General features: G+C 55.2%; 37 protein-coding genes and 2 pseudogenes (1 of these 39 running past the window's edge). 13 read left to right on the top strand and 26 right to left on the bottom strand.

The window, feature by feature from the left end:
- The 3 genes in view from TRICHSKD4_RS15520 to TRICHSKD4_RS15510 are tightly spaced (at most 4 nt apart) and all read left to right on the top strand, a layout consistent with a single transcriptional unit that may run on beyond the window.
- On the top strand, positions 1–623 hold the 3' portion of the coding sequence (locus TRICHSKD4_RS15520; protein WP_009467833.1) for a carbohydrate ABC transporter permease. 580 nt of this gene lie to the left of the window's left edge; 623 of the gene's 1,203 nt are visible here — the last part of the coding sequence; its start codon lies off the left edge, out of view; it ends in the stop codon at positions 621–623.
- Between the two features lie 4 nt (positions 624–627).
- Positions 628–1,881, top strand: a complete 1,254-nt coding sequence (locus TRICHSKD4_RS15515) for a hypothetical protein (RefSeq protein WP_009467832.1) — start codon at positions 628–630, stop codon at positions 1,879–1,881.
- The gene (locus TRICHSKD4_RS15510) at positions 1,881–2,927 is read left to right on the top strand and encodes an ABC transporter ATP-binding protein (RefSeq protein WP_009467831.1); all 1,047 of its coding nucleotides are present in this window, start codon (positions 1,881–1,883) and stop codon (positions 2,925–2,927) included. The genes TRICHSKD4_RS15515 and TRICHSKD4_RS15510 overlap by 1 nt, the downstream gene beginning before the upstream one ends.
- Before the next feature lie 60 nt (positions 2,928–2,987).
- Here the strand turns inward: TRICHSKD4_RS15510 and TRICHSKD4_RS15505 are convergent, their stop codons facing one another.
- On the bottom strand, positions 2,988–3,920 hold the full coding sequence (locus TRICHSKD4_RS15505; protein WP_009467830.1) for a hypothetical protein: 933 nt from the start codon (positions 3,918–3,920) through the stop codon (positions 2,988–2,990).
- A 98-nt stretch (positions 3,921–4,018) separates the two neighbouring features.
- Positions 4,019–6,142 carry an ATP-binding cassette domain-containing protein gene (locus TRICHSKD4_RS15500; protein ID WP_040616987.1) on the bottom strand — a complete coding sequence of 708 codons (2,124 nt, stop codon included), beginning with the start codon at positions 6,140–6,142 and terminating at the stop codon, positions 4,019–4,021.
- Between the two features lie 238 nt (positions 6,143–6,380).
- Between TRICHSKD4_RS15500 and TRICHSKD4_RS15495 the strand changes: the two genes are divergently transcribed.
- Together TRICHSKD4_RS15495 and TRICHSKD4_RS15490 are read left to right on the top strand one after the other, a co-directional pair.
- A complete protein-coding gene (locus TRICHSKD4_RS15495) occupies positions 6,381–6,962 on the top strand; it encodes a biotin/lipoyl-binding protein (RefSeq protein WP_009467827.1) in 582 nt (193 codons plus the stop codon).
- 52 nt (positions 6,963–7,014) lie between these two features.
- Complete coding sequence (locus TRICHSKD4_RS15490) at positions 7,015–7,632, top strand: HlyD family efflux transporter periplasmic adaptor subunit (protein WP_009467826.1); 618 nt, start codon at positions 7,015–7,017, stop codon at positions 7,630–7,632.
- 152 nt (positions 7,633–7,784) lie between these two features.
- Here the strand turns inward: TRICHSKD4_RS15490 and TRICHSKD4_RS15485 are convergent, their stop codons facing one another.
- From TRICHSKD4_RS15485 to TRICHSKD4_RS15475, 3 genes are all read right to left on the bottom strand, one after another.
- Positions 7,785–8,102: a PilZ domain-containing protein gene (locus tag TRICHSKD4_RS15485; RefSeq protein WP_168157037.1), complete on the bottom strand. Its 318-nt coding sequence runs from the start codon at positions 8,100–8,102 to the stop codon at positions 7,785–7,787.
- Between the two features lie 132 nt (positions 8,103–8,234).
- Positions 8,235–9,824, bottom strand: a complete 1,590-nt coding sequence (locus tag TRICHSKD4_RS15480; RefSeq protein ID WP_009467824.1) for a hypothetical protein — start codon at positions 9,822–9,824, stop codon at positions 8,235–8,237.
- Between the two features lie 98 nt (positions 9,825–9,922).
- Positions 9,923–11,449: a TolC family protein gene (locus tag TRICHSKD4_RS15475; protein WP_040616985.1), complete on the bottom strand. Its 1,527-nt coding sequence runs from the start codon at positions 11,447–11,449 to the stop codon at positions 9,923–9,925.
- A 282-nt stretch (positions 11,450–11,731) separates the two neighbouring features.
- On the opposite strand from TRICHSKD4_RS15475, the gene TRICHSKD4_RS15470 reads away from it, so the two are divergent.
- Positions 11,732–29,797, top strand: a complete 18,066-nt coding sequence (locus TRICHSKD4_RS15470; protein WP_009467822.1) for a hemolysin-type calcium-binding region — start codon at positions 11,732–11,734, stop codon at positions 29,795–29,797.
- 73 nt (positions 29,798–29,870) lie between these two features.
- On the opposite strand, the gene TRICHSKD4_RS15465 is transcribed toward TRICHSKD4_RS15470, so the two are convergent.
- The 3 genes and pseudogenes from TRICHSKD4_RS15465 to TRICHSKD4_RS15455 all read right to left on the bottom strand — a co-directional run.
- Positions 29,871–31,058, bottom strand: a complete 1,188-nt coding sequence (locus tag TRICHSKD4_RS15465; protein WP_009467821.1) for a GAK system CofD-like protein — start codon at positions 31,056–31,058, stop codon at positions 29,871–29,873.
- A 233-nt stretch (positions 31,059–31,291) separates the two neighbouring features.
- Positions 31,292–31,855, bottom strand: coding sequence for a BCCT family transporter (locus tag TRICHSKD4_RS15460; protein WP_009467820.1), 564 nt, complete (start codon positions 31,853–31,855; stop codon positions 31,292–31,294).
- 60 nt (positions 31,856–31,915) lie between these two features.
- Positions 31,916–32,608: pseudogene (locus tag TRICHSKD4_RS15455) on the bottom strand (Tn3 family transposase); the annotation flags it as partial.
- Positions 32,609–32,656: 48 nt separating this feature from the next.
- Between TRICHSKD4_RS15455 and TRICHSKD4_RS15450 the strand changes: the two are divergent.
- Positions 32,657–33,367: an IS6 family transposase gene (locus tag TRICHSKD4_RS15450; protein WP_009467818.1), complete on the top strand. Its 711-nt coding sequence runs from the start codon at positions 32,657–32,659 to the stop codon at positions 33,365–33,367.
- On the opposite strand, the gene TRICHSKD4_RS32360 is transcribed toward TRICHSKD4_RS15450, so the two are convergent.
- Positions 33,255–33,596, bottom strand: coding sequence for a recombinase family protein (locus tag TRICHSKD4_RS32360; protein ID WP_083782806.1), 342 nt, complete (start codon positions 33,594–33,596; stop codon positions 33,255–33,257). The two genes, TRICHSKD4_RS15450 and TRICHSKD4_RS32360, sit on opposite strands and share 113 nt — an antisense overlap.
- Positions 33,597–33,797: 201 nt before the next feature.
- On the opposite strand from TRICHSKD4_RS32360, the gene TRICHSKD4_RS15445 reads away from it, so the two are divergent.
- Together TRICHSKD4_RS15445 and TRICHSKD4_RS15440 are read left to right on the top strand one after the other, a co-directional pair.
- Positions 33,798–34,055 (top strand): plasmid stability protein stbC, encoded by a 258-nt coding sequence (locus tag TRICHSKD4_RS15445; protein ID WP_009467817.1) that lies wholly within the window; start codon positions 33,798–33,800, stop codon positions 34,053–34,055.
- A complete protein-coding gene (locus tag TRICHSKD4_RS15440) occupies positions 34,052–34,474 on the top strand; it encodes a type II toxin-antitoxin system VapC family toxin (RefSeq protein ID WP_009467816.1) in 423 nt (140 codons plus the stop codon). Before TRICHSKD4_RS15445 ends, TRICHSKD4_RS15440 begins: the two co-directional genes overlap by 4 nt.
- A gap of 27 nt (positions 34,475–34,501) precedes the next feature.
- On the opposite strand, the gene TRICHSKD4_RS15435 is transcribed toward TRICHSKD4_RS15440, so the two are convergent.
- The 9 genes and pseudogenes from TRICHSKD4_RS15435 to TRICHSKD4_RS15400 form a co-directional block, all read right to left on the bottom strand.
- Positions 34,502–34,825 (bottom strand): hypothetical protein, encoded by a 324-nt coding sequence (locus tag TRICHSKD4_RS15435; protein WP_009467815.1) that lies wholly within the window; start codon positions 34,823–34,825, stop codon positions 34,502–34,504.
- A 494-nt stretch (positions 34,826–35,319) separates the two neighbouring features.
- A pseudogene (gene istA, locus TRICHSKD4_RS15430) lies at positions 35,320–36,231 on the bottom strand (IS21 family transposase); the annotation flags it as partial.
- 119 nt (positions 36,232–36,350) lie between these two features.
- Positions 36,351–36,482 (bottom strand): fumarate hydratase, encoded by a 132-nt coding sequence (locus tag TRICHSKD4_RS31715; RefSeq protein ID WP_009467813.1) that lies wholly within the window; start codon positions 36,480–36,482, stop codon positions 36,351–36,353.
- A complete protein-coding gene (locus TRICHSKD4_RS15425; RefSeq protein ID WP_009467812.1) occupies positions 36,479–37,333 on the bottom strand; it encodes a CoA ester lyase in 855 nt (284 codons plus the stop codon). Before TRICHSKD4_RS15425 ends, TRICHSKD4_RS31715 begins: the two co-directional genes overlap by 4 nt.
- On the bottom strand, positions 37,330–38,955 hold the full coding sequence (locus TRICHSKD4_RS15420) for a GMC family oxidoreductase (RefSeq protein WP_009467811.1): 1,626 nt from the start codon (positions 38,953–38,955) through the stop codon (positions 37,330–37,332). The genes TRICHSKD4_RS15425 and TRICHSKD4_RS15420 overlap by 4 nt, the downstream gene beginning before the upstream one ends.
- Positions 38,952–40,079 carry a CaiB/BaiF CoA-transferase family protein gene (locus tag TRICHSKD4_RS15415; RefSeq protein ID WP_009467810.1) on the bottom strand — a complete coding sequence of 376 codons (1,128 nt, stop codon included), beginning with the start codon at positions 40,077–40,079 and terminating at the stop codon, positions 38,952–38,954. The genes TRICHSKD4_RS15420 and TRICHSKD4_RS15415 overlap by 4 nt, the downstream gene beginning before the upstream one ends.
- Entirely contained in the window at positions 40,076–41,308 is a 1,233-nt protein-coding gene (locus TRICHSKD4_RS15410; protein ID WP_009467809.1) for a methylaspartate ammonia-lyase, read from the bottom strand. Before TRICHSKD4_RS15410 ends, TRICHSKD4_RS15415 begins: the two co-directional genes overlap by 4 nt.
- Complete coding sequence (locus TRICHSKD4_RS15405; protein WP_040616984.1) at positions 41,305–42,744, bottom strand: aldehyde dehydrogenase family protein; 1,440 nt, start codon at positions 42,742–42,744, stop codon at positions 41,305–41,307. The genes TRICHSKD4_RS15410 and TRICHSKD4_RS15405 overlap by 4 nt, the downstream gene beginning before the upstream one ends.
- Positions 42,745–42,972: 228 nt before the next feature.
- A complete protein-coding gene (locus tag TRICHSKD4_RS15400) occupies positions 42,973–43,641 on the bottom strand; it encodes a cyclase family protein (protein ID WP_009467806.1) in 669 nt (222 codons plus the stop codon).
- A gap of 187 nt (positions 43,642–43,828) precedes the next feature.
- Between TRICHSKD4_RS15400 and TRICHSKD4_RS15395 the strand changes: the two genes are divergently transcribed.
- Both TRICHSKD4_RS15395 and TRICHSKD4_RS30830 read left to right on the top strand, forming a co-directional pair.
- Positions 43,829–44,287, top strand: a complete 459-nt coding sequence (locus TRICHSKD4_RS15395; protein ID WP_009467805.1) for an Lrp/AsnC family transcriptional regulator — start codon at positions 43,829–43,831, stop codon at positions 44,285–44,287.
- 9 nt (positions 44,288–44,296) lie between these two features.
- On the top strand, positions 44,297–44,461 hold the full coding sequence (locus TRICHSKD4_RS30830; protein ID WP_009467804.1) for a hypothetical protein: 165 nt from the start codon (positions 44,297–44,299) through the stop codon (positions 44,459–44,461).
- Here TRICHSKD4_RS30830 and TRICHSKD4_RS15390 read toward each other — a convergent pair.
- Complete coding sequence (locus TRICHSKD4_RS15390) at positions 44,418–47,393, bottom strand: Tn3 family transposase (protein ID WP_009467803.1); 2,976 nt, start codon at positions 47,391–47,393, stop codon at positions 44,418–44,420. The two genes, TRICHSKD4_RS30830 and TRICHSKD4_RS15390, sit on opposite strands and share 44 nt — an antisense overlap.
- Before the next feature lie 161 nt (positions 47,394–47,554).
- Between TRICHSKD4_RS15390 and TRICHSKD4_RS15385 the strand changes: the two genes are divergently transcribed.
- Entirely contained in the window at positions 47,555–48,133 is a 579-nt protein-coding gene (locus TRICHSKD4_RS15385; RefSeq protein ID WP_009467802.1) for a recombinase family protein, read from the top strand.
- Positions 48,134–48,144: 11 nt separating this feature from the next.
- Here TRICHSKD4_RS15385 and TRICHSKD4_RS15380 read toward each other — a convergent pair whose 3' ends face one another.
- The 4 genes from TRICHSKD4_RS15380 to TRICHSKD4_RS15365 all read right to left on the bottom strand — a co-directional run bounded on the left by TRICHSKD4_RS15380 (position 48,145) and on the right by TRICHSKD4_RS15365 (position 53,445).
- The gene (locus TRICHSKD4_RS15380) at positions 48,145–49,131 is read right to left on the bottom strand and encodes a BCCT family transporter (RefSeq protein WP_009467801.1); all 987 of its coding nucleotides are present in this window, start codon (positions 49,129–49,131) and stop codon (positions 48,145–48,147) included.
- 135 nt (positions 49,132–49,266) lie between these two features.
- A complete protein-coding gene (preA, locus tag TRICHSKD4_RS15375; RefSeq protein WP_009467800.1) occupies positions 49,267–50,580 on the bottom strand; it encodes an NAD-dependent dihydropyrimidine dehydrogenase subunit PreA in 1,314 nt (437 codons plus the stop codon).
- Positions 50,581–50,600: 20 nt separating this feature from the next.
- On the bottom strand, positions 50,601–51,956 hold the full coding sequence (locus tag TRICHSKD4_RS15370) for an NAD(P)-dependent oxidoreductase (protein WP_009467799.1): 1,356 nt from the start codon (positions 51,954–51,956) through the stop codon (positions 50,601–50,603).
- 295 nt (positions 51,957–52,251) lie between these two features.
- Complete coding sequence (locus tag TRICHSKD4_RS15365; RefSeq protein WP_009467798.1) at positions 52,252–53,445, bottom strand: ROK family transcriptional regulator; 1,194 nt, start codon at positions 53,443–53,445, stop codon at positions 52,252–52,254.
- Between the two features lie 245 nt (positions 53,446–53,690).
- On the opposite strand from TRICHSKD4_RS15365, the gene xylB reads away from it, so the two are divergent.
- Positions 53,691–55,142, top strand: a complete 1,452-nt coding sequence (gene xylB / locus TRICHSKD4_RS15360; RefSeq protein ID WP_009467796.1) for a xylulokinase — start codon at positions 53,691–53,693, stop codon at positions 55,140–55,142.
- Between the two features lie 4 nt (positions 55,143–55,146).
- Here xylB and TRICHSKD4_RS29415 read toward each other — a convergent pair whose 3' ends face one another.
- From TRICHSKD4_RS29415 to TRICHSKD4_RS15350, 3 genes are all read right to left on the bottom strand, one after another.
- Entirely contained in the window at positions 55,147–55,302 is a 156-nt protein-coding gene (locus TRICHSKD4_RS29415) for a DUF2256 domain-containing protein (protein WP_009467795.1), read from the bottom strand.
- A 2-nt stretch (positions 55,303–55,304) separates the two neighbouring features.
- Positions 55,305–56,888, bottom strand: a complete 1,584-nt coding sequence (locus tag TRICHSKD4_RS15355; RefSeq protein WP_009467794.1) for a deoxyribodipyrimidine photo-lyase — start codon at positions 56,886–56,888, stop codon at positions 55,305–55,307.
- A gap of 78 nt (positions 56,889–56,966) precedes the next feature.
- Positions 56,967–57,461, bottom strand: a complete 495-nt coding sequence (locus TRICHSKD4_RS15350) for an MmcB family DNA repair protein (protein ID WP_009467793.1) — start codon at positions 57,459–57,461, stop codon at positions 56,967–56,969.
- Positions 57,462–57,671: the final 210 nt, after the last annotated feature.

Genomic DNA, 57,671 nt, shown 5'->3' with positions numbered 1-57,671 from the left:
ATCTGATCAACTCCTTCGGAATTTCGGTTGTCACCGTCCTCGTCACTCTAGCGTTCAGCGTGCTGGGGGCTTACGCAGTCGCAAGGTTGCGGTTCAAGGGTCGGGCAGCGTTTTCAAGGTCGATCCTGCTGATCTACATGGTGCCGATGATCGTTCTGGCCTTGCCGATCTACATCGCCTTTTCCATGACCGGCTTGCGCAACTCGCTGTTCGGGATTGTGTTGATCTACCCGGTCACAACAATTCCCGTGGCGCTTTACATGCTGCAGGGCTATTTCAGAGGGCTTCCGGCGGAGATCGAGGAAGCGGGCCTGATGGATGGCTTGTCCCGTTTGGCTGTGATTTGGAAAATCACACTGCCACTCGCTTTGCCAGCACTGGCCTCAGTCTCGCTCTATGTTTTCATGATCGCCTGGAACGAATTCCTTCTTGCGTTCATGCTACTGGACGATCCGTCAAAGTTCACGCTGACGCGCGGTATTGCCAGCCTCAACTCATCCGAAATTCCCAGACAACACCTTATGGCAGGGGCGGTCATTGCGACCGTTCCAATCATGGCTATGTTTCTGGGGCTTGAACGTTTCATGACCAAGGGCCTGACCGCAGGTTCTGTCAAAGGATAAAGACATGTTGACCCAAGTCAGTCGCTCGGAAGAAGCGCGAAACATCCTCCTGCAAAATGACCGTGGCGGATACACAATCCCGACTGCAGGCCTTTATCCCTATCAATGGAACTGGGACAGCGCCATCACGGCGATGGGCTTTGCCGAATTCGATAACGTTCGCGCGTGGCAGGAACTGGAAACCCTGTTCACCGGCCAGTGGGATGACGGCATGGTGCCGCACATCCTGTTTCACAAGCCGGACCCCGGCTATTTCCCTGGCCCCGATGTTTGGGGTGGGACAGGTCCAATTCCGTCGTCCAGCATCACTCAGCCGCCCGTCGCAGCAACGATGGCGCGGATCATTTGGGAAAAGGACCGGGGTGCAGGGGCTGACCGATTCAAGGTCTTGTTGCCAAAACTGCGGGCTTGGCACACGTGGTTTTTAAGCTGGCGTCTGGATCAAGGAGCCGTCTGTGTGACCCATCCTTGGGAGGCAGGACGGGACAATGCGCCAGATTGGGATGCTGTCATGGCGCGAATTGATCCGGTGGGTGTTGGAGAATATCAGCGCCGGGACACATCACATGTCGACGGCTCGATGCGTCCGACCAAATATGATTACGACCGCTATATCTGGCTCGTTCAGATGGGCAATCGCCTCAAATGGGATCAGGCCGCGCTGTTGGAAGAAAACCCGTTTCGAATAGCCGACCCGACCATGACGTTTCTCCTCTTGAGGGCGCATCGCGATCTTCTGAGGACCGGCGAAGAACTGGGTCTGGACACCTCCGGCATGGCAGAGGAAATTGCGCTTTTGGAACAGGGTGCCGCGTCTCTCTGGAACCCCAACCTGAACAGTTACGACAGCCGCGACGCCAAAACCGGTGAATGGACCGGCACCATTTCCAACGCGTCCTATCTTTGTTGGCTCGCCGGGCTCGACAGCAAAGAGCAGGCAGAACACCTCGAAAGATCGCTCCAGCAGGTTCAATTCGGCGTCGCCAGCTATGATCCGAACGGCGAAAAGTTCGACAGCAAACGCTATTGGCGCGGACCGACATGGGCGTTCATGAATTTCCTCATTGGACTGGGGCTTGAAGAACATAAGCACTCTCTTGCGTCCCACGTGCGCGAGGTCACCCGTGAGGTGATCCGACAGCACGGGTTTGCAGAGTATTTTGATCCAACCGACGGGTCTCCGGCAGGCGGTCAATCATTTACGTGGACGGCTGCCGTTTGGCTTGGCTGGGCCTCCAAGGAACAAGGAGCGGCATGATGGGTGCGATTACGCTTGAAGCCATAGAAAAGTGGTTTGGCGACGTTCAGGTCATCAAGGGCGTCGATCTTTCCATCGATAAGGGAGAGTTCATAGTTTTTGTCGGCCCTTCTGGCTGCGGAAAATCCACCTTGCTGCGCATGATCGGTGGGTTGGAGGACATCTCCCTAGGTCAGCTTTTGATTGAAGGAACCGATCAGACGGCAGAACCACCCTCAAAGCGCGGCCTTTCCATGGTGTTCCAGTCTTACGCGCTTTATCCTCACATGTCGGTGCGCGACAACATGGGGTTTGGTTTGAAGACCGCCGGAGCGCCAAAAACCGAGATCGCGGAAAAGGTCAATTCGGCGGCCGAAATTCTGAAACTCGAACCCTATTTGGATCGCCGCCCTAAAGACCTGTCCGGCGGGCAGCGACAGCGCGTCGCCATTGGCCGGTCCATTGTCCGAAATCCCACAGCCTTCCTGTTCGATGAACCCTTGTCGAACCTTGATGCCGCCTTGCGGGTGGAGATGCGGTACGAAATCGCCAAGCTTCATGAGCAGCTGAAGACCACCATGATCTACGTGACACACGATCAGGTGGAAGCCATGACCCTGGCCGATCGGATTGTTGTTCTGGAGTTTGGGCGAATTGCTCAAGTCGGAACGCCACGAGAGCTGTATGAACGCCCGGCCAACCGGTTCGTAGCGCAATTCATCGGCAGTCCGAAGATGAACCTGATGTCCTGTCGCCATGACGGTGGAAACTATGTGCTCGAAGGTGGGCGCGGCGGCGCTTATTCAGGGTCTGGTGAACCCGTAGAAGTGGGGATTCGACCGGAACACATCACCTTCGGCTCATCGGGCGAGGGGCAATGTGATGGGATCGTTGATTTCGTGGAGTATCTTGGAGCAGATAGCTTTTCGATTGTCGATTGCGGGGCGCTGGGCAAGATCAATGTCCGCACAGTTGGCGACGCACTTCATGAAGAGGGCGAGCCGGTGAGCCTTTCCTTCGCGCCGGAGAGAACTCATTTCTTTGGCTCCGACGGCGAGCGGGTTTGACCCGCTGGTGACGGAGTCATCATTTATGATAGAGCAGTTGTGGTGTGAACAGAGCTGCCTTTAGTTTACGACCAGCTGCACGGTATCTGTCTTGTCGGCCTCGTCTGTGAAACGGATTTCAATGCCGATGTTTTCCGGCGGGGTACCACTGGACAAAAGGTTGTTCCGTGCAGCCAATGCCCGATAATAGGCAACCCGTTTGGCCTGAGACACAGATCCTTCTGCAGGGCTTGTGAACGACCAGACGGTGACTTTCTGATCCTTCAAAATGGCGGAGTTGGTCTGGCTGAACTTACGGATCTCATTCGCTGCAGCCTCATCCATTTTCACCGATGCGCTTTGGAAGTCGATAACCAGAATGGTTTGGGCTTTTTGGACAGTTGAAGCCTTGGGCTGTTCCGTCTTGTCCTGAGGGGCAACGACGATCCGTTTTTCCTCAATCGGAACCTTTCTGCTGAGAATGGAGAGATCCGTGTCCTCCTCAACATCGTCATTGCCTTTCAACTCCTCGGCCAGTTGCGAGTTGAAGGTATCCTTGGACTGCGTCTTACCGGGCGATTTTGGAGCGGTGTTTTCATTCGGCGTATCCGACAGGCTTTGCGGAGCTGTTGCGGATGTAGTTGGTGCAGGCGGCTGAGTAACTGGTTCTTGCGGTTGCGGCGTTACTGTCGGATCTGGTTCGGTTGGTACCGGAGGCGGCGGCGCTTCCGTCATTTTTTCAGTTGCTGTATCTGGAACAGGAGCTTCGACCTTTTTGTCCCCCATGAACTCCTTGGTCGCCGAACCCGGATCAGGGTCCATCTTATCTCCCCCACCTTGTTCGGTTTTGGCCGAATGGGTTTCGATGTAGCTTTTGGCGATGTTCTGCGACAAAACGAAAATGGCGACGGCCAGAATAATAAGCAGGAACGTGACAACCATCACGATTGTCGAGAGGGCATCCACGAACCCCGGCCAGTGGTTTTCGGCTTCTTCAGCTGCTCTACGCGCCACGTGTCACTCTCCAAAACCATTGTCGCCGGGCGCGATCTGATCGATCAGCGCCACGAGGCCCAACCCAAGGGCCTTCAGGAATGTGTTTGCTTCAGGTCTCATGCGGCGGCCTTCAGCTTTGCAAGCACCTGATCTCTGGGGCCGTCCGCAACAATACGGCCCCCGTCCATCCAGATGACACGATCAACAAGTGCCAGAAGATTGACGCGGTGGGTTGCAACAATCAGGGTTTTGTCACCCAGACTTTCTGAAAGCGCTCTGATCACGCGGTTCTCGGTTGTGTTGTCGAGAGCCGATGTCGGTTCATCAAGCAGCAACAGCTTTGATGGCCGCAAAAGGGTTCTTGCCAGTCCAATCGATTGGCGCTCTCCGCCCGAAAGCCCTTCCCCATTGCGCCCTACAGGCAAGCTCAAGCCATAGGCATTGGAGCGCACAAAGTCATCTGCGGCTGCTATCTCAAGCGCTTTTAGGAGGTCGTCCTGACTTGCGTCCGGATATGCCAGCATGAGGTTTTCAGCCAGAGTGCCGACAATAAGTTCGGTTTCCTGCGGCATGTAGCTGAGGGCGGATCGGATGCTACGTGGCTCAAACTGCCGTGCGTCAAACTCGTCAATCTTGTAACTGCCATGGCCGGGCTCCAAGAGCCGGACAAGAACCTGCAGCAAGGTGCTCTTGCCGCTTCCGCTTCGGCCAATCAGCGCAATGCGCTCTCCCGGTTCAACCGTCAGGGAAATGTCACTCAGTGCATTTACCGGGCTTTGTGAGAATTTGAATGAGACCGCATTGAGAGAGAATTTTCCTTGTTTCACGGTCCGTGGTGCAAGGTGATCAAGGCTCTCTTCCTGAGGCAGTTTTAGAAGACGGCAGACATGTTCATAGGATTTCGCAAATTGGAAGGCGCGTCCTGTAAGTGAAACGACAGTTCCAGCCGGTAACAGCACCCGGCCAACCAAAAGGGTGCTGGCCGCTAGCGCACCGACGGACATCAGGCCTGCGCTGATCTGATAGACGCCGATAACAATCGCAGCCACCATCACCACTTGCACCGATAACATCGTGACCTGAGGCTGAAGTCCGGTTGTCAGTCGAATTTCATGTCCGGCACGTGTCGCATCGCGCAGCAGTTTTTGAAAAACACCGACACGTTGATCTTCTGCGCCGATTGTCTTTAGTGTGCGAATGACGCTGGAGGTTTCAGCCAGAAGCTCGGTTTTCGCATTTGTGTGTTTGCTATCCTCGCCGCCACGTTTTTTCAGCGCATGCATCCCGATCAGGGTCCAGATTGCAAAAAAGGCAATCCCGCCAATGGGAGCCAACACGACCGGCCCGGCAATAGAAAAGATCAAGGCCAGCACGATGCAAACAAACGGCAAATCGACTATCAGGGCGGGGATCAGGGCTGGTACAAGAGATATCGTTGCTTCCAGGTCTCGGAACCCCGACGTCCAGCTTGCCGTGTTGCGCGGTGTATTCTCCAGTTTGCTGCCGGTGAGCCTTTGCATTAGGCGGATCTGCATGGCCTGAGTGATGCTGAGCGACACGGAATCCGCCAGTTTCAAGCGGACATACCGAACGCCAAGATCAATGCTGATCGCGATCAAAACGCCAAGTGCAAGCGCCCAAAGAGTTTCAAAGGCACTATGCGGGATGACACGGTCATAAACGCTCATCACGAACAGCGGCAGAGCGATCATCATCAAGTTGCCGATGAACGCCGTGACCATGATCAGAGACATTGCTGTCGGCTTTTTCGAATACACATGACCCATCAGCCTGATCAGACCCGGGTTGGGTAAATCGGTATCGGCTGGTGAGGAAGGGAGCGTCCTTGATTCTTCGGTGCATTCAGGCTGTGAAGTTGTTATCGCGTGAACAGTTCCAAGTGCTTTGGTGGTGACACGCAGAACATCCTGAGCCCGCACATCGACGTCATCATTAGCAATCTGAAGCGTGGCACGGTTGCCGTCGGTCTGTTTGAGCAGTGCTGAGAGACCGTTTTCAAAGATGAGAATGCAGGGACAGCCAAGCTTGTTCAATGACTTGACGGGAAAAGCAAGTTCCTTGAGAGCCAGCCCAAGACGATCACAAAGCTGGCTCAGATCGCCACTTGCCGAAGTCTCTGCACCCAGGTCCTGACGGATAAAGTCAGCGTCTTGGCGAGTTTCGGGGTCACCAGCAGCCAACGCCAGAGCGCAAACGCTTTCCGCACGGTCGGTGCCCATGGAAGGGACGAAAACCTTGAGCTGCGCATGTCTTGCTCTTTTTTTAGAAAGCAGGTTCCCGAATTTCACAAGCGATCCTCAAAAAAACTCGTAGATGTATAAGAAGCAATTTTGGTTAATGAGATATAAGTAATTATGTAAAAAACTCCCTAACGTTATCAAAGTAATGTTTAAAGGGTGTTGGGGTATGCAGGGCGATCGCGTATATGACGCAAGCAGGAAAGACTCAGCGAATACATTGAATGAAGTCACCATCGCCACACGGGCTCACAAGCTTTTTGTGGTGATTGTTGCGCTGGGCTTGATCGCTGTTTTCGCATGGGCCCAATTCACACAAATCGATATTGTCACCCGAGGTTCGGGTCGTGTTGTGCCATCGTTGCAGAACCAGTTTGTTCAGCATCTGGAAGGTGGCATCATCAGGGAAATTCTCGTACGGGAAGGGCAATTCGTCAAAAAGGGCGATGTTCTTTTGACAATTCGAGACCCGTTTTCCCGTGCCGAGTATGAAAAGGCCCAGAAACTGCTCCTGTCCCGGCAGGCCGAATTGGTGCGCCTGGAAGCAGAAAGCCAAAACCTGCCGGTGCTTGAATTCTCGCAGGACATGATAAACGCAGTCCCCGATGTGGTTGCCGATGAGCGTGATCTTTTCAATTCGCGTCAACAGTCTCTAGAGCAGCAGCACCTGATCCTTGAAGATCACGACGCGCAAGGTGCTGGAAAGCAGAAAGGAAACCGGCTGGAGCATCAGATGATACATCTGCGGAGAGCGCGTAACAATCCTGTCAAACTGTTGAGTCGGAGCAGTTTCTCGCAATGAACTTCTGGAGACCAAGTCACGCCTGCAGCAGATTGAAACCAAGATTTCAGATTTGACCCACCAGATCCCCCAGATCGAAGCAGAACTCAGTGAGATCATGCGGCGAAAATCTGAACTTGCGTTGAAATTCCGCTCCGAGGCGGAGGCAGAGAAAATTGACGCGCTGCGAGCCATTGATGAACTGAACCAGACACTCACTGCTATGAGTGACCGAAACCTGCGCAGCGAAGTGCGGGCTCCGATTGATGGAAAAGTCCACCGTCTCTTTCAAACGACCATTGGTGGCGTGGTCCGCAGTGGACAGAACCTCGTTCAATTGGTTCCCACTGATGCTCCGATATCCATTGATATCAGCTTGTCTCCAAAGGATCGCGCGAAGGTCTGGGTCGGTCTTCCGGCCGTCGTGAAACTATCAGCTTACGATTATTCGCTACATGGGGGTCTGGAGGCCAAAGTCGTCGATATCTCGACGGACATTCTGCAAAGCGAAGAAGAAGACCCGCACTATTGGGTCAAGCTCGAAGCGAACACATCAACCTTCGGGGAAGACAAGCCGATATTGGCCGGGATGGCAGCCGAGGTGGATATAATCATCGGAAAACGGACAATCCTTGACTTCCTGTTGACGCCAATCAGGGCTGTTCAGGAAAAGGCTCTCAGAGAGCTCTAAGAAAGGTATTTAGGTTGGGTCAGTTTCAAAGGGTTTCGGTTAGTCCGAATAATATTATAGTTTAAGCATCGTGAGACAGTTAATAAAAACAGATCAGTAATTTTATGTGGTGCCTGTTACTTCATTCTCAGTAGTCGGCTGAGTTTTGTATTTTAATCTTCGTCATTTTCAATGCCAAACTCAGAGACCAGCTCGTCAAGAGTATTTTCCTCTAACTGGTCGAAGAAGGCGATGCCATAGCCGTCAGGGCGTGTGGCAACGATTTTTCCGACGACTTTCAATCCGCCGAACTCGATCGAGACCTGCACGCCGCGCATATCCAGAAGATAGACCTTGGCGGGGCGGAACTTTATGCCTCCAAGGGCGACTTCCGTTACGAGCCCGTCAAGGGTCAGGGCGCGGTTACCAATCGATACCTTGCCTATACACGAGCAAGGGTAGCGCGCATGCCGCCGGTTTGCGGCTGTCAAAATGGTTTTCTTTTTTCTTCGGAAAATTCGACCGAAAAGACCGGCTTTTTGCTTCATCTCTTGGCTCGTTTCGTGTGCATAGTGTTGTTGGGTTGGCATTTTTAAATATCCAATAGACAATTAGGTTTCATGTTACCTGAAGAAGCGGAAACGACGACGCCTTCCAGGTTCAGGTTTTTGGGTATCGACATGGGCCGCCCGCTCTTTGGGCGGGAAATATGGCATATTCATTTTCGTAAATTCTTTGAGGTCTTGGATCGCATTTTCAAGTTCACGTTCGACCTGCTCGTCCGCACGGCGAATGGCTTCTCTCGATGCCGTAATTGCAGCTGTCAGTTCCTGACTGATTTCCTGTGATTTTTCGCTGAGCTCCAAATGGCTGCTGCGCATGGCGTGGGCATTGAGATCGAGTGTTTCGTCGATTTCGCTGAGCAGCTTGCCCATGTTTTCAACGGAGGCATGTACACGGGTGAACTCTACGTTCACATGTTCCTGTGTTTCGTTGATTAGCCAGGCCAGTTCGTCTCGCTGGACGTAGTTTTCTGCAGCTGCTGCAGCATGTTCTTGCAAATCAACATGTTGCGAAGTCAAGCGATCCATTTCGCCGGTTAGGCGAGAATAGTTTTCAGCTTGCCGAACCGTGTCTTGTTTGAGATCGGAAACGAGTGTTTCAAGCTCCTCACGTGTCTCCAGCAAGCTGGCCATATGCGTGAGCGCCTTGGTGGATTCCGTTTGGCTTTCTGCCAAGCTGTGTACGGAAGAGGCGATTTCGGTATTGGTGCTGTTGGTTTCCAGCTGCGTCGCTATCATTTTGTCTGTTGTTTTGGCCATCTGTTCGACGGTTGCTGCAACACGAGAGTTTGAAACCATCGACAGTCGGGCGGCCCGGAAAATCAGGGACAGCTGCCGTTCCTGAATGCCCAAGCCTGCACCGTTCCCGGTACCGCCATCGGCATCTACCTTGGCCAAACCTGCCAGCCAGGTTTCGAAGCTGGTGCGAAGGCTTCCCGATGCCTGATTGCTGAACCGGGACATCAGGCCAAGCGCAAGTGAGGTAATCAATCCAAAAAGAGAAGACGAGAAACCGGTCGCCATCCCTTGAAGCGGCACTTTTAGCCCGTCCATCAATCCTTGAATGGCCTCGGCGCCACCGCCTCCACTCAAATCGAGGCTGCCAATGATCTCACCGACAGACCCAAGTGTGACCATAAGACCGACAAAGGTGCCGATAAGGCCAAGGAAAACAAGGATGCCGGTGATATATTGGATCAAAGAGCGGCGCTCATCCAGCCGTGCATCGATGCTGTCGAGGAGGTTTTGCATGACGCCGATGGTCATGTTCAAGTTGTTGGTCCGCGCTATTTCCTCGGAAATAATCTGAAAAGGTTGTTCAATCGCTTGAGGCTTGACGAAGATGATCGCATCTTCCTTGCAGCGATAATAGCGCCAATTCGGGTCAGCGGCCTCTTGTTGCTCGGCGTTGACGACGTCCTCATAGTCTTCGCGTAAGGAATTATAGGCAATAAATTCGTTTTTGAGATTGAATACATTTCGGTAGGCAACAAAAACGCCAAAGGCGAATGTGCCAAAAATCGTCATGTTCAGGAAAATATTGGCCGACACGGCTGTTATGACAAATTCTGCTTGCCAGAGGCCTAAACAAATCAACAGGGCGAGCACGAAGTGCATTCGGTGGATTTGGCTTTTGATTTCGGAATTCATGCCGCACCTACAATTTGTGAAAGTTGGCCGGCCGCAGGGGAGGCGGCGTCTGCGTCAATCTTTTGTTGGTTAAATCGGAGCTGATTGAAGTGCCACATTCATAGCTTCCCACTTGCAAGGTGGTCGGCGAGTTTGCCTTGAATGCGCAGGTTCTTGTATTTGGTGATGGCTGTATCGTAGCGGTGGTTGATGGCGTCCTGCTCCGCGCGATAGAGGTCGCGCTGCGCATCTAGCATCTCAAATGGGGTGCGCTTGCCAGCCTTGAATTGCTCTTCGTAGACATTAATCACCTTGCGCGCTGCTTGAACACTGTCCGACAGGAAGCCGGTTTTCTCGCGGCTTGTCCGCAGTGCTTGACGATTTTGTTCAGCTTCCTGAACAAGTTCGCGATAGGTCTTGCGATGACGGGCATTCGCTTCCCGGATTCGGGCATTGATCTGGTCGATCAGCCGGCGGCGCTTGCCGCCGTCATATAGGCGAAAGCGCATGCCAACCAGTCCTTTGACTTCTCCGCCCTCGCCGGTTTCGCCCGAGACGTTGTGCTTGTAAGTCATCTCGCTTTGAGCAAAAAACTCCGGATAAAGTGTAGCTTTCTGGTGGGCCAGTTGCTTTTCCAGCGACCGTTGGTCAGCTGCGGTCGAAAGAAGTTTTGGGTTGTTGTAGACCATTGCTTCGATTGAATAATCGTTGCTGAGGGTGACCGCAGCTAGGCGTTTTGGACGCAACACCCTGCTCGGTTCCATCTCGGTTAGTCGCTTGAAAGCGGCTACGCTGTCCTCAAGCCGATCATCGTTTTGCAGCTTGTCATTTTGCGCGGCATCCAAACGGGTTTCAATGCGCTTGACATCCGCCGCAGTGCCATTGCCGCCCTCAGCATTCATACGCACCAGGTTTTCCATCCTCTGGTGGGCGCGCACGTTGCGGGCAGACGAGGCGGTCAAGTCGGATTGGCGCAAGTAACCAAGATAAGCGGTCATGACCTCAAGAGCGATTTTCTCTCGGGTATCTGATTTGCGAAGGGTTGCAGATTCGTGAAGCAGCCGACGGCGAGCAACAGCGTTTTTGGTTTTGCCGAAGTCATACAGTTTTTGTTCAACAAGCAGGTTCACTTCTCCCCGGTCGGTGACATAACTTGACGCAGATTCTGAGTGCACATGCTCAGGTCCAACTGTTGCGGTCAGGTCCACTTGCGGGTGGTAGGCGGCTTTTTCGATTTCAATGCCGATTTCCGCATCCAGCTCCTGAGCCTTCGCGATGTCGACTTCCGGGTTTGTGTTGAGTGTCAGAGAGACAACGTCGGTTAGGGAGAGTTTTCCACTTTTCCGGAAATAGCCTTTTTCTTGTGACCCCTTTTGGCTGCCGATTGACCCTGTTGTGATCGGATCCGTGTCAGCTTCTGACCCACCGCGAATAAAGGACTTCAGAAAGCCGCTTTTTCCGGAATTTAAGGATGGGCGGATCGGTTGGTCTTGAACGAGCGCTGCAGACTGAGAAGTAGAGTTCGTTGCAGTTGCCGAAGAGTTACTGTTTTTTGTCGCGCAGGCGCTTGCCAGCATCACAACCATGGCCAGGGCCAATGGAATGTAGCTCTTTCGCAACACCTTAGTGCTTGGTCTTCCGAACATTTGCATACGCGCCCAAAACAATGCTGTTGAGTTCAATGGTCATAAATAGCTATGGGCGCTTATAGCTTTGTTAGGGTTAATCATACGTAAATTAAGGCGCAAAGTGCAAAGAGTGGCAATTACGTTAGATGGTTAGAATTACTTAACTGAATAACCCTACGGTAACTTTGAATAGTCGTATTTGTATTTGTTTTGCCGTGGATTCAGAGCCCGCTCCGGGCGCATTCAATGGTGAAATCAATAATTGCTCTTGTCTCTATCTGAGTTGATGGGTTGCGTACCATGAGTGAAGAACTGAAGCCGCTAAACGTGTCGGTCTCACAAGTTTCTCCCGAAAATTCCCAAGCCGAAACGTCTTCTGAAGTTCAAACGGATGGGCAGGCTGGTACTAACCCTCAGAACGAGACTGTCGAAGGCAGTAATCAGGAGCGCGAAATTCAAGTCGCAAATCTGAACTCGGCTTTGGCAAATGCAGCGCGCACGCCTGCTGTTGGTGCAATTGATAAACCTCCCGAAGGTGTCACCGAGGTCATTGAGGTGGCTTCTTTGTCCGAAGTCGAAGTTGCATTTGATCTCGATGATGTAAATGTTCTCTTGTCTGATATCGACTTGATCTTGACGTTCGATGACGGCGCATCAATCGTGTTCGCTGGCCTTGGCATTGACCTCATGGCTTCGGAACAAATCTCGGTTCAGTTCAATTCGGAGGCCGTTGGCAAGCAGGACCTTCTGTCCAAGATCGGCAGCTTTGAGGAACGAGACTCGATTGAGGTCGTCAACGCTTTCACCGGTGCGGATTCGCCAGAAGAGACCGAAATCGAGCAACCAGTTGAACAACCGGTTGAGACACCTGTTGATACGCCGGACATTCAGGTCAGTGCCATTAGTCAGGCGAGCCCGTTCGAAGGGGAGGTGGGCCTGGGGCTTGAATCTGAAGCTGAAGACGAACGCAGTGCGATCGAAGAAAACATCGTTCAAGATGAGCAACCACCAGTCACCCCATCTTCTTCGGGGACACCAGCGACAGAGACAAACACTGAGACAAATACCAACACCAACGATGGCATCAGTGATGCCAATATTCCGATCATCAATGTTGAAGTTGAACTTTTCGGTGTCGCTGGAATCGACAGCACAACACGAGCAGATGGGACAACGCTGACCAGTGGGACATCTGCTGTCTCTCTCGCGGAAACGGATTCCAGCTTCACCGTGCAGCAGGATCGTGAGGTGCTGAACGGGACCAGCGGAAACGATATCATCACGGCTGACAGAACTGACATCACCCCACCGGGAACAACCGTCCGCTCAGTAGAGGTCACCGCTGAAGTCCCGGCAGGCGTAGAGCCTGTTCAAGTGCTGGTGAAAGGCCTTCCGGACGGCTACAAAATTTTGAACGCATCCGAGCGAGATGGTGGTTTTCTGGTTGAAATAGACCCAAATAACCCAGCACTTACACAATTGGATTTGCGGTATACATTGCCTAGCGATGGTGCTGAGGTTGACCTTAATGGATTTTACAACGAATTTTCGTTGAACTTGGAGTACACGTTTGAAGATGCGGTTGGCACTCAATCTAAGGCCCTCGGCTCTGCACGCTTCGCTATTCGCGATGTTCTGACCGAAGATGACGCGTCATATGTCGACCCGAGCACTGGCGAGCCGTACTACATTCTTAACAGTGTACCTCCTGGCAACATTGTTGATGCTGGAGATGGAGACGACACCGTAATCGTTGCAGCCGGTGCTGATACAGTGACGGGCGGTGCTGGCGAAGATACGGTTTCCTACCGGGATTCTGCCAGCGCAGTAACGGCAGACCTCTCCAACAATGCTAACAATTCAGGTGGTTACGCGGAAGGCGATGAGTATTTTGGCGTTGAGAACCTAACAGGTTCCAGCTTTAGCGACACCCTCACTGGCAATACAGGCGACAACGTTCTCGAAGGTGGGGCCGGTGCCGACACCCTGACAGGTGGAGGCGGTGTCGACACCGCAGCCTATACCCAGTCATCAGCCGGTGTGAGGGTGGATCTCTCAACCGGCGATCACTCGGGCGGGGATGCCGAGGGAGATGTCTTAACGGGAATAACCAACCTTCGAGGGTCTGTTTATGACGACCAGCTGACAGGTGATGGAGCCGACAACCGTCTTGAGGGTGGAGATGGGAACGACCTGCTTCATGGCGGCGCGGGCGCGGATGAGCTTGTTGGCGGAATCGGCTCAGACATTGCCGACTACCAAGGGTCAGATGCAGTCAATGTGGACCTTCAGGCCGGCACGGCAACAGGTGGAGACGCGCAAGGCGACACCCTGACCAGCATTGAAGGTCTGATCGGGTCTTCAAACGACGATACGCTTCTGGGCAGCAGCGCGAACAACACGATCTCGGGCGGCGCGGGTAATGATATTATTGCAGGTGTCGGAGGAACAAACACTCTGCGCGGGGATGCCGGTGATGACACCTTCACAGGCGGATTGGGCGAAGACGCAATCGACGGCGGTTCGGGAGCCGCAGATAGCATCACATATGTGGCTTCCAACACTGGCGTGACCGTTAATCTCACCATCGGAACGGGGCAGGGTGGGCATGCTGCAGGTGATACTTACGCCAATCTGGAGAATGTGACCGGATCTGCTTTCGACGATACACTGATTGGGTCAACGGCTGACAACGTTCTATCCGGCGGTGATGGTGATGACTATCTGGAAGGTGGGCAGGGCGCCGATACGCTGTCTGGTGGTGCGGGTAGCGATACTGTCAGTTACGAAACCGCCAATGCCGCTGTTCAAGTCGATCTGTCGACTGGAACGGCAACGGGTAGCGATGCGACCGGTGATACGCTTTCGTCCATTGAGAACCTTGTCGGGTCCGCCTATGGCGATGAACTGACCGGCGATGCCTCGGACAACCGTTTTGAGGGCGGGGCCGGAGACGATGTTCTTCAGGGTGGTGCAGGTGCCGATGACCTTATTGGCGGCGCAGGGTTCGATGTTGCGGACTACAGCAACTCCTCAGCGGTGACCGTTGATTTGAACATAAGCGCGGCCCAAAGCGGTGGTGAAGCTGAAGGCGATACACTTTCAGATATTGAAGGAGTGATTGGCGGTGCCGGTGACGACGTCTTTACCGGAGATGCCAACGACAACAGTTTTGTTGGCGGTGCCGGAAATGACTGGGCGCGCGGGGGCGGAGGTGCCGATACGCTCTCCGGAGGTGTTGGAACAGATACTGTTTCCTATTCGCTTTCAGATGAAGGCGTGGTCCTGCATCTTGATGGAACAGCCTCAACCGGTGGGACGGCAGAAGGCGATCAGGTTTCTGGCTTCGAAGTTGTTGATGGCTCGGCTCATGACGATACCGTTTATGGCACAAGCGCCGATGAGGTTTTCCGAGGCGCGGGAGGTGATGACACGCTCATTGGTGGCGGCGGTGCAGACACGTTCGAAGGCGGTGCGGGCACAGACACTGTCTCTTATGAAACTGCCGGGTCTGGTGTTTCTGTCAATCTGGAAACGGGAGCCACAGGAAGTGGTGACGAAGCTGGCGATACATTCGACAGCATTGAACGCCTGCTCGGCTCAGTCCACGACGATACGTTAACGGCTGCCAATGCCGGTTCCGTTCTGGATGGCAATGAGGGTGATGATACCCTTATTGGCGGGACGTCAGACGACACCCTGCGCGGTGGAAGTAGGGACGATACTCTAACCGGGAATGCCGGTGCGGACGTTCTGGATGGCGGAGACGGCATCGATACGGTGTCATACAGCGGGTCTTCTGCAGCTGTAACGATTGATCTTGCAGCTGATGCCGCCAATGACGCATCAGGGGGCGATGCAGCAGGTGATGATCTTTTCAACATCGAGAATGTTGTCGGTTCGGCGCATGATGATCACCTGTCTGGTGATGATGGCGACAACACGCTGACGGGCGGCGACGGTGATGACGTTCTCGTCGGTCGCGGCGGAGCGGATGCGCTTTTTGGTGGTGCTGGCAATGACACCGCAGATTACTCAGACTCCGAATCCGCTATTGAATTGGACCTTGCAACCGGTGTGGGCGCTGGCGGAGATGCTGACGGCGATACATTCGACAGCATCGAGACAATCATTGCGACTGAACATGACGATGTGATTGCGGGCGACGCTCAAGACAATGATCTTCGCGGACTTGGTGGCGATGACACCCTGTCTGGCCGCGATGGCGATGACACGCTGTCCGGTGGAAGTGGCAGTGACACGCTGATCGGCGGAGCGGGAGCCGACACCCTGTCCGGGGGAGCTGGCTCCGATACAGCCGATTATTCAGGCGGCAGCGTTGCTGTCGTAATTGATCTGGCCAGCGGGACAGCTTCCGGGGGTGATGCGGACGGCGACACGCTCTCGTCAATCGAGAATGCCACCGGTACCGACCACGCCGACACTTTGACCGGAAACGCAGACAAGAACACGCTGATCGGTGGCGGGGGGAACGATGTTCTCGATGGCGGCGCAAACGCTGATACGTTGATCGGCGGCGATGGAATAGACACTGTTACATACGAGAATTCTGCCGGAAACGTTATCGTCAATCTTGCTTCAGGAACCGGAGCAAACGGGGATGCACAGGGCGATATTCTAAGCCAAATCGAAAATGTCATTGGGTCCGATCAATCCGACGTAATCGAAGGAGATTTCCGGGACAACGTTCTGACCGGTGGGGCCGGATACGACACATTGACCGGCAACGAGGGTGATGACCAGCTGATCGGTGGAGATGGTAATGATACTCTCCGCGGCGGAGCCGGGGCCGACACTTTGGACGGTGGTGCAGGCAGCGATACAGCCGATTACAGCACAGAAACAACAGCTGTCACCATTGATCTTGATGCGGGCACCAGCAACACCGGCGATACCTTTATCAGTATCGAGAACCTGACAGGTACAAGTGAAGACGACACACTAACCGGCACGGATGACGCAAACACCTTGTCCGGTGGCCTAGGTAACGATGTCCTGAACGGTCTTGATGGAGCAGATACGCTTCTGGGCGGCGGCGGTAACGATGTCCTCAACGGCGGTGCAGGGGCCGACACCATTATCGGCGGTAGTGGGATCGACGTCGTCGATTACTCCGATTCTTCAGCCGGCGTGCGTGTCAATCTTGAGACGAATTCCAACCAGAACGGTGATGCAGAAGGTGACAATCTGTCCGAAGTTGAGTCGATCACCGGCTCTGGCTTCGATGATATTCTCACCGGTGATGCGGTCGCCAATACGATCCTCGGCGGGGCTGGCGCCGATGTTCTCGTCGGTGGCAACGGCGGAGACACGCTGGACGGCGGCGATGGTATTGACCGAGTTGATTACACCTCTTCTGTTGCAGCTATAGAGGTTGATCTGGAAGCCGGGACTGCCGATGGCAGTCACGCAACCGGTGACACACTTTTGAACATTGAGAACCTGACCGGGTCGAACTTCAACGACACCCTGTCCGGTGATGACCAGAACAATGTCATTGAGGGCGGTCTCGGAGACGATACGATTGCCGGTGAAGCCGGGGCGGACACACTCGAAGGCAATGGCGGCAGCGACGTCCTGATTGGTGGACTGGGTGCTGACCAGCTAGATGGCGGCGACGGCAATGATACCGCGAGCTACAGCGGATCCTCCGCCGGGGTTGTTATCGACCTCAATCTTGCCGGAGCACAAGTCTCCGCGGGCACCGAAGCCCACGGAGACGTGCTGACAAACATAGAAAATATTACCGGATCTGACTTTGACGACACCTTGACCGGTGATGATGTTGCGAACATGATCCGCGCGGGGGCAGGAGATGATGTTCTCGACGGTGGTCTTGGCGCTGACACACTCGACGGTGGTGATGGCGTTGACCTTGTCGACTACTCTGACAGTTCGACTGCGGTCACGGCTTATCTGGATGGGGTGACCACCGGCATTGGTGGCTCGGCGCAAGGCGATACTCTTACAGACATCGAAAACCTGACCGGGTCAGCATTTCACGATCATCTGGTGGGGAACACCAGCGCAAACACTCTGACCGGCGGTGCTGGGAATGACGTTTTGGAAGGGCGCGGTGGTGCTGATACGCTTATCGGCGGAACCGGAACCGACACAGCTGACTATTCAGCTTCCAATTCTGCTGTCACCGTTAACCTTGAAACAGGAATGGGAACGGGGGGTGACGCAGAAGGGGATACGCTTTCAGAAATCGAGGAAGTGATCGGGTCGGATTACAACGACACGCTCACAGCGTCGACGACAGGTTCCACGCTATATGGTGAAGATGGCGATGACACGCTTGTTGGTGGCGATGGCAATGACGAGCTGCATGGTGGTTCGGATGATGACACGCTGACAGGCGGGGCAGGAAACGACGACCTTTACGGCGATGCAGGTGCAGATCGGTTTATTGGCGGTGCAGGCAGCGATGAGCACTATGGCGGAACTGGCATAGACACCGTCGACTACTTAGCCTCAACAGCAGCAGTCACGGCCAATCTGGATTCCGGCTCAGGATCGGCAGGAGATGCAGCCGGTGATATCTATGGAGATGTCGAGAACCTTGTGGGCACAGCCTATGATGACCGGCTGACTGGTGATGGCGGGTCTAACGTTCTGACCGCTGGTGCCGGTGATGACGTCCTCATCGGCAATGGTGGTGATGACACGCTTCTCGGTGAAGCGGGTGATGACACCCTGATCGGCGGTGCGGGCGCGGACATCCTGACCGGGGGCGATGGCGTTGATACTGCCGATTATTCTGGTTCCACAAACGCGGTGACTGTCGACCTCAACCTGGCGACACAGGCAACGTCTTCGGGTGATGAATCCGGCGATGTTCTTACTGGCATTGAAAACCTGAAGGGGTCCGAACAAGCCGATACGTTAATCGGTGATGGGGCAGCGAACCGGATTTCCGGTGGCCTGGAAAACGATACGATTTCCGGCGGTGCAGGAGATGACACGCTACTGGGTGAAGCCGGGGATGATACTCTCGACGGCGGTGTGGGCAATGATGTTCACGATGGGGGAGCGGGTAACGATACCCTTCTGGGCAGTGCTGGCGCTGACACTTTGATCGGTGGTGCCGGGTCTGACACCGTATCTTATGCCGCCTCCAGTGCAGCTGTTACGATTGACCTGTCAGCCGATGCAGCTGGTGATGCCTCTGGCGGTGATGCTGAAGGTGATGATCTCGATCAGATCGAAAATGTGATTGGGTCAGCTCATAACGACACCTTGACCGGGGACAGCGGTGTCAACCGCATTGAAGGCGGTGCAGGGGATGACACCGTTTTTGCGACAGCCTCAAACGACACCCTGATTGGGGGAGCTGGTACCGATACGATTTCATATGTCGCTGCCACAGGTAGCGTTACAGTTGATCTCGGAGCCGAAACGGCCTCAGGCGGCGGCGTTGGTACGGACAGCGTTCGTGAATTTGAAAACATTGTCGGTTCGGCAAATGATGACACTCTGACAGGGTCATCCCTCGACAACACGATCTCGGGCGGTGTCGGGAACGATGTCATAGATGGTGCGGCAGGTGACGACACCTTGTTGGGCGAAGACGGCGATGACACGCTTCGTGGCGGTGCAGGCACCGATACACTTGATGGTGGTGTTGGCGATGACACGCTCCATGGGGGGGATGGGGCAGATGTTCTCACCGGTGGTGCAGGGACTGATGTTGCCGATTATGCAGGGTCAGCGTCTGTCAACGTGAACCTGGAAACCGGCACGGGTACAGGTGGTCAGGCAGAAGGGGACACGTTGACAGGCATCGAAAATGTGTCAGGCGGTTCTCAGGACGATACCTTGACCGGCGACGCATCCGCAAACGTACTGAGCGGACAGGACGGGGACGATACCCTCACCGGTGGCGGTGGTGACGATCACCTGCTCGGTGGGGCTGGAGCTGACACCCTTCAAGGCGGCGAAGGCGCTGATACGCTTGAAGGGGGAGAAGGCAACGACACGATTGACGGTGGTGAGGGCGATGACACCGTGCTCGCAGGCGGTGGTGCCGACACGATTGCAGGAAGCGCGGGCGATGATGACATCGACGCCGGCGATGGAAATGACACCATTGCAGGCGGTGCTGGCGCAGACGCGATTGATGGTGGAGCCGGGTTCGATCATCTGGATTACTCGGCCTCAACGGCAGCCGTAAATGTTGCGGTTGATGGCGCTCAGATCGGCGTAGGTGGCCTCGCAGAAGGAGATGTCCTCTCAAATATCGAGCAGATCACGGGCAGTGCCTATGATGATGACATTACCGGCAGTGCGTCCAACGATCTGCTTTTGGGTGGTGATGGCGACGATGAGCTCTATGGCAGCGCCGGTGATGATACCCTGCGCGGTGAAGCTGGCGAGGACACGCTATCTGGTGGGGATGGTGCGGACACCCTGGAAGGCGGTGATGCGAACGACACCCTGCAAGGCGGCGCAGGTGACGATACACTGGATGGTGGCAGCGGAGATGACAGCCTTGAAGGCGGTGCCGGAGCAGACACCATCACCGGTGGAGCAGGAACAGACACGGTTTCCTATGCGGGATCAGCCAACGGTGTAACGGTAGATCTGGCAAACACTGGAGCTCAGGTCTCCGGAGGCGATGCGAATGGCGATACCATTTCTGGCGTCGAAAACATCCTCGGGTCGTCTTCAAGCGATACACTGACCGGTGACGATAATTCGAATGAAATAGTCGCGGGAGCCGGAAACGACATTGTCTCCGGCGGAGCTGGTGACGACACCCTATCCGGCGGTGATGGTGATGACACATTGTCTGGCAATACCGGTAATGACGCCCTTCTTGGTGGTGCTGGCGTAGATACGCTGTCCGGCGACGAAGGCGATGACACATTGTCAGGTGGTGCAGGCGACGACACGCTGATTGGTGGTGTGGGAGAGGATACGATTGACGGTGGGGCCGGTGTTGATACGGCGGATTACTCCAGTTCCGTGGATGCGGTCACACTGGATCTATCTTTGACGACAGCTCAAGTTTCCAGCGGCGATGCCAACGGCGACATTCTGTCCAGCGTTGAAAATGTAGTCGGTACGTCCGGAAATGACACTCTGACCGGCAATGCGGAAGCCAATCGTCTTGAAGGCGGTGATGGTGATGACCTGTTTATTGCGTCCGCAGAAAATGACACTGTGGTCGGCGGTCTTGGGACGGATACGGTGGACTATTCCGGGGCGACCAACATTGTTGACGCCAATCTTGGAACTGGCGTGATTTCCTCCAACGGCTTGGGCAATGATAGCGTAACCGGGATTGAAAACGTTATTGGATCTGCGCAAGCCGATACGATCACCGGAGATGCGAATTCAAATGCCCTGACTGGTGCCGCCGGGAACGACACGATTTCGGGCGCTGGTGGTGCAGATACGATTACCGGTGATGAGGGCGATGATACCCTGTCGGGCGATGGTGGTGATGACACCGTCAGCGGCGGGGAAGGCAATGACCACGTTTCCGGCGGCGATGGCGCTGATACTTTGAGTGGCGGTGTCGGCGATGACCGGCTTGTCGGTGGAGCTGGTGCGGACATCATCGACGGCGGCGACGGAACGGATACCGTTGATTATTCCGGCTCCTCCGCCGCGGTCACTGTGGATCTTGGTCTCGCCACGCAGGCGGCTGGCGCAGGAGTGGAGGCTGGAGACCAGATCACCAATGTCGAAAACCTTGACGGGTCGGCCTTTAACGACACGTTGAGCGGCGATGCCGGTGCAAACCTCATTCGAGGCCTTGATGGAGGTGACGCCATCAACGGAGCCGCAGGAAATGATGAGATTGAGGGCGGTGACGGCGACGATACCATTGATGGTGGTGCCGACAATGACAGCCTTGATGGCGGTCTCGGCAATGACATCATGGATGGTGGCGACGGGGTTGATACTGTCTACGGTGGTGAAGGCAACGATACACTCGACGGCGGTGCGGGCGATGATACCGTCATCGGCGGTCTCGGCGACGACACATTAAGCGGCGGTGGAGGGGACGATGCTGTTTCCGGGGGGTCCGGTGCAGACACCTTCTATGTCGATGCAGGGTCAGATCAACTTGATGGGGGAGAGGGGATCGACACACTCTCTCTTGAAAACGAGACAGCCGGTGTCACGCTCAACCTTGGTACTCCAGCCAACAATGTTGGGACGAATGTTGAGGGTGATACTTACAGCAGCATCGAGAACATTACCGGGTCAGACCATGATGATCACCTGACAGGTGATCTTGAAAACAACGTCATCAACGCAGGCGCTGGGGACGATACCCTTGTTGGTGCGCAAGGCGGAGATACGCTCATTGGTGGTTATGGCGTGGATGTGGCCGACTACTCATCATCAAGTGCCGGTGTCACTGTAAACCTTGCGAACGGTACAGGCGCAAATGGCCATGCCGAAGGCGATACTCTGTCGGAAATCGAGAACCTGACGGGTTCTGCCTACAATGACAGCCTGGTTGGCGACGACAACGCCAACGTGATTAATGGCGGAAATGGCCACGACAGCATCAATGGTGGGGCGGGTGATGACACCCTTTACGGCGGTGGTGGCAATGACAGCATCACAGTTGGTACCGGAGACGACACCGTTTACGCTGGCAGCGGCAACGACTGGATGACCGGCAGCACCGGAACGGACACCTATGATGGTGGAACCGGACTGGATATCGTAAATTACAGCGCATCTTCTGCCGCTGTTACGGTTGATTTGCGTCTGGGCACTCAGGCGGCATCGGCCGGTGATGAATCCGGCGATGTCTATGTCAGCATCGAGGGCATATACGGCTCTGCATTTGACGATACGTTCTACGGCAACAGCGCCAACAATACGTTCTACGGAAATGGCGGAACTGATACGCTTGATCTGTCTGAGGAAACCGCAGCTGTGTCATCGTCATGGGCGACGAATGGCTGGGGTAATGTGAGTGGGACTTCCACGGGCACGGATAGTGTCACAGGTATCGAAACCTACATCGCGACCGACTACAATGATACCTTCTCTCACGCCAATGCCGGTTGGGCCTGGACCTATCAACTCGGAGCGGGCAACGATACGATTGAAGCAGGTGGTGGTGCCGATACAATTGATGGCGGCACAGGAACAGATACCGCAAGCTACTATAACTCGAATGCTGGCGTAACGGTGAACCTGACCGTTTCGGGTGCGCAAACGTCCAGTGGACATGCCAGCGGCGATGTTCTGTCGAATATCGAAAACCTTGTTGGCGCACATGAATATTCCAACACCCTGACAGGGGATGCCTCTGCCAACAGTCTGACCGGTGGCCGGGAAGATGACACGCTCAGCGGAGGGGCTGGTGACGACAGCCTGTTTGGTGAAGATGGTGATGATCTTTTGACAGGCGGTGCCGGGGCAGATGCTCTGGACGGCGGTGATGGCGAAGACACTGCCAGCTACCGCACATCGGCAGCCGGTGTGAGCGTCAATCTGGCGACCAATACAGCAACTGGCGGCGATGCTCAGGGAGACACCTACACCAGTATTGAGGTGCTGCAAGGGTCAGACCATGACGACACCCTGTTTGGTGATGCGGAAGATAATGATCTGTACGGTCACGACGGCGACGATGTCATCAATGGCGGCGCTGGTCATGACACACTTGTTGGCGGAGCAGGCAATGACACGCTGGATTACAGCGGTTCCAGTGCCGGCGTCTCGGTAAACCTCCAAAACAACTCCGCATCAGGCGGTGATGCTCAGGGCGATATTTTCAGCGGGTTTGAGAACGTCACCGGATCTGATCACCGGGACTGGCTCACCGGTCGGGACGGCGAGGACAATATCCTCAGTGGTGCCGGAGGCAACGACATTCTTTATGGCAGCACGGGGGCGGATCAGCTTATCGGGGGGGATGGGATCGACTACGCCTACTACCGCTATTCAGCAAGCGGCGTGACCATTGATCTGTCTGCAGGAACAGTGGTCGGGTCCGGTGGCGACGCAGAAGGGGATACCTACGACAGTATCGAGCGTTACTACGGTGCCAATTCGCACGCGGACACCATGATTGCCGGAAATGATAGCGCCTATTTTGATGGTGCAGGCGGCAATGATATCCTGACCGGTGGAAGCGCAGCAGATACCCTGATCGGCGGAAATGGATCTGACACCCTGACCGGCAACGGCGGTAACGACAGCATTCAAGGCAATGACGGCGACGACACCATTGATGCCGGTGATGGCAACGACAATGTGACTGGCGGTGCTGGAAACGATACGATTACGGGTGGCGCTGGTGACGACACCATCGACACTGGTGCGGGAGACGACCTTGTCTATGGCGGGGCAGGAGCTGACACGCTGAGTGGTGGCACAGGCGCTGACACTCTTGACTATTCGGCATCTTCAGACGCTGTGGTCATCGATCTAGGCGCAAATACAGCATCTGGCGGTGACGCCGAAGGCGATAGTATCTCCGGCTTTGAAACGCTAATTGGATCAGCGCACGACGACACTCTAACTGGTGATGGAAACGCCAATACCCTGTCGGGCGGCGATGGAAATGACACGCTGTCTGGAGGCGGCGGCGCGGACACCATCAATGGCGGTTCCGGAGATGATGAAATCGTCGGTGGTGCAGATGGTGACTCTGTTGATGGTGGGGCAGGAACCGATACCATCAGCTATGCGGGCTCATCCAGTGGTGTCGATGCCCTTTTGACCGGCACGGCTGACGACACGATCCTGAATGTTGAAAACCTGATCGGCTCTGCACATGATGACACCTTGCGCGGTGATACGGGCGATAACGAGATCACCGGCGGGGATGGCGATGATACGATCTCCGGGCTTGGTGGTAACGATGTCCTGGATGGCGGTGCAGGTGTTGATACGCTGAGTTACGCCACCATGGGCGCGGTTGTTGCCAACCTTTCCACGGGCGCAAACAACCAGGGCGATACGATTTCCGGTTTCGAAAACCTGGAAGGCTCCCAGCAGGGAGATGATCTTACTGGCGATGCGGGCGTAAACACTATTACCGGTGGAGACGGCAACGACACCATCGCGGGCCTCGGCGGTGCGGATATTCTGGATGGTGGAGCAGGAAGCGATACCGTCAACTATTCAGCCGCAACGGGATCGGTCGTCGTCGATCTCGCAACCCAAACCAACAATCAGGGCGATACGCTTAGTAATTTCGAGGGCGTCATCGGGTCGGACAATGCTGACACGCTGACTGGCAGCTCCGTTGCAAACGAGATTTCAGCGGGAGCTGGTGACGACACCATCACCCTTGCAGGCGGTGCCGATACAGTAGATGCCGGAACGGGCGACGATACGATCAGCGCATTGGGAACAGGGGCAACAATCGACGGCGGTGCGGGGTCCGATACCCTGTCTTACGAAAATTCTTCGTCAGGCGTTTCCATCACAATTGGCGGCGCAGGGGATGATGATGTCTCAAACATCGAGAACCTGACTGGCTCGGATCATGATGACACACTGACCGGGGATACCAACTCCAACAACATTTCCGGGGGTGACGGCAATGATACGATCGCAAGTGGAGGCGGTGGTGACACTCTATCCGGTGGTGATGGCATAGATACCATAAGCTATGCGGCCGCAACTGGTTCTGTAACGGTAGATCTCTCCACCCAGACGACCAATCAGGGCGACACGATTTCCGGGTTCGAAAACGTAACCGGATCTGCGCAAGATGACACTCTTCTTGGTAGCGATGATGCAAACGTCATAACCGGTGGCGCTGGCAACGACACTCTGGACGGTGCAGGAGGGGTCGATACGATTACTGCCGGTGATGGCGATGATACGATTACCGGTCGCGGTGATGGCGATACCATTGATGGCGGTGCGGGCACCGACACCTTGACCTATGCTACCGCCTCAGCCGGAGTAGACGTTACACTCGGAGGTAGTGGAGACGACGCAGTTTCCAATGTGGAAGTCCTGATTGGTTCCGGACATGCCGACACATTGACCGGTGATGCAGCCGCCAACACGATATCTGGTGGTGCTGGAAATGATACGGTCTCCGGCGGCGCAGGAAATGACACGCTAACAGGCGGCACAGGCACCGACACGATCAATGGTGGGGGCGGCGATGATGTGATCGCTGCGACTGGTGACGGAGACACGATTGACGGCGGCTTTGACACCGACACGGTGACCTACGCCGCTGCATCAGCTGGTGTTACCGTTGGTCTCGATGGAACCGGCGATGATACCTTGTCGAATGTCGAAACACTGATCGGGTCTGATCATGCCGACACGTTGACCGGTAACAGTTCAGCCAACACCATTTCCGGCGGGGACGGCAATGACATCATCGACGGTGGTGCCGGCAGCGACACCCTGTCTGGTGGTGCAGGCAATGATACCCTCAGCTATGCAAGCACAGCTGGGGCTGTAACGGCCAATTTGGCAACGAACGCCAACGATCAGGGCGATACTATCTCGGGCTTTGAAAATCTGACCGGTTCTGATCATGATGATGCCCTGACAGGGGATGCAACAAGCAACATTATATCTGGTGGCGCAGGCGACGATACAATCAGTGGCGGTGGCGGAGCCGATACACTGGCAGGCGGTGCTGGAACAGATACCTTGAGTTATGCTGCTGCGGTGGGATCAGTTACCGTCGACTTGTCATCCAATACCAACAACCAAAGCGACACGATTTCCGGCTTTGAAAATCTGGTTGGGTCTGACCATAACGACACATTAACCGGCGATGCCGGTTCCAACGACATTGATGGTGGGGCTGGCAACGATACGATCAATGGCGGCGGTGGCGCTGATACGCTGACGGGCGGTGCAGGTAACGACACCCTGAGTGGTGGGGCGGGAACCGACACCGTTACGGCCGGCAGTGGCGACGACACGATTGAAGCGCTGGGCGACGGAGACACTATTGATGGTGGGGCGGACACCGATACCGTGACCTATGCATCTGCATCCAGTGGTGTAACAGCAGCGCTTGGTGGCTCTGGTGACGATACGATTTCCAACGTCGAGAACCTGACAGGTTCGTCTCACGCAGACACACTGACCGGTGATGTCACCGCAAACGAGATCGATGGTGGGACCGGTAACGACACGATCAATGGCGGCGGCGGTGCGGATACGCTGACGGGTGGTGCTGGTAATGACACCTTGAGCGGGGGGGGCGGAGCCGACACCGTAAATGGGGGTAGCGGTGACGATACCATCCACGCACTTGGCGATGGTGACACCATTGATGGCGGGGCCGATACCGATACGGTTTCTTATGCGGCGGCAACAAGCGGCGTCGCTGTAACGCTTGGTGCAGCAGGTGACGATACGATTTCCAACGTAGAAAACCTGACCGGGTCTTCCCATGCCGATACCTTGACCGGCGACGTATCAGCCAACGTGATTGACGGCGGCACTGGTGATGACACGATCATCGGCGGTGCGGGCAACGACACGCTGTCCGGTGGTGCGGGCAATGACACCCTTAGCTATGCGGGGAATAGCGGTGCTGTAACGGTTGATCTGTCGGCCAATTCCAACAATCAGGGCGACACAATCTCTGGATTTGAGAATGTGACCGGTTCTGATCATGCCGATACGCTCACCGGCAATAGCGCGGCCAATACAATCATTGGCGGGGCTGGCAATGATACGATCTCTGGTGGTGCGGGCAATGATACCTTGTCTGGCGGCGCAGGCGTCGACACCCTGAGTTATGCTGGTGCGGCAAGTTCTGTGACTGCGGATCTTTCGTCAAATACCAACAATCAGGGTGATACGATTTCCGGATTTGAGAACCTGATCGGGTCGGATCACGCCGATACTCTGACAGGTACAAACTCGGCCAACACTCTTACGGGTGGGGCGGGCAATGATACGCTGACCGGAGGAGGTGGTGCCGACACCGTAAGTGCTGGCAGCGGTGACGATACCATCAACGCCCTTGGAGACGGCGACACTATCGACGGCGGAGCAGATACCGATACAGTTTCCTATGCCTCTGCGACAGGTGGTGTGACTGCAACCTTGAGCGGGTCGGCTGACGACACGATCTCCAACGTAGAGAACCTGACCGGGTCTTCTCATGCCGACACCTTGACCGGTGATGCTTCTGCAAACGTCATTGATGGCGGTGCGGGCAACGACACGATTATTGGCGGTGCTGGAAATGACACCCTGACGGGTGGCACGGGCACGGATACCCTCAGCTACGCAGGAGCAGCCAGCGGCGTGACCGTTGATTTGTCGACCAACTCAAACAATCAGGGCGACACGATTTCCGGGTTTGAAAATGTGACCGGTTCAGACAATGCAGACACCCTGACGGGGGATGGCTCTGCCAACACCCTGTCTGGCGGAAGTGGAGATGACACTCTGACCGGGGCAGGTGGTGCGGACACCATCAACGCCGGTGCGGGTACGGACACAATTCATGCTCTTGGCGATGGCGACACCATAGATGGTGGGTCGGGAACCGACACGGTTTCCTATGCCTCCGCAAGTGCCGGTGTATCAATAACTCTCGGCGGCTCAGCGGATGACACGATCTCGAATGTCGAAAACCTGACGGGATCGGTGCACAACGATACGCTGACCGGTGATGCCACAGCGAACGTGATTGATGGTGGAGCCGGTAACGATACAATCTCTGGCGGTAACGGCAATGACACACTGACTGGCGGGCTTGGCAACGACACATTGTCAGGCGGTGCCGGAACGGACACGATCAATGCTGGCAGCGGTGACGATACCATTCATGCCCTTGGTGACGGCGACACCATTAACGGTGGTGCGGACACGGACACCGTCACATATGCTAGTGCATCATCTGGGGTAACAGCCACGCTGGGCGGTGCCGAAGATGACACGATTTCCAATGTCGAAAACTTGACCGGATCATCTCATGGAGATGTTCTGACCGGCGACGGATCGGACAATACGATTGACGGTGGCGCGGGCGACGATACGATTTCCGGTGGTGCCGGAAATGACACGCTCATTGGTGGCGCTGGTACTGACACCCTAAGTTATGCCGCAGCTGGCAGCGCAGTGACGGTCAATCTCGCAACCAACGCCAATAACCAGGGCGACACGATTTCCGGTTTTGAGAATGCGACCGGCTCGGCTCAAGGTGACACTCTGACAGGTGATGCATCGGCCAACGTGATCGATGGCGGTGCTGGTGATGATACGATTGCGGGTGGTTCTGGAAACGATACGCTAAGCGGCGGCACGGGTACCGACACACTGAACTATGCTGCTGCGACAACTGCAGTTGTCGCGAGCTTGGCGGATAATTCAAACAATCAGGGAGACACGATCTCTGGTTTTGAAAATCTCACTGGCTCGGCTCAAGGCGACACTCTGACGGGTGACGCATCGGCAAACGTCATTGATGGTGGTGCTGGCAATGATACGATCGAGGGCGGCGCTGGCAATGATACGTTGCTTGGTGGCACAGGCACCGACACGTTGAGTTATGCCTCCGCATCGGGCGCAGTCACAGTAAACCTCGCAGACAATTCCAATGATCAGGGCGATACGATCTCCGGTTTTGAGAACCTGACCGGGTCCGCCCATGACGATACCCTGACCGGAAATAGCAGCGCCAACACGATTACAGGCGGTGCCGGTAACGACACGATTTCGGGCGGGAGCGGTGCTGATACGGTGAATGCCGGGTCGGGAAATGACACCGTCAACGCGCTGGGCGACGGAGATACGATTGACGGCGGGGCAGACACCGACACGGTTTCTTATGCGTCCGCAAGCACTGGCGTGACCGCAACGCTTGGTGGATCGGAAGACGACACCATCTCGAATGTCGAAAACCTGACGGGCTCGGCACACAATGATACGTTGAGCGGGGATGCATCCGCGAACGTGATTTCAGGCGGTGCGGGCGACGACACGATCGATGGGGGTGGTGGTGCCGATACGCTTAACGGTGGTGCAGGGAATGATACCTTTACTCTGGATGAAGGCTCAATAGACCTTGGTGCCACGCTGAATGGCGGTGGGGACACCGACACGGTGAACTTTGCCAGCGGGGCCTATGAGGCAGCGGATGTCGACGGCGTTCTGACCAATGTCGAGGTTTTGGATTTTACTGCAGCTGGTGCGAATGCGTCGCTGGACCTTTCTGCTACGCAGATCCAATCCATGACTGATGCCGGTAACAGCCTGGAGATCCAAATCGATGCCGGTGACACCATTGACGTGACCGACCCAATTGCCAATGTGGATGTTGACACAAGCGTTGCCGGGACAACGGTCTACACGATCTACAGCGATGCCACTCAGACCACCGAATTGGCAGAACTTACCGTAGTGGCGGTATAATGAGGTTTGATCGGTGTGAAGGCCTTAAAAAGTCTTCACATCGCTCAACGTGACCCAAGCGGATTTCGGTGCCTCAGGTGAATGACACCAAAGCCTTGCAAAGCGCGTGAGGCTCATAATGTAAGGCCGATTGGTTGTCGCACAGATTGGTGGCGAGGCACGGTACACCGTGGCATTCTTCGATCCGTTGCCGCATTGGTTTGGGGACTGCTGTCTCGTCACACAGCACTCCGCTGATCAAGCGGTCGGATGGGCAGTCGTCGCCTGCATCTTCCCGTAAAGCTACGAGCAGTGCAGCGACCTGATCACACAGGCCCATGCCAACGCACTCTGGGTCCGGGCCAAGGCTCGGCACATAGATTTTCGGCACATCGCGATTTGCCACCGCTTGCCCTACACCTTTGGGCAGGAGATTGGCAATCACGCTGGAGTATAGGCTGCCCGGTGCATAGCAGATCAGGTCTGCGCTTTCGATCAGCTTTCTATTGCGTTTTGGTAAGGGGCAGTCTTGTGGCGGAATAATCTTGCCATCCTTGAAGAGGTGTAGCCGTTCAATTCGCTGAGATAAGGGAGTGTTCTCCTTGCCCGATATCTCCCGTTGTCCAACGACGCGGGTCCCGTCGGCAAGATCGGCTGCAATTTGTAAGTTGGCATCAACAATGGTGCGCACGGTGCCCTGAACCTCGACCATCTTTGACATCAGAAAAAGCACCGGCTCCAATGCACGGCCATAGGAAAAGTATCCACCCGCCAGAATGAGATTTCCGACGCTGGCTCGTCTGAAATCGAAGCTCTTTGGCCTCAAACCCTCAAAAGCTGCAAGCTGGGTTAGGATGAGGTCACGCATGGGTTGGCTGATAGCTTGTACCAAAACATGCGTGCCGCTCAAAAGACTTTGATACTCGGCCTCAAGTGCGGCTGCTTCTGCCTTTTGAGGCAAGCGGTGCGAAAAAAGCCGGAAGATATCCGGTTGGCCGAGAACGGTTTCATCCGCGAGCGCCATCAGACGGCTGCGCAAGTCTCCTACAGCCGGCATGTCAAACGCCTCACGCAGAACCTGGCTGCTGCCGCCACTGTCAAAGGGCGTGATGAGATGGGTTGAATTGTGGGTATAGGATTTCAGGGCGCGCGCGGTGCTGTTCAACGCACTGCCACCGGAGAAAAACAGCATGCGCGCACCAAGGTTCGGCAAGGCGCGGGCCCGGGCAACACGCATTTCGTCAGGCAGATCAATCTGGCGCGATATTCTGAAGTTGGACATTTAGCGTTGTGAAACTGAAAACTGGGTCTGAAGGACGTCGTTTGGTGCCAAGAGGCTACAGCTCCAAGGGGCATTTGCCGAATGGAATCTGTTCTGCGTGGATGGCATGGAAAAGAGGCAAAGATAAGTAGGAGGCTCGTTAGGGCTTTTGAGGCGGGTTTTTGCGAAACAATACCCAGAGCACAAAGCCGATAAAGGCGAATGTGCCAAGGTTCATCAACGTATCAATCGGATCACCCAGCAGCATGGGACGCCTCCTTGGCTGTGTCTTCGCGGAAGGCTCTGATAAAGCAGACCATCAGCAGCACGGTGATGAAGACAAATGGTAGTGCGCCAAGTGCAATGAGTGTTTTCATGGCTTGAGTAGAACCTGACAGGATCATAGCCGCGCCGAGGACACCCAAAAGGCCGCCCCAAATAAGGCGTATGCGAACGCTCGGGTTCGGGTTTCCACCGGTTGAAAAGGTGCCCAAAACAAAGGCAGCACTGACAACGCTTGTTACCACGAACAAAAATGCAGCGAGGACCGTTGCCAGCGTCGTGAGGCTGGAGAAAGGCAGCCGGTCAAGCAGGGCAAATGTCATCCGCTCCACGTTTGTTTGCGTCAGGGCCAGAAGGTCGCCTTGTTGGGTCAACGTCTCATAGAGGCCCACGCCCCCGAAAGCCCCGAACCAGATCGTTGAAAAGAGAGTTGGACCGATCAGCACGCCAAGAACAAACTCGCGAATCGTCCGTCCTTTAGATATTCGGGCGACAAACACCCCGACGAAGGGCCCCCATGCGATCCACCAGACCATGTAGGGGTCAGAACAAGATTTGCTCCCGTAGACACGCTAAGGGCGAACGGATTGTGAACATCATGCCGCCCGCAGAATTTTTCCAGGCGACCGTAACGTCCTGAAGCCTTCAGGTATTTGTTTCTCCGTGTCCCAGGAGTAGATGCCGGTCAGATTGATATGCTCCCAACGGAGCGGCGAGATGTGCTTGAGCACGTCATCGGTAATTTTCCGGCCCTGCTGTCGCAGATGAGCGACGGCCCGGCTGAGATAAACGGTGTTCCAGTGCACGATGGTACTGACTACCAAGTTCAGTCCGGAGGCCCGAAACGCCTGGCTGTCATAGGAGCGGTCGCGTATTTCGCCGCGTTCGTGGAAAAATACGGCACGCTTGAGTTTGTGGGCAGCCTCACCCTTGTTGAGACCAGCCTGGCACCGCCGGCGCAGCGATTGGCTCGAATACCATTCGATCATGAACAGTGTCCGTTCGATGCGACCGATCTCACGGAGCGCCTTGGCCAGGTCGTTGGCTTTCGACGAGGTGGCAAACATCTTGAGGATGGTTGATGGCGCGACAGTTCGCGTTGTGACCGACGCGCCTATGCGCAGGAGATCGTCCCAATTCTCAAGAATGAGCGTGGTGTTGATCGGAGTGCCAATATGATTGGCCAAGGCTGGGTAGGTATCGGCTCTTTCGAAGGTATGGAATTTCCGGTCCTTGATGTTGCGCAGCCGGGGAGCGAAGCGCTTTCCAACGAATGGGAACAGTCCGAAGGGTATTGCCAACTTGTTGATTGAGCATTGGTTTGATAGATCGTTTGTATGTTTCCAAGTTCAGAATTCCCAGGCCTTAAGGGCTTTCGCTTTCCACGATCGATCATTTCCTATGCGGTCTGGGCCTACCACCGCTTAGCGTTGAACGCGGCGGATGTTGAAGACCTGCTAGCGGAGCGGGGAATTGCTGTCAGTAGGGAAACAGTCCGCAAATGGGTGAACCGGTTTGGCCGACATTTTGCGCGCTGCATTCGTCGTGACCGTCCAAAGCCCAATAGCAAATGGCACCTGGATGAAGCGGTGATCGTTATTGGTGGTGTCAAATACTGGCTCTGGCGGGCGATTGACGGGGATGGAGACGTACTGGATATCCTGGTTCAATCGCGTCGGAATGCCAGGGCAGCCAGACGTTTCTTTGGCACGCTGGTCACGCAATACGGCGAACCCCGGGTCGTGGTGACAGACAAACTGCGCAGTTACACCAAGCCGGTTCGGGCTCTTGCGCCAAATGCCGATCATCGCGCTCACAAGGGCTTGAATAACAGGATTGAGAACTCCCATCGCCCAACACGTAAACGGGAGAAGATCATGGGCCGGTTCAAATCTCCGCGTCAGGCACAACGCTTCCTGTCTGCCCATGATCAGATCAACACGCTTTTCCGGCCGCGCCGATATAAACTGTCCGCACCTTCATACCGGCATGCAAGGGCTGATGCATTCGCAATATGGCAAGACTACACTGGAAAAATGAACGCCTGAATTCCGTCCAGAATGGGGCGTCATGCACCACGAATTCAACAAGTTGGCAATACCCATCTCCGGCATGGAGAAACTGGATGATGGTTTCCAATTCTCCGCGCCCGTCTCGCGACGAGCCTGATCCGGTTTCCGAGCGGATGATGTCGCAACCGACGGCCTTCAGGCGCTCGATCTGGATATCCAGGTTCTGGTCTGATGAACTGACGCGGGCATATCCGATACGTGCCATGGAGAAACTGTCACATTAAGGTGGGATTGGCTGCTGGACGTCACATTATCTGAATATAGGCTCTTTTGTTACATCAAAATCATGTCACATGAAAATATGCCTTTTGGGTATACCCTATTGTCACACAGTTCTGATTATTGAAATATGATATCAAAAACGATATATTGATATCATCGTTATCAAGCGCGAGCCTGAAGCATCATGGCAAATGTGACCGTTAGAAACCTGTCCGATGAGGTTCACCGTGCCCTGCGGGTGCGCGCGGCCCATCATGGCCGTAGTACGGAAGCTGAAATACGGGAGATTCTGGAAGCTGCTGCCCGGCCACCTGAACGTATTAAACTGGGTTCCTTATTGGTATCCATTGCCCAGGAAGCGGGAGGCTTGAGTGATGCTGAAGCTGAAAAGCTTGACCAGTCTCGTGACAGGGCTCCGACAGAACCAATGAGCTTTGAATGATTGTTGTTGACACCAACGTCATATCGGAGTTGTGGCGAATTTCTCCAAACGCCAGTGTCGTGGCCTGGATCGATGCCCAAGCCATCGAAACCCTTTACCTTTCAGCTATCACAGTTGCTGAATTACGCTATGGTATTGCAGCGATGCCTGATGGCAAGCGCCGCACAATCTTCCAGACACGGTTGGAAAATGAAGTACTTGCTGCCTTTTCGGGGAGAATTCTGCCCTTTGATCTAGGTGCTTCGCAAGCCTATGCAAACTTGATGGCTCAAGCGAGATCAAAAGGCAAAGCCATCGGAAATGCAGACGGATACATTGCAGCAACGGCCAAGGTTCACAGCTTTATGGTGGCAACGCGCGACACTGCCCCTTTTGAAGCTGCCGAAATCCGGACATTAAATCCCTGGGAGATCAAGTAATGAACGGGTTCGCTCAATCCATTTTCCTCACGCGACAATAGCGATTGCGGCCTCGCAGGCTTTTCTAAACTCGCTTTGGGTTAATTCGAGGGCCTTTTGGAGCGCGTTTACGGTTCTGAGATGGATCGGATCTTCGTTTTCTGCCTCTGCGAGGAGGGCCTTGAACCATTTTCTCAAGGATGAAGGCCCGTGAACCAGCTCATTGACGAGTTGCTGCCGTGAGACAGGCTTTTGTCCATCCTCGCCAAGGACGACGCAAAGGGCGGCAAGGATTGTTCTGGCATTTGCAAGGTCACCGGTTTCATCGGAAGCGGCGGTCGTATCGATGTGTTTCAAATGAGTGTCGGTCATATGAGATCGGCGGTGCAAAATTCGACCACGGTAGCGGCGGGATAATCCTGCTGCGGGCGGCGTAAAAGTCGTCCACCTATTTTTCTTCTGCGAAGACGGCAGGAGGGTCAGGGGATCTATACCGTGGAATTGTATTTGAAGGTCCGGCTGGCTTGTTCGGAAGGGATGACGCAGCGCCAGGCAGCGAAGCATTTCAACATATCGCGCGACACGGTTCGCAAGATGCTGTCGTATTCGACACCGCCCGGCTATCAGCGCCGGTCACCGGTGCGCCGTCCCAAACTTGATCCGTTCGTCTCGACCATCGATCGCTGGCTTGATGAGGACGAGAACATGCCTCGCAAGCAGCGCCACACGGCCAAGCGGGTGTTTGACCGGCTGCGCGACGAATGCGGTTTCACCGGCGGCTACACGATCATCAAGGATTACATGCGCGAACGATCACAGCGCCGCCAGGAGGTCTTCGTTCCGCTGTCGCATCCGCCCGGGCACGCGCAGGCCGATTTCGGCGAAGCCGGTAGTGCACGCATGGCCGCCAGATCGCGTTGCAGCCGCTCACCGATCGTCCCGCTCTCGCCCCGCAGTCTGTCACCCTGGCGCTTGCGGCATTGCTCTTCCAGCCAGAGATTGAGCTCATCCCAAGTCGCAAACCGCGGGATTGGTACCATGAAGTTGCGCCGGGCATAGCCGACAAGACCCTCGACACTCCCCTTGTCATTGCCTTTGCCCGGACGGCCATAGCGGTCCCGGATCAGGTAGTGGGACAGAAAGCCACTGAACAGAGCCGCGCGCTTGCGCGTGCCATCGGGCAGGATCTTCGCCACAAGGCACCGGTCGTTGTCGTAGACGATCGATTGCGGCACTCCGCCGAAGAAGGCGAAGGCATGGATGTGGCCGTCCACCCAGGCCTCAGCCACGGCCGCCGGATAGGCTCGCACATAGCAGCCGTCGCTGTGCGGTAGATCGAACACGAAGAAGTGCGCCTTCTGCTCAACGCCGCCAATCACCACTATGGCTTCGCCGAAATCGGCCTGCGCGTGCCCGGGCGGATGCGACAGCGGAACGAAGACCTCCTGGCGGCGCTGTGATCGTTCGCGCATGTAATCCTTGATGATCGTGTAGCCGCCGGTGAAACCGCATTCGTCGCGCAGCCGGTCAAACACCCGCTTGGCCGTGTGGCGCTGCTTGCGAGGCATGTTCTCGTCCTCATCAAGCCAGCGATCGATGGTCGAGACGAACGGATCAAGTTTGGGACGGCGCACCGGTGACCGGCGCTGATAGCCGGGCGGTGTCGAATACGACAGCATCTTGCGAACCGTGTCGCGCGATATGTTGAAATGCTTCGCTGCCTGGCGCTGCGTCATCCCTTCCGAACAAGCCAGCCGGACCTTCAAATACAATTCCACGGTATAGATCCCCTAACCCTCCTGCCGTCTTCGCAGAAGAAAAATAGGTGGACGACTTTTACGCCGCCCGAAGCGGGACTATCCCGCCGCTACCGTGGTCGAATTTTGCACCGCCGATCTCAAACGCTCTCTTCCTTTTGCCAAGCGTCATAGAGCGCGTCGATAAAGTCTGGTGGGTGAAAGTAGGAGACGTATTGTAAGGCATCACAGACGCCCTCAACGATATCCTCCGCGGCTATGATCCTACTCATGGCTCTTTCACCCGCACGACTTTTTCTGGGTTAGTTGCAAGGAGCCTTTGCGCACGCGCCAGAATAGGCGCGTCGATCATCTGCCCATCAAGACCAAGAGCGCCTTTGCCCGATGACGCCTCCGACGCAGCAACAATCGTGAGGGCCCACTCGATTTCTTGCTGTGTTGGCGCATAAATCCTTTGCGCAATTTCGACTTGCACCGGATGAATGCAAAGGGTTCCACACATGCCCCAAGCGCGTGCTCGACGACAGCCCTCTTCAAAAGCGTTGCGATCGCCGAAATCAGACAGTTTTGCCGCCGTGCCAATTGGAAGCACGCCATTTGCGACAGCAAGCGGCACCAGGGCCGTCTTTACCGCCACGATAGTCTCTGAAGCGGGATCAACTCCAAGATCGGTCGCGAGATCTTCGTCTCCGATTGCGATCAGTGAGAGTAATTTGTGTCCAACAATTTCGGGAAGACGTGCAACGCCACGTGCTGTCTCGACGAGACCCATCACTCTCGTGCTTTGCGCGCCATTGCCTGCGACGAACTCGGCCACGCTATCCAGCATTGCAGCGCTCTCGATTTTGGGAACGATGAGACCGTTTGCACCAGCTTCTAGTGCCGCGTGGATATCCTTTTGCATCAAGGAGAATGGGGCATTTACACGGACATAGACAGGAATCTCGGCTGATTTTAGGCTCGAAACTTGTTCGAGCAAAACTCCGCGCGCCTTGTTTTTGTCTGCCGGGGGAATGCTGTCTTCAAGGTCCAGGATGACAACATCTACATCGAGCGTGCTTGCCTTTTGCACACGCTTTTTATCTGTCGCAGGAACGAAGAGGAGGGTTCGAGGTGCGGTCATGAAGCTTTGACCAGATCAGCTGCCTTTTCGCCGATCATCATTGATGTGGCATATGTGTTGGCAGAAATCATAGAAGGCATGATCGAGGCATCCGCCACGCGCAAGCCTTCGAGCCCGTGGACACGCAAGGTGTCATCCACGACAGCCGTAGGGTCCGCTGCGGGTCCCAACTTCGCTGTGCCGATCAGATGATATCCAGTCGATCCATTGCGTTGACAAAAATTGAGCATCTCGTCGTCCGACTGCACATCTGGACCTGACACTGTTTCGCAATCCAGCCATTGTGCCATGCGTGGCGTGTGGAGCACCTCACGCACGAACTGCATCCCTTTGACCATCACATGTCGGTCTACAGGATCCTCAAGATAATTCGGCTGTACAATGGGCAGGACTTCGGGATCTCGAGACGTTGCGCGGACAAAGCCGCGGCTCAGCGGTCGATGTTGCCAAGCCCCCCCGGTGACTCCCGGATAGTCGTCGAGAGCGTAGTGCTCACCCTCCTTGTAGCTCCCTGGCATAAAGACGCATTGCGTGTCGGGAAGGTCCAGCGCAGGGTCGGATTTTGTGAACATGAAGACCTGAGAGGGCGCGTGCGAAAGGATGTTGGGGCGTCCTGCCGCCCATCTTCCAATCTCGCGCAAAAGGCGTGGGCCACGAGCCAATTCGTTGAGCGTGACAACACCCGGTTTGGCCCGCATGACCATGCGAGCAGAGTAGTGATCTGCGAGGTTTTCGCCGACACCTGGCAAGGCATGCACAACGGGCACGCCGAGGTCTTTCAACAAATTTGGGTTTCCAATACCGGAGATCTGTAAGAGCCGCGCCGTATTGACCGTCCCCGCTGACAAAATCACTTCCCGGCGCGCTGTGACGCTTCGTTCAGATCCTCGACACTTTCGGAAGCGAACACCGGTGCAGCTTAGGCCATCAAAGGTAAGGGCCTGCACAGTTGAATCCTTGAGCAGGCGGATGTTTAGGCGTTTCAACGCAGGGGCCCAAACACCAGCTGCAGAGCTTGCGCGCAGCCCATTTTGTATTGTTCGTTGAAAATATCCGACGCCATTCTGTCCACCGTCGTTGTAGTCAGGCCGCAAAGGGAGGCCACAATCTTGAGCCGCGGCAACGAACGATTCTGATACCGGATGAAACCAATCCATGTCGGTGACCGGAACCCCACCGTCGCGACCTCTCGCTTCAACAGTGCCTGGACCAATGCGCGCTTCGGTTCTACGGAAGAGTGGTAAGACATCTTCCCAGCCCCATCCGCGGTTACCCATTTGCTCCCAGAGAGCAAAGTCCTCTTTATGGCCGCGGTTGTAGACCATCCCGTTGATCGAGCCCACCCCCCCGACAACCCGTCCTTGGGTTGTGTCGATGGCTCGTCCTACGGTCCGCTCTGTAGGTTCCGTCTTGAAGCCCCATGTGATGCGCGGCTGATGCAGAGCTTTGACAAAGCCCGCTGGAATACGAACATAAGGACGTAAATCAGAAGGTCCGGCCTCCAACACACAGACACTGTGCTTGCCCCCCTCGGACAGGCGTGCCGCAACAATCGATCCGGCGGCCCCGGCTCCAAGGACGACGTAGTCGTATTCACCCATTCTGGGCGTTTGCTTCTTCATTGTGCGAACTCCTGACGCAGGGATTGATCGTTTGCACCCAAAGCAGGAACCGCGGCAAAAGATGGCTTTCGATCGCCGTCAACAATTGCGGGGGGTGCCACGATTGGCGCGGTTCCGCACGGCGTTGAGACCTCGATGCGCCGCAGATGAGGGTGCTCTGCAAGATCCGGTACCTCGTTGAGGCGGCCATAGGCGATCGACGCATCGGAAAGAAGCCCAAGGACAGTTTCATTGCCAAGCTCCTCAAAACGGCGCTCAATTAGTGCATCAAGGGCTGCGCGGTTCCCAATCCTGGCCATGTTGTCTGCAAAGGCTGGATCTCGCGTCAACGACGGATCCGCCATCACGATCTCGCAAAACCGGACCCATTCGCGGTCGTTTTGAACCGAGAAAACGACAGTTCGCCCATCCCCTGTCCCATAAGCGCCATATGGAGCAAGGGATGCATGATGGACGCCCTGACGTGTTGGGGTCGCGCCCCCTGCAGCCTGCAATAACGGGACGTTCATCCAATCTGCAATGGCGTCAAAAAGTGAGATGTCGATATTGCAACCTTGCCCGGTCACGGATCGTGCAATCAAGGCTTCGAGGATGGCCGCATGCGCATACATTCCAGCTGCGATGTCGCAAACCGAGACGCCGACTCGCGCGGGCCCATCGGCTGTTCCGGTGATCGCACATAGTGCGGTCTCAGATTGTACAATCAGGTCGTAGGCCTTGAGATCGGAGAACGGACCCTCCTCGCCGAAACCCGAGACGTTGCAGGTAATGAGTTTGGGGTTGTCCGAACGCAGCGTTGCGTGATCTAGCTCCATTTTTGCCAAGCTGCCTGGCTTTAGGTTTTGAACAACAACATCGGCTTGGGCGATTATCCGCAGCAAAAGATCGCGATCAGTTTCGTTTTTGAGGTCGAGGCGAAGGCTTTCCTTTCCACGGTTCAGCCAGACAAAGTAAGAGCTCTCGCCACCTGCAAACGTGTCATAGGCTCTGGCGAAGTCTCCCTCCGAACGCTCAATCTTGATGACGCGGGCACCGGCATCAGCCAATCGCGATGTTGCGTAAGGCGCTGCGACGGCCTGCTCAATTGCGACGACAAGGACGCCTTCGAGTGGTTTTCTGGTCATGAATGAGTACCTCTATGAGAGATTTCTGCGAGCGTGCGCAGCTGTGCATTGCCGACAATTGTCAGACCCTCATCCATCCCCATGCCGGGCTTAGCGAGGAGCATCTCGGCCCCAACGGCCAATGCAACGTCTGCAGAGAGTTGCGCGGACAGGTCCGTTTCGGTACAAGAGCCTCCGACATAGACGCCTGCGCCCTCAGCCCTGCAGTGTAGCGCAGCTTTGATCGTGTCCGAGATTAATCCAACATCCGGCATTTTGATCTGAATGATGTGAGCCGCCCGGGCTGTTGCGAAGGCCCGCATGTCTTCGATGGAGTTACAATGTTCATCCGCAACAATGCGTGCGGTACATCCCAGACGTTCGAGCGCTGTCACGATTTTGGCATATCCGTCGATCTGTGCAGCGGTCGACCCGTAGTCTACGGGGCATTCAATATGCAGGTCGAATGGATGAGCGGCTTTCTGAGCCTGTGCTATGAATTCCGCGACGAGGGTTGGATTTTCTGAGATACCCAGACCAATCCAGCCATAGACATCAAAGTGAAGGCGCGGCTTGTACGACTCTGTTCCGAGGCGTTTTACACGAGATGCGACATATCTGACGAACTCAAGAAACGTCTCTCCTTGAGGCCCAAACTTCTCTGCCGAATTGATGAGACCGTGGGGGAGGATATCAACGCCCTTAAGCACCATTTTATCAACGGCCGTGTGACGATCATCGCCGCTTTGGGCGTAGAGAGCACACGGGCCAGTTGGCAGCGGCAGATCGAACTCCTCGCAGATGACCTCGGTCGCCGTCCGTCTTTTGTTGGTTGCGACCGCCCTCAGAAGAGCTTGGCTGCACCCATATCGTGTCGCAGCACCCGCATTGATGGACGAAACGCGATCGCAAAGCGTGGAGAAATGATCGAGTGATGCACCAACCAAAGCCTCGCGCCATACGCCACCGATCTCGTTCTTGAGAGAGCGATGGGTTGGTACAGGCTCTCGACCCGAAGCGCCTGCGTATTGCACTGCAAGTGCATCCCCCCAAACAATCTCGCCATTTGAAAGGACCAGTCCAATGCCAAGTGCTGGGACCGGCATCCGAACCTGTTCAAATCCATCCGTGACTGGATCTCCAGCGTAGAGGAACCCGTCTTTTTCACGACCTCCTCGAATTGCCATCTGGTCGTCATGGAAAAAAGCTCCACGCCCTTCCACGGTTATGACATCCTGGATTGTAGTCATGCGTCAGAACTTCCTTCAAACAGGGTCGCTGCAGCGCCATTCACAAGTTTAAGGTTCTGAAATGCGGCAAAACCCGGTTCTCCGCCTTCGTATCCAAGCCCGCTTTCATGACGGCCGGGATTTGGGACGTCTGCGCGCACGCCGCGCAACATGTTGATGGACACGCTTCCCGTATCAAGCTGGCTGGTCACCAAGCGTTTGGTGGTCTCGTCTGCTGCGAAAACGTAGGAGGCTAAACCGTAAGGCGATGCGTTCGCGTTCTGGATGGCTTCGTCAATCGTATCGAAAGGGACCACAGGTAAGATTGGGCCAAATACTTCCTCTTCGAGTACACCAGATTCTGGCGGTACGTTTGAGATAATCGTCGGCGGCCAGAAGAAGCCCGGTCCATCTGGTCGAGTTGTCGCCTCATGAACCTTTGCGCCCCGCTCTGCCGCATCTTTCGTAAAGTGCGCCATGCGCTCAACAGCCCGCTGGGCGAAGAGCGGTCCCATAACTGTAGTCGACTCTGTCGCCGGGCCTAAAACGTAATGCGCAGCCGCCTGTTCGAGTTCTGCGACGAAGTCGTCGTAAATGGTCTGGTCAACGAAGACGCGGCCTGGTGCGTTACAGCTTTGCCCTGCGTGCTCGAACTTGTACTCGGCAACTTGCTGAGCCGTGTCTTTCAAATCAACGCCAGCTGTGACGATGACCGGGGCATTCCCGCCAAGTTCCAAGACGCAGTTCTGCAGGTTCTGAGCCGCTCTCGCGGCGAGCAGCTTCCCAACTCGTGTTGAACCTGTGAAGCTTATGACGCGGACCTCTGGCCTCGCCATGATTTGTTCGGAGAGGTGGCTTGGATCGCCAAGCAAGAGAGACACGGCACCAGCGGGGACTCCCGCTTCCCAAAGCGCCTCAACAATGGCGACAGCCGCTGCTGGCGACTCTTCAGCAGCTTTCAAGATAACAGGACAACCGGCCGCCAGTGGGGCTGCGACCTTGCGTGCCGACAGGACCGCTGGGTAGTTCCATGGTGAAAACGCCGCAACAACACCTATTGGTTCACGGATAAGGCAACGCGTGTCATCGATAGGCAGTGGCGCAGACAGCCGCTCCGCGTTTTCGCCATTCCAAACAAGCGTTTCGACCGCGCGCACGAATTCGCCCTCAGCTTCAGCAACGGTCTTGCCTTGCTCAATGGCCATGCGTAATGACGCTTCTTTCACACGCTTTTCTAGGCTCGCCGCCGCCTCGACCAGCATGCGTCCTCGTTCACCTGCGGGTGTTGCCGCCCATTCAGTGCGGGCGTCCACTGCATGATCGACTGCCGCGGTGACGTCTTCGTTCGTCGCAACAGATACCTGGGCGACGGTCGTTTCATTTGACGGGCCAATGAGATCGCGCTTTTTTACACGTGGCACCGGAGCCCGGTTAATAAGGGAATGATATTGTTTCATTGGCACTCTTTGGAAGAAAAGACCTCGCCTTGTGAAAGCCAAGGCGAGGCCAAGTCATGATCTGACGGGAGGTATCAGACCAAAGCGAACACGCGGCACGGTCCGCCAGATGCATTGGCGATCTTAGGTACACCGACGATGAGAGTTGCCCCAACGGGAGGTACTGCAGAGAGATTTGCCACGTTCTCAAGCCCCCATTTGTCGGCTGGGAGCCACGCCACATGTGTGTCAAAAGACGTTGAATTCCCAGTATCGAGTGACAGCCGTATCAACGGCCATGCCAACAACATTCCGTTCGCTCTCAAGAAACTCTGCGGCTTCGACATGAAACCCCGGGAAGTACATAACGCCACTGCCATCGGCATTGCGAAAGCCGTCAGTTGAGACACGATCAGCCCAGCCTGAATCCATCGCTACACAGCAAGCATACGGCAAACGTCCGTGTTCACGCTGCCAAGCCAGGATGTCATCCGGGGTCAGTTCGTAGTCTGCATTGCTTGCGGCTTTGTCGCTTACGTCAATTTTCGCCAATGGCGCAACAAGTTCTTCTACTGATAGATCGACTGCTGTGCGGCCACCAATCTGAAAATGGGATGGCGCATCCAGATGCGTGCCCACGTGCTCCAGAATTTTCCAACGATAAGTGTCATACCCTTCGCGCGAGGTGGAGAAGATTTGCTCAAGCTCCACATAATCTTGCGTGCCACCATAGGTTGGGAAGAACTTATCCAAATCATGGGTCAAGTCTAACACGCCACTAAATTGTACTTGCCGCATTTGGGCGCGAACAGGTGTAGCGGCCATGGCAAGTGCGCCAGCGGCCAAGCCACCTCCAATGACAGCCTGACGGCGGGATATCGCAGCTTGGACGGTTTCAACGGTTCCGTCAACACACATAAGTCTGTCCTCCTTGTTGTTGTTTTGAATGGCAGTAGATTTTCCTGCATTTATTCTATTATTTAGAAACTAACTCCATATTATTGCTAAATTGACAGAAGATACTTCTTAATTAAGGCTCTTTCAGGAGTTATTCAAAAGGACGTTCCGCAAAATCGAAAAGATCATCTGAGGGAGAAAAGATAAGATGGCGAAAATGAAATCGTTCGAATTGGACCGCATAGATGAAAGGATACTTGAAGAGCTTTGGCTCAACGCACGCATTACAAACGCTGAGCTAGCAAAAGCCGTCGGCTTGTCAGCTTCACCGGTTTGGAACCGGGTAAAGGCGTTGGAAGAGGCCGGAATCATTGCCGGATACAAGGCTGTCATAAATCAGGCGGCTTTGGGGCGTTCGGAGACGATGATTGTTCAGGTCACGATGGAGCGCCATGACCTGGCCGCGATGTCGAGTTTTGAACGCGCTGTTAGCGCCATGCCTGAGGTTGTCGAAGCGGCTGTCATAGCCGGTGAGTGCGACTTTCAGCTCAAGGTTGCGGTTTCCGGCACAGATGATTTCGAACGCTTCTTGCGGCAATCACTCTATCCGCTGCCGGGCGTTCGGCAAATTAAGTCAATTCTCGTTTTGCGCAGCATCACGAAGTAGGAGGAATACATGAGCAACAGTTTTAACGATGTGGTCAATTTGGCTCTGGAGGCAAGCAAACTCAAGGATCATTGGGGTCAGAACAAGATTTGCTCCCGTAGACACGCTAAGGGCGAACGGATTGTGAACATCATGCCGCCCGCAGAATTTTTCCAGGCGACCGTAACGTCCTGAAGCCTTCAGGTATTTGTTTCTCCGTGTCCCAGGAGTAGATGCCGGTCAGATTGATATGCTCCCAACGGAGCGGCGAGATGTGCTTGAGCACGTCATCGGTAATTTTCCGGCCCTGCTGTCGCAGATGAGCGACGGCCCGGCTGAGATAAACGGTGTTCCAGTGCACGATGGTACTGACTACCAAGTTCAGTCCGGAGGCCCGAAACGCCTGGCTGTCATAGGAGCGGTCGCGTATTTCGCCGCGTTCGTGGAAAAATACGGCACGCTTGAGTTTGTGGGCAGCCTCACCCTTGTTGAGACCAGCCTGGCACCGCCGGCGCAGCGATTGGCTCGAATACCATTCGATCATGAACAGTGTCCGTTCGATGCGACCGATCTCACGGAGCGCCTTGGCCAGGTCGTTGGCTTTCGACGAGGTGGCAAACATCTTGAGGATGGTTGATGGCGCGACAGTTCGCGTTGTGACCGACGCGCCTATGCGCAGGAGATCGTCCCAATTCTCAAGAATGAGCGTGGTGTTGATCGGAGTGCCAATATGATTGGCCAAGGCTGGGTAGGTATCGGCTCTTTCGAAGGTATGGAATTTCCGGTCCTTGATGTTGCGCAGCCGGGGAGCGAAGCGCTTTCCAACGAATGGGAACAGTCCGAAGACCTGATCGCTGGCGCCGCCGGTGTCGGTGAACAGTTCCTCGATTTCGAGGATGGTGTCGTGGTCAAACAGCCCGTCCAGGACATAGACGGCTTCGCTCTCGGTTGGGCTGATCGGCAGGATGCTGAAGTAACCGTACTGATCGGAAAGTCCGCTGTAGAATTTCGTGCCCGGTTCGCTGCCGTAATGCAGGTTGATGTCACCGCGCTTTGCCGCACGATCGCTGGCCCGGAAGAATTGACCGTCAGACGATGCGGTCGTTCCGTCACCCCAAAGGCGCGAGTGCGGATGAAGCGTATGTGCATCGGTCACGCAGGCCTGCGCCGCTCGATAGGTCTCGGACCGGGCGTGGAAGGTTCGCATCCAACCTATTTGATGGGCGCTGATCCCTTTCGAAGCTCCGGCCATGCGTTTCGGGCCGAGATTTGTACCGTCCGCAAGCACACCTGCGAGCATCGCCGGAATGTTTCGCGGCACGTCTCCCGTTCGGACATGGGAGAACTGGTCGGCAAAACCGGTCCATTCATGTACTTCCCGGAGCAGGTCGGGAATTTCGACGAGCGGATACATTTCGGAGATCTCGGCGTTCAAGTCTTCGGCCGCAGCGGGAACATCCCTGGCATGCGGCGTCACGATCAAGGTTCCCGCCTCGAGCCTGACGCCTTCGAGCTTTCCATTACGGGCACGATACGCGAGCCGTTTGAGGTTTAAGTCCATCATTTGCCGGACCTCGGTCAGCCACGCCTCGCCGTCTCTCTGCACACCGAGACCCAGTTTGTCTTCCTCCTTGAGAGCGACAAAAGTGGACCTTGACATCAGATGTTCATCGATCGGCCGGAAGGCCCGGCTGCCTTCGACCCAGACATCGCGGGATCTGAGCCGATCACGCAAATGAGCGAGCGTCGCGATCTCATAAAGCCGGCGATCCGGCTTTCCATTCTCGAAGATCAGCTTCCTGTCTGACTTTGCAAGATGGGCAACCGGAACGCGCTCGGGAAGAACACGCCTTCCTTCGGCATAAAGCGATCGCAGTACTGCTATTGCGGCCAGCAGCGGATCGTGACGTCGGCGGGACTGGAAGTTGAAGTTCTGGAGGAAAGCTGCCGCATATTTGCGAAGGTTACCGTATTGCTCGGCCGCCAGCGCTAACGGGGAAGTGCTGTTGCTTTCGACGATGGCTTCGAGACCTGGCTTGATTTGCAGTAGCCGGTTCCAGCCGACCTGCCGGTTCAATGTGTCGATCGCATCTTCACCGGTATCGTTGGCGGCCTGTAAAGCCACGATTGTGTCGAGGAACAGCCGCAACACCTTCGATGTTTCGGCGCGTGGGTTCATATGGCGCTGCTTTTTGCGATTGTTGGCCTTGGAGAACAAACGGCCGATCAATTTGATGAACATGGTCATCGCATCGTCGGTGAGCTTCTGACCAAGCTTGATGACCTGTGCCACAAGTGTCGCGTGCCGACGGCTGGCGGTAAAGTCGTTGGCGAGCCAGGCCGGCGTGGCATCTCCCTCACGAACCATCTGTTCCCAACGGCCAGACGGAATACGAGCTTGCAATCGGGGATCGATCCCGAGCGAACGCAGAAAAATGACTCGTTCTATCAATCCGACCAGGTTCAGCGCGCCGGGAGCCTCCGGAGCCGACTTCAGCCAGTGAAAGCGCGTCTGACCGATCGCGGGTTCGACGGTTAGCAAGTCGTCGAGAGATACCAGCGTCTCCGGTGTGAGGTTCGAGATTAGGCCAGCCTCAGCACGACGCCTGGCGAGAGCCCGGCCTGCAATCCCGATCTTCACAATGGAATGCAGGGACGGAAGCAAGGCACGTCGGTCCCGGAAAGCCTTGATAATCGCCTCGGTGATCGGTAACCCCTTGTCCCCAGAAGCGGCGGCGTCTGTAGCAGCAACCAAGGCTGCACGGCGATCGTCCTTATTCGCGAGGTGCAGACCGAGATATTCTGTCAGGTGCCTACTATGATCGAACCTGGTTTGTGTCCGCGTCGCATAGATGGAAAAGTGGCGCGGCTCAATGCCGAGCTGATCGGCCAAATATTCGATGATCAACGTTGGTGGCAATTCGCCATCGCCCAAGAGGCGGCCAGTGTGACGCATGACACAGAGCTGGACGGCAAAGCCCAGTTGGTTGTGGGGGCGTCGGCGCAATTCGCATTCGAGGCGATCGCCTGCATCGAGTGTGTAATGACGAATAAGGCTGTCTTCATCTACGGCAAGTTCCAGCAGTGTTTGCGCCTCGCCGGCATTGATAAGTTTCCTTCGCCCCATTCGCCTACTCCTGTACATCGACACGCCTTGCAACTAGGTAGGTTACCTGTCCAAAAACGAGCGATTACGTACAGGGTCAAAATACCCTGTCCACAAATTACCTTGACGGATTTATGAACAGTATATTTATTTCAGACAGTCTATTCGGACGAAATTGAACCATGCCATGCACCTTTGCCTACGTCCGCGTCTCCACGACCGGCCAGACGACTGAGAACCAACTCCAGGAAATCGAAGCTGCCGGTTTCAAGGTTGAGCCGCGTCGGATTATCACCGAGACGATTTCCGGCAGCACTGCCATTGCGCAGCGCCGCGGCTTTTCCAGGCTTATGGACAAGTTGGAGGGTGGCGACATATTAATTGTAACCAAGCTCGACCGCCTCGGTCGCGATGCCATTGATGTCAGCGCCACGGTCAAGGCGCTCGCAGAAATGGGGGTACGTGTCTATTGCCTCGCACTCGGCGGCGCTGACCTCACCAGCCCGGCTGGCACCATGACCATGCAAGTACTCAACGCCGTGGCTCAGTTTGAGCGGGATTTGCTAATCGAGAGGACACAATCCGGTCTCAAACGTGCAAAATCGGAAGGCAAAGCCCTCGGTCGCCCCGCAACGCTCAACGACAAGCAGAAGCAGGAAGTACGCGACGACCTCGCAAAGGGGATGAGTGTCTCAGAGATCGCAAGAAAATTTGCCACCAGTCGACAGACAATTATGCGTGTTCGCGATGACCGTTCATGATCCGTTCGATCTTAGCGTGTCTGTGGGAACAAATCTTGTTCTGACCCCATGTAGGTGAGTGTCCAGTCTCTAAACCAATGAGTGACATCGTCGCCAAAGAAGGTGAAGGTTTGCAGACCTCTGGGAAAGAGTTCAGTTAGATAGAGCCCAATGCCGCTGACGATTGAATTCATCAGATATTCGGTCGGCCCCATAATGATCGTAAAAAACACCAGCGCAATCGCGATGCCCATCGCCAGATTGGACAGTTTTGCCATACCGCTGCCAAGATCAACAAGAAGTGGCGGCATGTAGGCGAGGACCATAACTGCGAATATGACCCAGATCAGCCATGACGATGCGCTTTGGGCACCGGCCAGTACAGTAACGCCGTCAGCCACCTGAAACACGCCCATGGCAACCGACCCGGCGACGCCAATGGCAATGGCGGAAATTGCCATGAAGTCTGAAAACCATCCGACGACAGAAGCCCAACGCTCTCCGGGAAAGAGGTTCTTGAGCGGTGCACTGACCAGCATCGGCGCTCCGCGCCGAAAGCTGAAATAGGCAATGGTCAAGGCAGTCGTGCCGTAAATCGCCCAAGCATGAATGCCCCAGTTGAAATTGGTGGCCAGCAGAGATTGTTCTGCTGCAATTGGCTTGGGTAGGCCATGTTGTACGAAGTGGTAATGTGTGAGGGGCTCTGCGACAGCCCAAAACAGAAGACCTACGCCCATACCTGCTGCAAACAGCATCGCGATCCATGTCGGTGTGGAATACTCCGGTCGATCCGTGTCAGCACCCAGACGGATATCGCCGTAGCGGGTGAAAACGAGGCTGAGGCAGAAAACCAGCATGATTGTAACGGACAGCATCACGAACCAGCCGCGGCTTACAAAATACTGATCAACGATCTCTTTGGCGTTGGCCAGAAGACTGTCCGGGTCAATGACACCCCAAACGCCAATAATTGCGCAAAGTCCGATGGAAGCGCCGAGAAGCAACCTGTTGGAATGCATGATGGCCCTTATGGCTTAGTTGATCAATGAAATCTGTAGCTGAACACAAGACGATGTAACAACTTGGGTCAAGGAAAGAAATGCCCGGGCGCGAATACACCCGGGCTGACCGTCCATATTAATGCAGGTCTGAACTTATTCTGCCGCCTCAGTGACTGCCATTGGGTTGTTTGGGTGCGTGGTCCAGTTGGCGTAATTCGGGTCGACGGTTTTCTTTGTTCTCGGATCAACGGATCCGGCTGCCATCGGCTCCATGGTGATGCAGTTCTCAACCGGACAGACATTCACACACAGGTTGCAGCCAACACATTCCTCATCGATCACCTCAAAATGACGTACACCGTTAACAAGGTTGGTGATCGCCTGGTGAGAGGTGTCTTCGCAGGCAATGTGGCAACGGCCACACTTGATGCAGAGGTCCTGATCGATCTTCGCCTTGGCGATGTAGTTCAGGTTGAGGTGTTGCCAGTCTGAGCAGTTTGGAACAGCCTTACCAACGAACTGATCAACGCTGGTATAGCCCGAGCGATCCATCCAGTCGGACAGGCCGTCAATCATGTCTTGAACAACCTTGAAGCCGTAGGTCATGGCTGCAGTACAAACCTGAACGGACCCTGCACCCAGCGCCATGAACTCGGCTGCATCGCGCCATGTGGTTACACCACCGATGCCGGAAATCGGCAGTCCATGCGTTGTTGGATCACGGGCGATTTCCGCCACCATGTTCAGTGCGATTGGTTTCACCGCTGGCCCACAATAGCCACCGTGAGCGCCCTTGCCGTCAATTGTGGGTGAGGGGGCCATTGCATCCAGATCAACGCCAACGATTGAATTGATCGTGTTGATCAAGGAGACCGCATCTGCTCCGCCCGCATGCGCAGCTTGAGCCGGTTTGCGAATATCCGTGATGTTTGGTGTCAGTTTGACAATCACCGGCATGCGGGTGTGCTGCTTACACCACCGGGTTACCATCTCGATGTATTCGGGGACTTGCCCGACAGCGGACCCCATGCCGCGTTCGCTCATTCCATGCGGGCAGCCAAAATTGAGTTCCACGCCGTCCGCACCGGTATCTTCCACCTTTTTCAGGATGTTGATCCAGTTTTGCTCCTCGCAAGGGACCATCAACGACACAACCATGGCCCGGTCCGGCCAGTCGCGCTTGACCTGCTTGATCTCCTGAAGGTTGACGTCCAAGGGGCGATCTGTGATCAGTTCGATGTTATTGAGGCCCAAAAGCTGACGGTCCTTGCCGTGGATCGCCCCATAGCGCGGGCCATTGACGTTGACCACCGGCGGGTCTTCTCCCAGCGTCTTCCAGACAACGCCGCCCCAACCGGCCTCAAAAGCACGGATGACATTGTATGCCTTGTCTGTCGGCGGGGCAGAGGCCAGCCAGAAGGGATTGGGGGACTTGAGGCCAATAAAATTCGTGCGCAGATCTGCCATGTCGGATCTCCTTGAAACGGTCAGGCGCTAAGCGCGCGATGGATGGAGGCAGCGGCAATCTTGCCGTCTTCGACAGCAGCGACCGTTAGGTCTTCGCCGCCCAGAACGCAGTCTCCCCCGGCCCAAACGTCGTCGAGACTTGTTTTGCGGTCTGCGTCGACCACAATGCGTCCCTTTTCGATCTGAACGGTTGAGTCAGCGCCATTGAGGTCCGCTGAGACCAATGTCTGTCCAACCGCCTTGAAGATCATGTCTGCGGGCAGTGTCACCGTCTCACCCGTGCCCTTGAGCTGCCCGTTTTCTTCTGCCGTGCGTTCCAGCTCAATTGCGCTGATGTGACCGTTTTCAGCAGCAATGGCTTTGGGTTGTACCCATGACATGATTTTCACGCCATTTGTCTGGGCGAGATGCTGTTCATACTCGCTGGCATTCATGCGTCCCTGACCACGACGATAGGCAATGGTCACATCATCTGCGCCAAGCAACTTGGACTGAACGGCAATATCAACTGCCGTCATGCCGCCGCCGATCACGACGATACGCTTTCCAACGGGCAAGGCTGACAAGTCTTCTGCTTGCCTAAGGTCTGAGATGTAGTCCACGGCGCTGAGGACGCCGGATTTTCCTTCGTTCTCCAGACCAAGGTCGTTCACGCCGCCAAGGCCAATGCTCAGGAAAACAGCATCATATTGGGTGCGCAGGTCAGCAAGGTTCAGGTCCTTGCCAAGCGCTTTGCCGGTTTTCAGCGTGATACCGCCAATGGAAAGAACAAATTCGACTTCCCGAGCAGCGAAATTGTCGACCGATTTGTAGGCAGCGATCCCGAACTCATTCAGCCCGCCCGGTTTCGAGCGCGCGTCGAACAAGTCGACGTCATGCCCTTCAACTGCCAAAGAGTGGGCGCAGGAAAGGCCAGCTGGACCAGCTCCAACGACTGCAATTCGTTTTCCGGTTGAGGCTTTCCGGGTAAACGGTGTGGTTTCATGAGTTTCCATGAAGTGGTCTGTCGCATAGCGTTGCAGCTGACCGATTTTGACCGGTTTACCTTCTGCTTCTTCGCGAACGCAGACTTGTTCGCAAAGCGTTTCCGTAGGACAGACCCGGGCACACATGCCGCCAAGGATGTTTTCCGCAAAGATGGTTTTCGCAGCGCCCGCCGGGTTTTCTGTCGAGATTTGACGGATGAACTGAGGAATATCGATGCTGGTCGGGCAGGCTTGCGTGCAAGGCGCATCGTAACAGAAGTAACATCTGTCAGCCTCGACCATGGCCTCGTGAGGCGCAAGCAATGGGTGAAGATCGGCGAAGTTCTTTTTATATTCTTCGTCCGACAAACGTCCTGCAGCCACGTCAGGTGCGGCGTTTTGCTGGGTCATGAAGGCCCTCCGGAAAACTGGCGATTCAAAACTATTTGGTGCGAACTTCGTTTGTTGAGTTCACTCTCAATATTGATTGGAAGAAAATTTGAACAATTAGTCAAATTTTTTCTGAAAGCTCTAAATATATGAGTATAATACTCAATATATAAGTTGTAATAAATCAGATATTTAAGATGTGTTGTGGGTCGAATATTTGTTTACGTGAATTGTGCGATAATGCTCAAAAATCAGCGACGGAAATTCAGAAAGCTACGCTGCGATGCAGCATTTGGCGGGAGTAGAGATTGGTATTTTACTTTCCCGGTCCTTTGAAATCGAGGTCGAGCCGTCGCATCGCTTGAGCGGCCATGCCGCGCATGATGTAATTCTGATCCCATGGTGCAACATCGATTTCATAATTTTGGTTGAGGTCATCAATCAGACCTGACGCCAGTCCGGCTTTCAGTCCATCTTCCATAAAGGGCATGGCCTTTGTGGAGCTACCGGTCAGAACAATTCTCGCTGGATCAATCAGAGCTATAATGCGCGCAAGTCCAAAGCCGAGCACATGCCCAGCTTGACGAAAATGCGCCAAGGCTTCCGCTTTCCCTTCAGCAGCCATATCAATGGCAGCCTGAAAACGTGAGACTTCGCAATTTGGGTCTGGCGGGGCGACCTGAGACAATGCGCTGCGAGAGAGATAGGCTTCATAGCAGCCTTTTTTTCCGCAAAGGCAAATCGCTCCATCCGGAGCATGGTTGGAGTGCCCAAACTCGGCGGCCTTGCCGTTCATGCCGGAGAACAACTTGCCATCGAGAAACAGCCCCATGCCGACACCATAGTCGAGAAGCAGAACCACGAAAGTGTTGCCATACCGCTCCGGATCAGACCAATGCAGGGCTTCGGTGATCATGTTTGTGTCATTGGAGACATGACAATTGGCACTGAAGACTCGCTGTAACGGCTCAACAATTGCCGTGTTGCGTCCCTCAATTGCCGGGCTCCAGATAATGGTCCCGGTCTCCACTTCTACGGCACCTTGCGCCACAAGGCCAATTTCCCTGACAGCTGAGGTGGTGACCTTGGCCCTGGTAAGCAGGTCGGCAACCAGATCGATCAAAACGCGGGCTGTGGTGTCGGAGGTGAGTTCTCCATCGTCGAAATCAGCGTTTAACTCGCCAGCGATTTCGCCAGAATAGTCGACCAGCGACAATTCAAGTCTTTGTATGGAAAGGCGGATGCAAACAACAAAGGCTGCTCCCGACTTCAGTTTGAGCAGCGACCGTGGTCGTCCGCGAGAGGTTTGTTCTTTTGCCTCTGTGCTTTCAAAGCCTTCGATCAGCTCCTGATCCAGAAGATCGGCAGTGATCGAGGTCACGGTCGCTGGGCTTAATCCAGTAATCTGGCCGAGTTCAATCCGCGCTAAGGGACCGTCCCGTCGCAGAGCCTGCAGGATGATGCTTCGGTTTTGACGGCGTATTTGATCTCGATCGGCCTTGTCGGGCATGATCAGAACCTGAAAATGGACCTAATTTGATCAGAGCACTTGAGCGAGACACGCATAAATGTCTGGTGAAAGTGCGGCCAAACTGGCAGCTTGCCACCGCGCAATCAATATTTTTTTAGGCATCGAAAAAATGCCAATGTTAAATCAATCAGGCATTTGTCGGGATTTGGAAGCATTCAGAAATAATGTGACAATCTAGGATTGAAAATGCGGTGAGATATGAAATTTAAAGTAGGAAGGGCGCAGTGTTTCTAGGTCTGGATTTTGGAACAAGTTCTGTCAAAGGGCTGCTGATTGACGAGAATCAGTCAGTCATCGGGGCTGCAAGCGCAGCCTTGACAGTTGATCGCCCACATCTCTCCTGGTCAGAGCAAGCTCCGGATGACTGGTGGGCAGCATCTCTGGATGTACTCGATGACCTTGCGGCTCATCATCCCTCGGAAATGGCAGCGGTTAAAGCCATCGGCTTGTCAGGCCAAATGCATGGAGCCACCTTGCTGGGGGCTGACGACCGGCCGCTTCGTCCCTGCATTTTGTGGAATGACACAAGGTCCGCGACCCAGTGCGGAGAGCTTGAAGCGCGCGAGCCTCAGTTTCTGACCTTGGGCGGCAACCGTGTGATGCCGGGGTTTACCGCGCCGAAACTGCAATGGGTTCGAGAAAACGAACCGGGAATCTTCGAGCAAATATCCAAGGTGCTTCTGCCAAAGGATTACATCCGTCTCAAACTGACAGGAGACCACGTCAGCGATATGTCCGACAGCGCGGGGACGCTTTGGCTGGATGTTGCCAAACGAGAGTGGTCTGCTCCGCTCCTTGCTGCGACAGGTCTCGACCGTAACCAGATGCCCCGTCTGGTTGAGGGAAGCGAAGCATCAGGTGAGGTCCGAACAGACCTGTGCCAGCGGTATGGCTGGGCAAAGTCGCCTGTGGTTGCCGGGGGCGCAGGAGACAATGCAGCATCAGCTTGCGGGATCGGTGCCCTGCCTTCAGGGGCGGGTTTTGTGTCTCTTGGGACATCCGGCGTGGTTTTTGTGGCGACTGAGCGCTTCCAGCCAAACACGAAAAGTGCAGTCCACGCCTTCTGTCATGCCGTGCCGAATACTTGGCATCAAATGGGCGTGATCCTGTCTGCGGCCGACAGTTTGAATTGGCTGGCGCGCCTACTAGGCGCAGAGCCTACTGAGATGGTCAAGGCGCTCGGCGCGATCAAGTCTCCCTCCCAAGTCGCGTTTCTTCCCTATCTTGGCGGGGAACGAACACCGCACAACGATGCCGAAATTCGCGGCAGTTTTGCAGGGTTGTCCCACACAGCAGGGCAAATCGATTTGACCCAAGCGGTTCTGGAAGGTGTCGCGTTTGCGTTGAGAGACTGTCTGGGCGCACTGACATCTGCTGGCAGTACGGTCGCGGGACTGACCGCGGTGGGCGGTGGATCGAGATCGGATGTCTGGTTACAGGCGCTTGCAACAATATTGAAAGTGCCGATCTTTCGTCCCTCTGAAGGCGACTTTGGCGCAAGCCTTGGCGCTGCGAGGTTGGCGATGGCAGCAGAAAGTGGATCCACAAACGGTATATTTTCAGCGCCGCCCACTTCCAGAACTTTTGAACCAGAGGTCACGCAAGTGGCTGCCTATGATGAGGCTTACCATCGTTGGAGGGCGCTCTATCCCGCGCTCAAGCAGGTCGGCTATTAGATTGTTATTCTTCTGCAGCAGACGTCAGTTTAGGCGCGCTGCGGCAGCGTTCCGAGCAATACCGCACTGCCTCCCAGTCACGCGCCCATTTTTTGCGCCAGGAAAAGGGCTTCTGGCAGTGAAGGCAGATTTTCTGCGGAAAATCCGCCTTTTTGCGCATTTTCATTGCTTCTCCTCCAGTAGATCAAGGAAAGAGGATTGCGCTGCATGTGTGTCCTGCTGGCGGGTGCGAGACGGGCGGCGTTGCCCGCGCATGCCAATACCGCGCTTGGGGCTACCGTGTTTTTCCTGAATGTTCTGGGCTGTTGATCTGAAGTCACCGCCTTTGCGGATGGCCCAAACCTTTTCCCGCGCTTCCTTGGCCGCGCTAAGGTGATCGACAACGGGAAACGGATAGCGCTTACCGAGGACGCGGCCCGCGTTATCTGCCTTCCAAGGTTCATGGATATGCTGTGCGTCAATATCAGCAAGCTCAGGCACCCACCTGCGGACAAATACGCCATCTGGATCCTGGTCCAGCCCTTGTTTCACCGGATTATAAATCCGCACGGTGTTGATCCCGGTCGTACCTGATTGCATTTGCACCTGCGGCCAGTGAATGCCCGGCTCATAATCCGTGAAAAGACGGGCAAGATGCAGCCCCGGTTCGCGCCAGTCGAGCCATAGATGATAGCTGGAGACGGCAACCAGCATCGCCCTCATTCTGAAATTCATCCAGCCGGTTGCTGACAGCGCGCGCATGCAGGCATCAACGAAGGGTAGTCCTGTTTCTCCAGCTTTCCAGGCCTGGAAAAGCGTCTCGTCTGGAACGCTTGGACGCAGCCCGTCATACGCCTGATGGAGGTTTTCAAACTCCAGTCGCGGTTCGTCTTCCAGTTTCTGCATGAAATGGCAATGCCAGTGCAGACGGCCGGAAAAGGAACGCATGGCGGAACGCCAACTTCTGTCCCCCGGCAGTGGATTGGTCTTCAGGTGCCGCTGCCGGTCATAGGTTGCCTGAGTAATTTCCCGGAGCGACAAGGTGCCAAAAGCGATATGCGGCGACAGGCGAGAACAGGCGTCAAACGCTGTCACAGGTGATGACATGGCGCACTGGTAGGGTCTACCGCGTCGTGTGAGAAAGCTGTCAAGTGTTGCAAGCGCTGCCTGCCGTCCACCGGTTTGGCGGTAAGGGCAAGGGTCGGGGTTCAACCCAAGCTCGTGTTGGGATGGGAACGGGTCACTGGGCTCCAGAACTGCCGCAATGTTTTGGGGGCGATGCGCAATGGGGTCACCCATGACCGTATCCCACTGACGGGCCCAGCCGGTCCGGCCTTTGAGACGGCGAACCACGCCGGTTTGTCTAAGTTCGTGCCAGTGAACACCGCTGGCACGGCACCAAGCAGATACGCGTTTGTCCCGCGCAAACGTCCAGCCGTTTCCAGTTTCTTCGTGAGACCAGAGGGCAGCAATCGCGTGTCGTGATTTCAGATCTGTCAGAACATGGATGATATCATCGACCTTGAGAACCAATCGCACCCCCAAACCCTGGAGGTCATCACGAAGGTCGACAAGACTTTCCTTCAAAAAGGCAAAGTGCCGACCAGACATATCGGGTTGCATCCAAAGCTTAGGTTCGATGACGTAAAGCGGCAGCACCGGCCCGGCCTGCGCAGCCTTCAAGAGCGGTGCATGGTCATAGGTTCTCAGGTCTTTCTTGAACCACACAATTTGAACCGGCGCGCGCATGTTGCTCCTGTCGCCCATTTGCCAATCCATGTATTTACGGATCGCATTGCAATCGGATTTACAACAGTCTCCATTTGCCGGATGCCGTGCGCGTGGTTAGCCTGTGCGAAGCGCAGTGGCCAGATCGGGGTCTGCCAGCCCGTGAAGACGATTGGCAGCCGCGCGGGCGAACCGGTGAGTGACGGATTTGCGTGTTGCTGCCGCAAGTTTGTGTTCCGGGGCTTCGCGAAGCATGTGGGCCTCATAGCCGTCGGAAATGATCAGCCCTGCCTCTTCCGGAAAGAGTTCGGCAGGAACATCCGGATGTGTGGCGAAAAACAATCGGTCGCAGTGTTGACGATAGTCCGGCCACTTGGTGTCAGCACGAAAGTCCGCGATGGACGACTTGACCTCGATAATCCAGACTTCATGCTTTGGACCAAGCGCCAAGAGGTCGGCCCGCCGCCCGGACGCAAGACTGACTTCTGCCAAGCACGAAAAATCCATCTGCCGCATCATGCGGGCCGTCCCGCGCCAGACCATCATTGCGGTATCGGATTGGCGTCCGTCTGAAAGGGGATCATCAAGCAAAACCCTGTTATCGAGCGTCATCGGCCTCGCCCAGTCTACATAGAGTTAGATGTTCTTGACTTGTTCACATTTTATGGCGGTATTGGTCAAGCACCCTACAGCCAAAATCGCTCGTGTCCCGGTTGCGCCACATTGAGCTACTCGATAGTTCGCGCTGAAAAACCCCTTAACTGATTGAAGAGTATGGATACCCATTGGGTTTTGGATGTGTGAATATGCCGGTTAGTTGAT

This window comes from Roseibium sp. TrichSKD4 (assembly GCF_000148725.1).
Taxonomy (GTDB): domain Bacteria; phylum Pseudomonadota; class Alphaproteobacteria; order Rhizobiales; family Stappiaceae; genus Roseibium.
The sequence above is the reverse complement of the archived record's forward strand: the minus strand, read 5'-3'. Positions and strand labels throughout refer to the sequence as shown.

Bases quoted from the DNA above. Each gene is read 5' to 3' on its own strand.
- TRICHSKD4_RS15515 (WP_009467832.1), top strand. From the start codon at position 628: ATGTTGACCCAAGTCAGTCGCTCGGAAGAAGCGCGAAACATCCTCCTG.
- TRICHSKD4_RS15510 (WP_009467831.1), top strand. From the start codon at position 1,881: ATGGGTGCGATTACGCTTGAAGCCATAGAAAAGTGGTTTGGCGACGTT.
- TRICHSKD4_RS15500 (WP_040616987.1), bottom strand. From the start codon at position 6,142: ATGGGCACCGACCGTGCGGAAAGCGTTTGCGCTCTGGCGTTGGCTGCT.
- TRICHSKD4_RS15480 (WP_009467824.1), bottom strand. From the start codon at position 9,824: ATGAATTCCGAAATCAAAAGCCAAATCCACCGAATGCACTTCGTGCTC.
- TRICHSKD4_RS15475 (WP_040616985.1), bottom strand. From the start codon at position 11,449: ATGTTCGGAAGACCAAGCACTAAGGTGTTGCGAAAGAGCTACATTCCA.
- TRICHSKD4_RS15470 (WP_009467822.1), top strand. From the start codon at position 11,732: ATGAGTGAAGAACTGAAGCCGCTAAACGTGTCGGTCTCACAAGTTTCT.
- TRICHSKD4_RS15465 (WP_009467821.1), bottom strand. From the start codon at position 31,058: ATGTCCAACTTCAGAATATCGCGCCAGATTGATCTGCCTGACGAAATG.
- TRICHSKD4_RS15460 (WP_009467820.1), bottom strand. From the start codon at position 31,855: ATGGTCTGGTGGATCGCATGGGGGCCCTTCGTCGGGGTGTTTGTCGCC.
- TRICHSKD4_RS15450 (WP_009467818.1), top strand. From the start codon at position 32,657: ATGTTTCCAAGTTCAGAATTCCCAGGCCTTAAGGGCTTTCGCTTTCCA.
- TRICHSKD4_RS32360 (WP_083782806.1), bottom strand. From the start codon at position 33,596: ATGGCACGTATCGGATATGCCCGCGTCAGTTCATCAGACCAGAACCTG.
- TRICHSKD4_RS15445 (WP_009467817.1), top strand. From the start codon at position 33,798: ATGGCAAATGTGACCGTTAGAAACCTGTCCGATGAGGTTCACCGTGCC.
- TRICHSKD4_RS15440 (WP_009467816.1), top strand. From the start codon at position 34,052: ATGATTGTTGTTGACACCAACGTCATATCGGAGTTGTGGCGAATTTCT.
- TRICHSKD4_RS15435 (WP_009467815.1), bottom strand. From the start codon at position 34,825: ATGACCGACACTCATTTGAAACACATCGATACGACCGCCGCTTCCGAT.
- TRICHSKD4_RS31715 (WP_009467813.1), bottom strand. From the start codon at position 36,482: ATGAGTAGGATCATAGCCGCGGAGGATATCGTTGAGGGCGTCTGTGAT.
- TRICHSKD4_RS15425 (WP_009467812.1), bottom strand. From the start codon at position 37,333: ATGACCGCACCTCGAACCCTCCTCTTCGTTCCTGCGACAGATAAAAAG.
- TRICHSKD4_RS15420 (WP_009467811.1), bottom strand. From the start codon at position 38,955: ATGAAGAAGCAAACGCCCAGAATGGGTGAATACGACTACGTCGTCCTT.
- TRICHSKD4_RS15415 (WP_009467810.1), bottom strand. From the start codon at position 40,079: ATGACCAGAAAACCACTCGAAGGCGTCCTTGTCGTCGCAATTGAGCAG.
- TRICHSKD4_RS15410 (WP_009467809.1), bottom strand. From the start codon at position 41,308: ATGACTACAATCCAGGATGTCATAACCGTGGAAGGGCGTGGAGCTTTT.
- TRICHSKD4_RS15405 (WP_040616984.1), bottom strand. From the start codon at position 42,744: ATGAAACAATATCATTCCCTTATTAACCGGGCTCCGGTGCCACGTGTA.
- TRICHSKD4_RS15400 (WP_009467806.1), bottom strand. From the start codon at position 43,641: ATGTGTGTTGACGGAACCGTTGAAACCGTCCAAGCTGCGATATCCCGC.
- TRICHSKD4_RS15395 (WP_009467805.1), top strand. From the start codon at position 43,829: ATGGCGAAAATGAAATCGTTCGAATTGGACCGCATAGATGAAAGGATA.
- TRICHSKD4_RS30830 (WP_009467804.1), top strand. From the start codon at position 44,297: ATGAGCAACAGTTTTAACGATGTGGTCAATTTGGCTCTGGAGGCAAGC.
- TRICHSKD4_RS15390 (WP_009467803.1), bottom strand. From the start codon at position 47,393: ATGGGGCGAAGGAAACTTATCAATGCCGGCGAGGCGCAAACACTGCTG.
- TRICHSKD4_RS15385 (WP_009467802.1), top strand. From the start codon at position 47,555: ATGCCATGCACCTTTGCCTACGTCCGCGTCTCCACGACCGGCCAGACG.
- TRICHSKD4_RS15380 (WP_009467801.1), bottom strand. From the start codon at position 49,131: ATGCATTCCAACAGGTTGCTTCTCGGCGCTTCCATCGGACTTTGCGCA.
- preA (WP_009467800.1), bottom strand. From the start codon at position 50,580: ATGGCAGATCTGCGCACGAATTTTATTGGCCTCAAGTCCCCCAATCCC.
- TRICHSKD4_RS15370 (WP_009467799.1), bottom strand. From the start codon at position 51,956: ATGACCCAGCAAAACGCCGCACCTGACGTGGCTGCAGGACGTTTGTCG.
- TRICHSKD4_RS15365 (WP_009467798.1), bottom strand. From the start codon at position 53,445: ATGCCCGACAAGGCCGATCGAGATCAAATACGCCGTCAAAACCGAAGC.
- TRICHSKD4_RS29415 (WP_009467795.1), bottom strand. From the start codon at position 55,302: ATGCGCAAAAAGGCGGATTTTCCGCAGAAAATCTGCCTTCACTGCCAG.
- TRICHSKD4_RS15355 (WP_009467794.1), bottom strand. From the start codon at position 56,888: ATGGGCGACAGGAGCAACATGCGCGCGCCGGTTCAAATTGTGTGGTTC.
- TRICHSKD4_RS15350 (WP_009467793.1), bottom strand. From the start codon at position 57,461: ATGACGCTCGATAACAGGGTTTTGCTTGATGATCCCCTTTCAGACGGA.